Below are 57,671 nucleotides of genomic sequence, written 5' to 3'. Positions count from 1 at the left end.
AGGCTACGAAGGGGTGATTCGTGGTGACACAGCGATCAGCGAGATTCGTGCTTTCGCAGCGTCACTGGTGCGTTTGGCCCTGCATCTGCAAAAAGACGGCGCTTTTGCCCTCGATAAACCGATCATCACGGCGTCGGGGTCTGCCTGGTATGACTTGATTGCCGAAGCGTTCGCCGCCGAGTCGGCCAGCGGGCGATTCCTCAGCGTGCTGCGCCCCGGCAGCTACGTGGTTCACGATCACGGCATTTACAAAGAGGCGCAATGCTGCGTGCTGGATCGGCGCAGCGACCTGCACGAAGGTCTGCGTCCGGCGCTGGAAGTCTGGGCCCACGTGCAATCGCTGCCTGAGCCGGGCTTTGCCGTTGTTGCCTTGGGCAAACGGGATGTGGCCTACGATGCGGGCTTGCCGATGCCGCTAAAACGTTACCGCGAAGGCGTAGTGCCTGCGTTGGGCGATGACGTCAGCGAATGCCGGGTCACAGCCGTGATGGACCAGCATGCCTTTATGACTGTTGCCCCGGGCATTGAGTTGACCATCGGCGACATCATCAGCTTTGGTACCTCACATCCGTGTCTGACCTTCGACAAATGGCGCGTCGGTTGCCTGGTGGACGAGCAGTTCAACGTGGTTGAACTGCTGGATATCGAGTTCTAACCCGTATGAGCGAGCTTGCCTCGCGATCTTTTGATCTTAAAAATCCAAAAGATCGCGAAGCAAAAGCGTGAACCATCAGGCGTTGGTCATGCCCCGGGTCATGCGCAAGGCCAGCAGGCTGCCACCGACAATCACGGCAGCCAGCATGTACAAGGCCACGTCCGTAGAGCCGGTCGCATCTTTGACAAACCCGACCAGGTAAGGGCTCAAGAAGCCCGCCATCTGCCCCATCGAGTTAATCAAGGCCAGGCCTCCCGCTGCCGCTCCAGCGCTGAGCAGGGCGGTCGGCACTGGCCAGAACATCGGCAGGCCGGTCAGGGCGCCCATGGTTGCGATAGTCAGGCCCAAAATCGCAATGGCCGGCTGGGTCGCGAAGTTGACCGCAATGATCAGCCCGATTGCGCCCATCAGCATCGGCACCACCAAGTGCCAGCGCCGCTCTTTGCGCAGGTCGGCAGAACGCCCCACCAACAGCATGAACACTGCCGCCAGCAAGTAGGGGATCGCGCTGATCCAGCCAATCACCAGAGCGTCATTGAAGCCCAGGTTTTTGATGATCGACGGCAGCCAGAAGTTGATCGCGTACACGCCACTCTGAATGCAGAAGTAAATCAAGCCAAACGCCCAGATGGCCGGGTTCTTGAACACCGCAAGCAGCGAATCAGTTGCCGTGGAGGGCCGGTTGGCGGCGTCCAGTTGATGGTCGGCTTCCAGTACTGCGCGCTCGTGGGCGCTCAGCCATTTGGCATTGGCGAAGCTGTCGCTCAACAGGAAAATCGCCAGGCCACCGAGCAGCACGGTCGGAATCCCTTGCAGCAGGAACATCCACTGCCAGCCTGCCAGGCCGCCCTGGTCTGCCGCGAAATGGCTGAGAATCCATCCGGAAAAAGGCCCGCCGAGCAAGCCGGACACCGGAATGGCCGACATGAACAACGCCATGATGCGACCACGGCGGAAGGTCGGGAACCACTGCGAGAGGTACAGCACCACGCCGGGGAAGAAGCCCGCTTCGGCGGCGCCGGTGAGCAGGCGCAGGCCGTAGAACTGGGTCGGCGTGGTGACGAACATCAGGCAGGTCGAAAGCACGCCCCAGGTGATCATCATCACCGCAATCCAGCGCCGTGGACCGAAGCGGGTCAGCGCCAGGTTGCTCGGTACGCCGCACAGCACATAGCCGATAAAGAAAATACCGGCGCCCAGGCCGTATACGGTTTCGCTGAACTTGAGTGCGTCGAGCATCTGCAGCTTGGCAAATCCAACGTTGACCCGGTCGAGGTAGTTGAACAGGTAGCAGATGAAGATAAAGGGGATCAAACGCAGGGTGATGCGCTTGTAGATGGCGTTTTTGTCGTCATCGCTGATCAGCGTCGTGTTGGCGCTCTGTGACATCTTTTGTCTCTCTTTATTATGTTTTTTCACGATCCGAGGTTAACGTTGATCGCTGCATGAGTCTCGGTCACCTCGGCGTTGCTGTCTTTGTGCCAATGCACAGCCTTTTGGCCAGCCGCCTGTGCCCATGAACAAATGTTTCCAAGGATTGTCACCCCATGTTTGAACTGGATCATGATCTGGCGCAGGACATCGTTGATCGAGCGATGGCCATTTTGCCGTACAACGTAAACGTGATGGACAGCCAGGGCCTGATTCTAGGCAGCGGTGAGCCAGAGCGCATTAATACACGGCACGAAGGTGCACAACTGGTCCTGGCCAACGGACGGGTGGTCGAGATTGACACGCAAACGGCCAAGCACCTCAAAGGCGTGCAGCCGGGTATCAACCTGCCTTTATTGCTCGACCAGCGCCTGATTGGCGTGCTCGGGCTGACCGGCGAGCCCGAGTTATTGCGCACCTATGCCGAGTTGGTGCGCATGACCGCTGAAATGCTGGTGGGCCAGCGTCACCAGCAGGCAGAGCAACAATGGCGGCGGCAGCGTTGCGATGACCTGGTGGCTTTATTGCTCAGTGATGCGGGCGACTCGCCCCGGCTGATTGATGAAGCCCAACAACTGGGGCTTAAGCCGCAGTTATCACGCATTCCTTTTTTGTTTGAGTTGGGCGCGGGGCAAAGCGCCGAAGCCCTGAGCGCCTGGTTGCAGGCTCGCTACCCGGACAGTTGGTGCGTGACCCCGGCCACCGGCTCATTGTTGTGGTGTCGCCCCTCGGCCACTGCGCTGGACGACCTGCGTTTGCTAGAACGCCTTGATGGCCTGGGCTGGAACGTCTTGCGCGTTGCCGCAGGCGGTCAGGCCGATGGCTTGAAGGGCTTGCGCCGCTGTTATCGACGGGTCGGGGACTTGCTGGCTTATGGTCGGGATGTGTTGCCACAGACCCGTGTCTTGACGCTTAACCGTTATCGCTTGCCGGTGATGTTGTGGCGCCATCGCAACGATGATGCTCTCGAAGAGCTGTTAGGGCCGCTGCACAAAGTGGTGGCCAAAGACAGTAACGGCCAACTGATCTCAACCCTGCGCAGTTGGTGCGAACACGACGGCCAGAGCCAGCCATGTGCCGATGCGCTGGGCATACACCGCAACAGCCTGCGCTACCGCATGGAGCGTATTGCCGAGTTGAGCGGGGTCGATCCGTTAAGCCTCAACGGCATGCTGGCGCTGTACCTGGGGGTGCAATTGCTGCCACACAGCTAGCCAGCACAGCTGCGGTTGTAAAAATGAACAACAAACCCTGTGATTGCTTGTGCACCAGACCGGCGTGTTTGCAGCTGATTACTGGCAGCATGGAAGGCATAAGAACTGGAGATTCGCCCCATGAAAATCGTGATTGCCCCCGACTCGTTCAAAGACAGCCTGAGCGCTGAAAAAGTCGCCGATGCCATTGCTGCCGGATTCAGCGATGTGCTGCCGGATGCGCAGTTGATCACGCGCCCCATGGCCGATGGTGGCGAAGGGACGGTGGATGCGATTGTCGCCGCCGGTAACGGGCAACTGCGGCGTAATCGCGTGCAAGGGCCTTTGGGTGCTGCGGTCGAGGCCAACTGGGGCTGGCTGCCGGACAGACGCACCGCAATTATTGAAATGGCCGAGGCCAGCGGCTTGCAACTGGTCGCCCGCAATGAGCGCGACGCCTGTATCAGCAGTACGTTCGGGACCGGTGAGTTGATCAAGGCCGCGTTGGATGCCGGAGCCCAGCGCATCATCTTGGCCATCGGCGGCAGCGCCACCAACGACGCCGGTGCCGGTGCCCTGCAAGCGCTGGGTCTGGGTTTGTTCGATGCCCAGGACCAACCTCTGGCCCATGGCGGCCTGGCCTTGGCTAACGTGACGCGCATTGACCTGACCGGTCTGGACCCGCGTTTGAATGACGTGCGTTTTGAAATCGCGGCTGACGTCAATAACCCGCTGTGCGGCGAGCATGGCGCGTCCGCCATTTTTGGCCCGCAAAAAGGCGCCTCGCCTGAGCAAGTGCGCCTGCTGGATCAAGCCCTCGGGCACTTTGCCGATCATTGCGCCAGGATCTTGCCTAAGGATGTACGTGATGAGCCGGGTTCGGGTGCAGCGGGCGGGCTTGGTTTTGCCGCCAAAGCGTTCTTTGGTGCGCAATTTCGTGCCGGGGTCGAGGTGGTCGCCGAGTTGGTCGGTTTGTCCGAGGCGGTCAAGGGCGCAGACCTGGTGATCACCGGGGAAGGGCGTTTTGATGCGCAGACCCTGCGTGGCAAAACCCCGTTTGGTGTTGCCCGTATTGCCCAGGCCCACGGCGTGCCGGTGGTGGTTTTGGCCGGTACGTTGGGCGAGGGCTATCAGGCCCTGTACGCCCATGGCATACACGCCGCCTTCGCCTTGACCAACGGCCCGATGAGCCTCGAAGACGCCTGCGCCCAGGCTGCGCAATTGCTCACCGACCGCGCCCGCGACATCGCCCGTTTGTTGACGTTGCGCACCCTGTAATCGCTACCGGCCCCTCTGTAGGAGCGAGCTTGCCTCGCGATCTTTTGATCTTTAAAAAGATCGCGAGGCAAGCTCGCTCCTACAGTAAATGCAGTTGCCAAGAATCGTGTAAGCTGTGCGGTCTTTTGCATTCGACCCTTGCGAGCCCTATGCCGTCGCTCTTCAAACGTTCCTTGTTGCCCAAACTGCGCAGTTTTCCATTGTCTGCCGATGCGTTCAGCATTTTGCCCAGCGCTGCCGAGTTCCGTCGCAGCCTGCTGGCGCATATCGCGGGTGCTCGTCATCGGATCACGCTGGTGGCCTTGTACCTGCAACAGGACGAAGCCGGCCAGGAAATTCTCGACGCCTTGCACGCAGCCAAAGCGGCACGTCCGGAACTTGAAATTGCGGTGGTGGTTGACTGGTTGCGGGCACAACGCGGGCTGATTGGCGCGGGCAAGCAGCCCGGCAACGCGGCCTGGTATCAGGCGCAAACGGCGGCTCACGACAGCGAGGTGCCGATTTACGGCGTGCCGGTGCAAACCCGTGAACTGTTCGGGGTGCTACACCTCAAGGGCTTTATTGTCGACGACTGCGTGATCTACAGCGGCGCCAGCCTGAACAACGTGTATTTGCACAAGCTGGACAAGTACCGCTACGACCGTTACCACGTGCTGCACAACAAGGCGCTGGCGGATTCCATGCAGCACTTTGTTCAGCATGACCTGATTGAAGCCAAGGCCGTGCACCGCCTGGATCTGCCGTCATTGCCGACCACGCGCAGCCTGCGCAGCGCCATTGGCAACTTGCGCAGCCACCTGAAAAAAGCCAGTTACGACACCACACACGGCACGGTCGGGCACTTTGGCCTGTCCGTCAGCCCGCTGCTGGGCGTTGGCAAAAACAACCCGCTGAACCGGGTGGTGTGCGAGTTGATTGCCAGCAGTCAGCTGCAATTGACCATTTGCACGCCGTATTTCAACTTGCCGCTGCCCGTCACCCGCGAGATCAACCGTGCGCTGGAGCGTGGGGTGAAGATCGACATCGTGGTCGGTGACAAGACCGCCAACGACTTCTATATCCCGCCGAGTGAACCGTTCAGGGTGATCGCAGCATTGCCCTACCTGTACGAACTGAGCCTGCGTCGTTTTGCCAAAAGCCATCAGCGCCAGATCGACAGCGGCTTGCTCAACCTGCACCTGTGGCGTGACGGTGACAACACCTATCACCTAAAAGGCATGTGGGTTGATGACCGCTACACCTTGCTGACCGGCAACAACCTCAACCCGCGAGCGTTCCGCCTGGACCTGGAAAACGGCCTGCTGATCGACGACCCGCGTCGCGAATTGCTCGAACCCCGGCGCAAGGAACTGGAAGCGATCTTCGCCCACACCCAGCGCATCGATCACTTCAAAAATCTCGAAACCCTGACAGACTACCCACCCGCCGTGGCCAAGTTCCTGCGCCGCGTCAGCCGGGTACGAATCGAACGCCTGTTGTACAGGATTCTTTGAATCCAGCCGCAAGCGATAAGCCGCAAGCCACAAGCCACAAGCCAACCGCTTAAAACTTGCCGCTTGCAGCTTCTAACTACAAGCTCCCGCCAACGGCGGGAATATACGCCACGCTCTCAGTCTGGCGGCGGTGCAGCAGGCGGTCGCCGTTATCGACCTGGCTGCTGACCACCTGGTGATCCACGCTCAAATAGCCCAGCGGTAACGGGTCGCCGCTGCGGTGCTGGGCGAATATCAAGGTGCGTTCTGGATCAAAGTGATGGCCACTGGTTTTATCCAGCCAGGCCATCAGGGCGGCGCTGTCACCCTGGCGCGGGTAGTCCTGGTCTTCGCTGACAAAGTAAAACGGCTGATTGTCGTTCTGCACATACAGCGGCAGTTTGTTGTCGACTTCAATCATCACCATGCGCCAGTCGTCCCACGGCGCTTGGGCGCTGGCTTGGGCTTTAACGTCCTGACCAAATTGCATCACGCCGCCGCCACCGTTGGACCACGGGTAAAACACCCCCAGTACCAGCAACAGCAAGCCGCAACTTATCCCGAAGGCTATTCTCCAGCCTCGGCCCAATGTTTTTTTGCGTTGTTGCAGGCGTCGGGCAACCCACCAGGCGCCGAGCAGTTGCGCGAAGGGCACCAGCGGCAGTACGTAATAGCTGCGGCGACTGCCACTGGCGGTAAAGAACACAAACAACAGGGTCAGACCCCAGACCAGCCAGCGGGCGTTTGGCTCAATATGCCGCCAGTTGCGCAGCGCAACCCACAGAGCAATGATCCAGACCGGCGCCCAGGGCAGGGTGTAGACCGGCAAGTAGAGCAGGTAGGTGTAAATCGGCCCCAGGTTGTCGAAAGGCTGGAAGAAGCGCACCACGTTCTCACGCAGCACCAGGCCCAACCCGCTTTGCCCGTAGTTGGCAGCGCCATAGAGGTGCGAAAGGGCAAAGGGTATGAGGTACACCGCCAGCGCGATGGCCAGGGCCGCACACAAACGCACGTTCACATGTCGCTTCCAGCGCTGTTCGCTCAGTACATGGGGCAGCAAGATCAGCCCCGGCAACACAAAGCCGATCAGCCCTTTGAGCAATGAGCTCATGGCTAGCAACAAAAAGAACACGCAGTAGCGGCTAAATCGGGTGTCATCAGGGCCCCGCCAATACCACCACACGGCGGCGAGCAAGCCGCACACGGTCATTATGTCGGCCGTGGCGACGCGCCCCCAGAACACAAAGTAAAACGTGCTGATCAGCATCCAGCCGGCGATCAGGCCTGTGGTCTGACTGAACAGCTGTTTGCCGATCAGGTACACCAACCACACACTCAACCAGGCGGCGATGACCGATGGCAGGCGTAATGACCAGTGATTCAGGTCACCGAGCACCCCGGCCGTCGCGGTGATCAGCCAGTAGGACGGCAGCGGTTTGTCGTAGTAGGCCGAACCCTTGAGGTACGGGTCCAGGTAATCACCGCTTTGCAGCATTTGCAGGACAATGTTGGCCCAGCGGGTTTCCGGGCCCCAGAGTTCGCGCGAACCCAGGCCGAGTAAAAGCATCAAGGCAGATACGCCCAGCAACCGCAGCAGCGCCCGGTGCTCTGAGGTCCAGCGTTGGATAACGGTCATTCAGGGTTGGCCTGAGGAGATAGGGGATCACTAGACGGCTACTTTCAATCGCTGATGTTAGCGATCTCAACCTTACGCTGAGCTGAATCTGCATCGCGCCGTGTGTGTTTAAAGGCACGTTAGAGGGCTGTGGGTGGAGGGGAGGTGAACTCAATGTGAAAAAAGTGCAGGCTTGCCGGGCGTTGCAACCTGTGGGAACCGGGCTTGACCGCGATTTGACCGACAAGGTGTGTCAGGCACACCGTGTTGTCTGCATCGCGAGCAAGCCCGCTCCCACACGAGTCGGGCGGGTTTAAAAGTCGACCGTAGCCGAGACTTTCAGTGCGCGCGGTTCGCCCTGGCTCAGGTAGCCACCATTGGCCGACGCCCAGTAGCGGGTGTTGGCGACGTTTTCCAGGTTGGCCCGCAGCGTCACGGCACGTTGCTCAACCTCGAAGCTGTAACGTGCGCCCAGGTCAAAGCGGTTCCAGGCCGGGATGCTCTGGGTGTTGGCTGCATCGACGTATTGGCCGCCAGTGCGCAGCATGCGCCCATTCAACGCGACGCCCTCAAGCCCCGGTACATCCCAGTCGGCACCCAGGTTGTACTGGAAGTTCGGCACGCCGATCGCGCGATTGCCATTGTTGGCGCCGTTTTTGGTGCCACTGAGTTCGGTGTCCATCACGGTCGCACCGGCCAGCAAACGCAAGCCGTCCAGCGGCTCGCCATAGATGTTCAGCTCAACCCCGCGATTGCGCTGGGTGCCTTGGCGCACGTAGGTGTTTTGCGCGTCGACATAGCCGTCGCTGGGCTGCTCTATGCGATACACCCCAAAGCTCGCGCCAAAGGTGCCTTTGTCGTACTTGATCCCGGCTTCAACCTGCTTGGAGCGTGCAGGCGCAAAGGCCTGCCCGCGGTTTGTCACTTCAGCACCGCCAGCGGTTGCCGGAGCAGTCGGGCCCTTGGCCAGACCTTCGATGCGGTTGGCGTACAGCGACACGTGTTCCCATGGTTTAAGCACGATGCCGTAGACCGGCGTGGTGATGGACTCGTCATAGGTGGCCGTGCGCGCGCCGGCGTAGCTCCAGCCGTCGACTTTCAGATTTTGCCGACGCAGACCGTAGGTGAGCAGAATACGGTCGTCCATAAAGCCCAGGGTGTCGGAAATCGCCATGCTGCGGTTGATGGTCTTGCCGACGATGCCCGGGTCGTTGATATCGCCGCCCACGTATGGGTAAACCGTCGGCTTGGCCACGTCGATTGGATGGTACAAGTCGTTGGCGAAACTGCCACTCAACTCATATGCCGAGCGTTGCTCTGTCCAGATACCCGTCACCCCGAGGTTGATTTGGTGGCTCACCGGGCCGGTTTGCAACGTGCCGCGCAGTCCTGCCATGGCGCTGCGGTTGTCTTCATCATGAGCGACAAACATGCTTGAAGCGGTGGTCGCGCCTGCGGTACTGCGCAGGGTCGGGGTGGAGTAGTTGCCTACTTCGCGGGTGTGCTTAGCCCCAGCGGCGGCATACAGGGTCCAGTGATCGTTGAGGTCATATTCGCCACGGGCCATGCCGTAGGTGTCTTCCAGCTCGGTGAAGGTCCACTTCTGGCTGTAATTGGTGTCGGCATCCGGGGCGTGGGGGATGCCGGTCAATGTGGCGGGGATATACACCGTGTTGCGATTGCCATTGATGCGCTGCTTTTGATAGCCAAAATCGGTCGACAGCCGCAAGCGATCACCCCGGTAATCCAGCCCCAGGGCAAACAGCTTGGTGCGCTGGTTTTCATCGTCTATAGCCGTATCGCCTTCGCGCTGGGCGATGTTCATGCGCACGCCAAACTCATTGTTATCGCCAAAGCGCTGGCCCAGATCGAGGTGTTCACCCACGCGGCCGCTGCTGGAGATATCGGTGCTAAAGCGCCGGGTCGGGGTGTCCTGCGCACGCTTTGGCTGCAAGTTGATGCCACCGCCGACGCCTGAACCGGTCGGAGTTACGCCATTAATAAAGGCATTGGGTCCCTTGAACACTTCAACCCGCTCAAGACTGTCGGTACTGATCACTTGGCGCGGTAATACGCCATACAAGCCGTTATAAGAAATATCGTCACTGTTCAGAGGCAAGCCCCGAATCACAAAAATCTGCGCCGCGTTGCCGTAGCCAAAGGACTGGCGCACCGATGAATCGTTTAGCAGCACGTCGCCGATGTTTTCTGCTTGCTGGTCTTCGATCAGTTGCGAGGTGTAACTCGACATCGTGAACGGCACATCCATCATGTCCTGATTGCCCAGCACGCCCAGCTCACCACCCCGAGCGACCTGGCCGCCGCTGAATACGGTCGGCAGGGCGTTCTTGGGTAATTCATCAGCTGAAATGGCCGTGCTGTCCAGGGTCAGTACGGAGGCCGGGGCTTGATCGGCAGCAGCCATGCTGCACAGCGAAGTACCCAGCAGGCCAAGCAAGGTGGCAGCCAGTGAAGTCAAACGAAACGGGGCGAGGGTGGTCGGCATCAGAATTCCGCGCAGAGTGAGAGAAGTGTCGGCATCCGTGCAAACTTAAAGGCAAATGATATAGATTCTCTCTTGCATCAAAAAGCGAAACTTCACGCACCTTTACCGGAGTTAACCTGATCGCCACTGCGGGGCTTATGACAATCAGGGGGTGAGCTGCCTGCCTGAGTCGATTTGTCGCACCGCCGCCACGTTGCCCGGATTTGCTGGCGTTGGGCTTATATGCGCACCACAACGGGGCGTGCCTGCCGTGCGGCAGGGGCGTGACAGTGGTAGATTCAGCGCCCATGAAACGCGTTTACCCCACAGCAATCGTGCGCTGCTGCTAATGGCGGGTCCATTGGTCGAGTCATGCGCACACCTGTGCTGACTGCACAGGGCAAAGGTCAGGCTTACAGGCCAGACCGCTTAAAGGAACCTGACATGAATGCATTACTGACTCGCCGCCATGTCGTTGCCGGTCTTGGCTTGCTCAGTCTCGGCTTGCTGGCCGGTTGTGACCCCGGCAGCGGTTTGTCGTACAAATACGGCAAAGACCTCAGCAACGAGATTCTGGGGCGCAAGTTCAAGCTTCGCGACGCTGAAGGTAACGAGATGATGCTCGGCAGCTTTCGCGGAATGATGCCGATGATTTTCTTCGGTTTTACCCAATGCCCGGCCGTGTGCCCGACCGCATTGGCCCGCGCTGCGCAAATCAAGAAAATGATGGGCCCGGACGGCGATCGTTTGCAGGTGGTGTTCATCACCCTGGACCCGGAGCGCGATAAGCCGGCAATGCTCGATGCCTATGTCAAAGCGTTCGACCCAAGCTTTATTGCGCTGTCTGGCACCCTCGAAGAAACCGCTGCCACGGCCAAAGAGTTCAAGGTGTTCTACGAAAAGATCCCGACCGGATCGTCGTACACCCTGTCGCACACGGCCACCAGCTTTGTGTTTGATACGCGTGGCGTACTGCGTTTGGGCTTGTCGCCTTCACTGACGGCCAAGCAGTGCACCGAAGACCTGCTGACGGTGATGTCGGTCTGCTGATCTCCGCTTCCCTTGAAAGAGCCCGTCTTATGAAAACTGTAAATCGCTTGATGTTGCTGTCGTTGCTCGGCTTGAGCCTTAACGTTTCTGCGCAGACCGTTGTCGATGACGCCTGGGTGCGCGCGACTGTTCCTGGCCAGCCTTCGTCCGGTGCCTTTATGCACATCACCGCGAGCAGCGACAGCAAGCTGGTTGAGGTCAAATCCCCGGTGGCCAAGACCGTTGAGATTCATGAGTCGACCATGAAAAACGACGTCATGAGCATGCAGGCCGTTCCTTTCGTGGCATTGCCAGCCGGCAAGACCGTCAACATCGAACCCGAGGGTTATCACGTGATGCTGATGGACCTGACAGGCCAGATCAAAGACGGTGATCACGTACCGCTGACCCTGATTGTCGAAGATGCAAAAGGCACCAAAGAGTCGATCGAAGTCAAAGCCCAGGCACGTGCGCTGAACACGATGCACATGGAAATGGACATGCACGATCACGGTACCGCGCACTAATCCCCCCACCAGACCGTAGGAGCGAGCTTGCCTCGCGATCTTTTAAATCAACAGATCGCGAGGCAAGCTCGCTCCTACAGATTCTGCTTAAAACCTCCCCGTCAGCGGGTATTCCACCGCTACCCGCAACTGGTCAGCGTCCAGCTCTGCCTGCCCCGCATTGCCGCGATGCACGTTATAGCGCAGCGACAGGGTGGTGCCTTTGGCCGCGCCACTTTGCACCACATAGCGCGCTTCCAGATCACGTTCCCAGTGTTTGCCACCTTTGCCATACCCCAAATAGGCATAGCCGCCTTTGGGATCAACCTGCGTGCCGTTGATCTGGCTACCGCGCACATAGGCGGCACTGAACATCAAACCCGGCAGGTTCCAGGGCGACATGTCCAGATCGTAGCGGGCTTGCCACGATTGTTCGTTCGGCGCATTGAAGTCAGATAATTGCACGGCATTGCTGATAAATATCGCGCCACGGGTCACGTAGTCGAACGGCGTGTCGCCATGCACCTTCTGGTATCCGAGGCTGAAACTGTGCGGGCCTTGGGCATAGGTGCTCATCAAGCTCCAGGTGGTGTTGTTGATGGTGCCCGACAGCGCCTTGCCTTCATCGGTGGTGCGATAGAGGTTGAAGTTGAATGCCAGCGAGCGCTTTTCATCAAGCGGCTGGTTGAACAGGGCGCCCAGGTACTGCTGGTTCCAGGTGTTTTCATAGCGAGACGTATAAAGGCTGGTGCTTAGCTGTTTGCTGGGGGTATAGACCACGCCCGCAAGGTCGAACGCGTCGCCTTTGCGGCCGTTGGAGTAGTTCACCACAAACTCCTGGTTATGGCTGCTGGCGTTGCGATCGGTACTGCCGGTGAAGTGCCCGCCGACCATTTTCAGGGCATTTAACTCGTTGCTGGTGACAAACAGCCCGGTGGCGGTCTCGGGTAGCAGGCGGCTGTCGGATGAGCTGAATACCGGGGTCTTGACCCGCTGCTCGCCGTACGAGACCACTGTGTTGGACATGCGCAGTTTGATCGCGGCGCCGCCCCGGGCGTAGTCGTCCTTGGGGTAGCCCTCGTTATCCAGCCCCAGCAACCGGGCCTTGCCCGCACGACCACCGCCACTGTCCAGTTTGACCCCGAGGTAGGCGTGAGCATCGATGCCGACGCCGATCAGCCCCTGGGTGAAACCTGACTGCAGCGTGCCCATCAGGCCGTACGCCCATTCCTCGGCGTAATCGTTACGTTCAGACCTGGTTTTGTAGGCATTACGTGCGCTGCTGTTGCTGCTGCCATGCTGGTAATCGCGGCGGTCGTAGACACTGCGATTAAGCACCGCCCAAGTGCTGTCTTCAATAAAGCCATTGGCCTGGGACTGGGCCGAATCGGCCATGCTTGCTGGGCTGGCGAGGGCCAGCAAAATGGCTGAGCGGGTGCGCAGGACGGTCATGGCGCGGCCTGTCGGGCGAGGGCGGCATTCATGCGGTCGAGCGCGCGCTTGGGCAGTGACGCAGGTAAAACTGGCGCCTCGGCCGGTGGTTCGCCCACTTGAATCAGCATCACCATGCCCATGGCCAGATGCGGCGTGCACTGAATGCCATAGAGGCCTGGCTCCGTGAAGGTCTGTTCGATTTCCTGATCAATCTTGCCCACAAAAGTCGGAACGCCTTCTGGCCAAATGGCCGGCAAGGTCGCTGCGTTATGGCCGGTTTGCGCCGCCACGAACTTGACCGTATCACCGGGCGCAATCTGCAGGTAATCCGGGTCGTAGACCATGCCGGCGGTCGGGCTGCGAGTGAGCATTTTGACTTCATGGGTCTCGGCCAGGGCCGTTGAAGCAAGCAGGGAGGTGGTCAACAGCACGGTCAGGGATGAAATACGCATATCTGGTTATCCATAGAGTCTGGGTCCCAAACGCGGGATGCGCGGCATGTTAGAGCAACACGCCGCGCCGTCCGCATTAGAAGTATTTCAGCCATGAAACATCTCGGCGACGGGTCTTGAGCCCGGCAAACCAGCGCACCGGCAGATACAACGCTGCGGCCAGCAAAATAGCCGTCAGCCACACGGCGCCGATGCCGTCGAAACCGAAGTAATCGCCCTGATTTAAACCAAACAGGCCGACGCAGATCAGGTACAGCACTTTGAGCACGTACAGGTGCAGCAGGTAGAAGAACATCGGCGCGGCGCCAAACACCGCCAGGGTGCGGATCCAGCGTTGCTGGCCGGCGCGTTCAAAGCCGAGCAACAGCAGCAGGCCGACACCCAGAGTCAAGGTGAGAAACAGCAGCGAAGGCGGGTATTTAGTGATGTTGAAAAAGCTCATCAGGGTTTGCGTTACGTTGCTGTAGCCCACCCATTGCGCCTCGCCATAACCATTGAGCAAACGCAGAGCGACAAAGCCGAGCAGGGCGCCAGTGCCCGCGAGCAGCAGAAAACGCTGACGCAAGGCTGCTGAGGCAGAGCGTGCGAACCATGGCCCCAGGCAGTAGCCCAGCGCGATGACCCCGATCCACGGCAGTACCGGATACGATGTGCGCAAACGCAGGTTGTCCGAAAACTCGATCCAGCCGCGATCATGCAAAATCGCCCAGGGCACATGCATCGCAGAACCTGCGGCAAAGTGCACGTTGTCCAGCAGGTTATGCCCGGCAATGATCACCACGGCGAGCACAAAAAGCAGCGGGCGAGGCAACCAGACCAGCGCGGCCAGGGCAATCATGCTCACGCCGATGGCCCAAATGACCTGCATGTAAATCACGCTTGGCGGGAACTGAAAAGTCCAGGCGAAGTTCACCAGGGTGAATTCCAGCACTACCAGAAACAGCCCGCGCTTGAATAGAAAAGCCGAGACGTCGCGGGTGCCCTGGTATTTTTCACCGTACAGAAACGCCGACAACCCGGTTAGCAAGACAAACACCGGGGCGCACAAGTGGGCCAGGGTCCGGCTAAAAAACAAGGCAGGGTCCGTGACATCAATGTTCATCGGGTCGGCCACCTGGCGATGCAAAAAAAACGTCTCGCGCACGTGGTCCAGCAGCATGAAGATGATCACCAACCCCCGAAGGGCGTCGATGGAGAGCAGGCGTTGGCCTGAAGGCGGGGCTTGAATTGCGTTTGGCATTGAAGAGATCACAGGCAGGTGAATGTTGTAAGTTGCGTTACCTTATAACATTCGATCCCTGCCTGTCACTCGTGTGAGAACAATTCGCAATTAATGCTGCGCGTGCTGGCGATCAGCGACGCACTTTGACCCACGCCATCAAGATCGCTGAGGACAGCACCCCGGCGAACATGAAGATGTAAGCCGCACCGGGGTTGCCGGTCAGGCCAATCAGGTAGCCGACGATCCATGAGCCAACAAAGGCGCCCAAGGCCCCGCACGCATTGATCAGGCCAATGGCACCGCCGAAGACGTTGGCCGGAAGGATCTCCGGGATTAGCGCAAAAAACGGCCCGTAAGGTGCATAGAGCGCGGCACCGGCCAACGTCAACAGCACGTACGACAGCCAGAAATGCTCAGAGCCCAGCAGATAAGAACCGAGGAACGCCAGCGCACCGAGTGCCAGCAACGGCCAGACGAAGTGTTTGCGTTGCTGGGATTTGTCCGAGGCCCAGGACACCGCCAACATGGCGGCCACAGCGGCCACGTAGGGCACTGCGCTCAACCAGCCGACGGTGACGATGTCAGCTGCGGCTGCCTGTTTGATGATGCTTGGCAGCCACATGATGAAACCGTACACGCCGATGCTCCACAGCGCGTGAACACAGCACAACTGAATCACCACCGGGCTGGTGAAGGCCTGGCGGTAATTGCGTACTTGCTGCATGCCTTTTTGTTCGTCGGCCAGGGTGGCGGCCAGTTGGGCTTTTTCCTGTTGCGTCAGCCAGTTGACCTGCTCGGGCTTGTCACGCGCCATGCGCCACCAGACGAAGGCCCACAGCACGGCCGGAGCGCCTTCAATGACAAACATTTCGCGCCAGCCCCAGGCCTGAATCAGGTAGCCCGACACCACCGACATCCACAGCACCGTCACCGGGTTGCCCAGTACCAGAAAAGTATTGGCCCGTGAGCGTTCCTTGCGGGTGAACCAGTTGCTGATAAAAATCAGCATGGCGGGCATCACGGCTGCTTCGACGATGCCCAGCGACACCCGAATGAACATCAGCATCGGGATGTTGGTCACCAGCCCGGTGGCCATGGCGCAAAAGCCCCACAGAATCAGGCTCCAGAACACCAGTTTGCGCACGCTGTATTTCTGCGCGTAAATCGCCCCCGGCACCTGGAAGAAAAAGTACCCGAGAAAAAACAGCGCGCCGATCAGCGAGGACATGCCTTTGGTAATGCCCAGGTCATGCTCGATCCCGGCAGCACTGGCAAAGCCGTAGTTGGCCCGGTCCAGATAGGCGAGGCTGTAAGTGATGAAAATGATCGGGATCAGGTACAGCCAGCGTTTGGGCGCAAAACCTTTGGCCTTGACCGTTTGCTCACGGCTACCTGTCAGCGGCAGTGCGGGTTCTTTGAGAGTGCTCATGGGGTTCCCCCTGTTATTGTTTTTTTAGATGCAGGTTTAAACGACGCTGGTCAGGCCTCCATCGACAAACAGCGTTTGACCGTTAACGAAATCCGAAGCCGGGGAGGCCAGGAACACGGCAGCGCCGCACAGTTCTTCGACACGGCCCCAGCGCCCGGCCGGTGTGCGTTTGCACAGCCATTCTGAGAACTCCTGGTTGTCCACCAGTGCGCGGTTCATCTCGGTGGCAAAGTACCCCGGCGCCAGGCCATTGGCCTGAATGCCGTGGCGTGCCCATTCGGCGCACATGCCCTTGGTGAGCATTTTCACTGCGCCCTTGGAGGCTGCATAAGGCGCAATGGTCGGGCGTGCCAGCTCGCTTTGTACCGAGCAAATATTGATGATCTTGCCGCGCCCACGGCCAATCATGTGCCTCGCAACCGCTTGCGAGACATAGAACACACCGTCCAGATTGACCCGCATCAGATCGTGCCAATCGTTGGCGTCGTAGGTTTCCAGTGGTGCACGGCGCTGAATGCCCGCATTGTTGACCAAAATATCAATGGCCCCGGTCTCGGCTTCAAAGGCGTTGATGGCTTCGAGCAGTTGTTCGCGTTGGGTCACATCAAACACCGCGAACTCGGCCTTGAGCCCCTCATCGCGTAACTGGCTGGAAACAGCGCGGGCTTTTTCGATATTGCGATCATTGATGACCACCGTAGCGCCCGCAGCCCCCAGACCGCGTGCCAGCTCAAGGCCAATGCCTTTGCCAGAGCCGGTGATCAAGGCGCGACGGCCATCCAGTCGAAAGCTGCTGAAATTGAATGACATGCTGTATTCCACCTGTGTGTTATCTCTGTCGATGCAGGCTTTGTGGGTGACAGAGATGATCTTGTTTTAGCCAGTTCACCCCAGGCCTTGCAGTGCGTCCAATCGTCATTGATGATCTCGTGATCAAAAACGCTGATAACCACGTGTCAGCGCGCCTTCTGTTTGGAGTTTGAGAGTGGAAATCAAGCACCTGCGATCCTTTGTCACCCTGGCCGAAGAGCTGCATTTCGGGCGGGCCGCACACCGTTTGTCCATCGTTCAACCGGCCTTGAGCATGCAGATCAAGGTGCTTGAAGAAGAGCTGGGCGTGCGCCTGTTCGAACGCAATCGGCATTCGGTGATGCTCACCGAGGTGGGCGCGATCTTCTTGCCCGAAGCGCGAGCCACCCTGCAGCAAGCCGCCCACGCCAGCGATGTGGCTAAAGCCAGCGGGCGAGGGGAGATTGGCCGGGTGCGCTTTGGTTTTGTCTCATCGGTACTGCCGGAGCTCTTGCCGACTCTGATCCGCACCTTGCATGCGCGTTTTCCACGTATCGAACTGGAACTCAAGGACATGCCCGGCCCGGATCAGGCCAGCGCCTTACACAATGGCCAGCTTGATTTCGGGCTGATGCGTTTACCGGCGGTGATTGCTGGCATCCATACCCGTGTGGTGCTGCAAGAGGCCTTCGTGGTCGCGTTGCCGAGTGATCATCCGCTGGCAGCTTGTGCCAGCATTCCGGCGATAGCGTTGGCCAACGTCCCGGTGTTTATTCTCTCCAGGCGCTATGCACCGGGGTTCTACGACGAACTGATGCAAGCCCTGCGCAATCAGGGTGTGCAACTGCAGATCGGTTCCGAGCTGGGCGAATTCACCACCATGCTGGCGCTGGTTTCAGCCGGGCTGGGCATAGGTTTGCTCCCGGCCAACGCAGGCCGCGCATTGCCCGCCAACGTGGTCTCCCGGTCCCTGGAATTGGGCAGCTACAAAGCCAGCACCGGCCTGGCCTGGGTGGACCTGAACAGCGCCGTCAAACAGACCGTGTTCAATCTGATCAGCGACATGCTAGAAACCGATAACCCTCAACTGTAGGAGCGAGCTTGCTCGCGATCTTTTAAAGATCAAAAGATCGCGAGCAAGCTCGCTCCTACAGAGTGGGTTGCTGCACAGGAAGGCTCACCCCAGCGGAATCGGGTACAACCCGTGGGCGCTGTCATGCCAGGCGAATTCCAGGCTGAAGGCCTGCTCCAACCAGCCTGCTTCTCGCACCACCTGCGGGCTGCCGTGCCCCAGTAAACGCCCGTCAGCCAATACCGCAATACGGTCGGCAAAGCGCATGGCCAGTCCCAGATCGTGCAGCACCAGCAATTGCGCGCAATGCGCCAAGCGGCTGCGCAGGTAGCTCAGCAGGTTGAGCTGATGGGTTATGTCCAGCGCCGCGGTCGGCTCATCGGCGAGCAAAATCGGCGAATCCGCCGCCAGCGCCCAACCTATGCCCGCCCTGGCACGCTCGCCGCCCGACAACTGCGACAGTCGCCGTTGCAGCAAGTGGCCGATATCCAGCGACTCAATCAATTGCGCCGACACCGGCTGCCCGACGCGGGCGGCATTGCGCCGGGCACCCAACTCAAGCAGTTCCTGGACCTGTAAATCCCATTGGCTGCGAAAGTCTTGCGGCAGATACGCCAACGTTTGCGCACGCTGTGGCGCGGGCCAGTGCTGAAACGCCCGCTGCTGCAACTGCACGTGCCCGGCACTCAGCGCCTGCACGCCGGCCAGCGCCCGCAAGGCGCTGCTTTTGCCCGAACCATTGGGCCCCACCAGGACCAGCAGTTCGCCCGGCATCAGATCTAGATCAAAATCGTGCAGCACGGCTTTGCCAGCGTGGTGCACGCTCAAGCCGTGTGCCTGTAAAACCGGGTTCACCTTCATGCTGCGGGCCTCGCACGGGTTAACAGCAGCAGAAAAAACGGTGCACCCAACAAGGCAGTCAACAACCCCAAGGGGATTTCGGCAGGCGGCAAGACACTGCGCGCCAAGCCGTCGAGCAACGCCAGCAAGGCGCCGCTAGTGAGCGCGCTGGCGACTATCAGGCGTTTGTGGGTGGGGCCAATCAGCCAGCGCACCGCATGGGGAGCCACCAGCCCGACAAAACCCACCAGCCCGCCCCAGGACACCGCCAATGCGGTAATGGCTGCGGCCAATAACAGCGACACATTGATAAAACGCTGCGGGCGCAAGCCCATGCTGTAGGCCACATGATCGCCCAGGCCCAGCAGGTCCAGGCCATGGGCCAGGCGCTGTGCGCAGATCAAGGCCAGCCCGGTCAGCAAGGCCAGCAAACCCAGTGCGGGAAAGTCCGGGGTGTGAATCCCGCCCAGTGTCCAGCTCAATACCACCTGCAAATTCACCGTTTCATCGGACAAGGCGAGTAACAGCAGGCTGCGCAAAGCCCCGAGCAGCGCCGCCACGGCAATCCCGGCCAGCAGCAAGCCGCTGGTGTCGTTGATGCGGGTCAGGCGGGTTATCAGCAGCACCAATAACGTCGCGCCCCAGGCACCGGCGAAGGCCAGCAGCGGCAAACTCAACGACATCGCCAAGGGCAAGGGCACCAGTAACGCGATGGCTGCACCGACCGCCGCACCGGGCGCGCTGCCCAGCAAGTACGGCTCGGCCAGCGGATTACGGAACACCCCCTGAAAGATCACCCCGGCCAAGCCCAGGCAAGCTCCCACGCAAAAGGCCGCCAGTACCCTGGGCAGGCGCCAGGTCATCAGCAGTTGCGCGAACGGGGTTTCATCGCCTCGCCACAGCGCCCACCAGTCACTCCAGTGCGCCAGTTCGGCGCCAAGCCACAGGCCAATAAAGATCGCTGGCAAGGGGGTCAGGCACAGCAGGCGATAGCGTCTGTTGGCGGCGCTCATGGCGGGGTCTCGGCAAGGGGCGGGAACAGTTCAGGGTGCAGCAGCGCGGCTAACTGCTCGACGCCTTCGACCACACGCGGGCCGGGTATCAGCAACAAGGCCCTGGGGATGCTGTCGATACGGCCGGCTGCGACGGCAGGAATGCTTTGCCATCCCGGACGCACAGCCAGGCTGGCGGCCTGTTGCGGGCTGCCCGCGACGATAATGCGCGTTGGATTTGCCTGAAACACTGATTCGCCGCCCACCTGGCTCAGGCGGCTGTCAACAAACGGGTTAGTGCCGCCTGCCAGGCGCAAAATATCACTGGTGTAATTGTGCCCGCGCAAGGTCAGGTAGTGGCCGCGATCATTGCTTCCGGTCTCCAGGTACACCGGTACCGCAGGCTGCCCGGCCAAGCGCGCTTGTACGGCATCCAGTCGCACCTGCATGCGTTCAATCAGTTGCTCGGCGCCCAATTCATGGCCGGTGGCCTGGCCCAGCAGGCGGATATTGGCCAGCACGGCCTCCAGATCGCGGTGGTTGAGCACCAGCGCCGGTATGCCGATGCGTTGCAGCGGCTCCACCAGGGTTGCCGCCTGCCGGGCCGGGGTCATGACCACCAGATCAGCTTGCAGGCGGGCGATGGCCTCCACGGAAAACCCCAGACGCCCGCCAACCTTGGCCCGTTCGGCAATGTCGGCGGGGTAACGGGTAAACGCCTCGACGCCGACAATGGCATCCCCGGCGCCGATCGCCGCCAGCATCTCGACGTTACTGGCGAAGATGGCGACGATCCGTTTGGGCGGGTGCGTCAGTGTTACCTCGCGGCCCAGGGCATCGACCACAGTCCGCGGGAAGCCGTCATCGGCCCTGGACGCAAGGCTCACCAGCACACACAACAGCACAAGCCAGCGCATACGGCTTAGAACCGGTAATGCGCGCCGAGGTACAGCTCACGCCCCGGATTACTGTTGCCCAAACCGCCGTTGGAGGCCCGAGGATCGGCCAAGGGCGAATCGTTGCCGGTGGCGATAAACAGCGTGCTGCGCTCGATATCGAACAGGTTATTGACCCCGCCAAACAGGCTCAATTGCTCGCTCAGGTGGTAATTGCCACGCAGGTTAAAGACCCAGAACGGTGCCTTGCGGTACACGTAGTTGGTGTCCGGGTTGAGCAGTTTTTCTTCGGTGCGGTAGTACACCGGGCCGCGCAAAATGCCATTGACCCCGACATCCCAGTCACGTTCGCGGCCATAGGTCAGCGCCAGGCTGGCCTGGTATTGATACATGCGCTGGATCTTGTCGCGGTACGGGCCGGTCAAGGTGGAAGCTGCGCCTTTGTCGTCCATGTCGAAGTTCCACACCGCATTGGTGTTGAGCCGCAGGATGCGTTCGTCACCGAGGGCCAGGGCGCTGGCCAGATCATATTGCCATTGCGCTTCAAGGCCACGGATCACCGCGTCGCCGTCGCCATTGACGTACTGGCTGATGCTCTTGGTCAGCGGCTGCGTGGTGATGCGGTCCTGAATGCGGTTCTGGAACAACGCCAGGTCAAAGAACTGGTTGGCATTGGTCAGGGTCACGCCGGTTTCGAATTGCAGACTGGTTTCGGGCTTGAGGTTGGCGTTGCCCAGCGTCTGCGTGCCGCTGATGGTGGTGAAGTCTGCTGCCAGCTCGCCTGCCAGCGGCGCACGGAACCCGGTCGAAACGCCTGCCCGCAGCTTGACCCCCGGCATGGCCTCGTAGGCGGCGCCTAGGCTGTAGGTGACTTTGTCGAAGTCTCGGGTTTTCTCGTCCAGCAGCGGCATGTAGTCGGTCTTGACCGTGCTCGACTGGCCATAGCTGTAGCGCGCACCCGCGCGCAGGGTCAGGCGGTCGTCCATCATCCGCTGCACGATTTCGGCGTACAGCGCCGCGCTCAGGTCATCGGAGTTGATGTCGTAGGGCGCCACCTGACTGCTGGTAGAACCGTTGACGGCAATACGGAAGCGATCGTTGCGCAGCTTGCTCTTTTCCAGGTCCAGGCCCACCAACAGATCAGTGCTTGGCGTCAGTAAAAACTGCGGCGTCAGCTTGATACCGTAAGCCTCAAGACGACGCTCGATGTGGTCCTTGCTGAACCCCGGGCTGCCATTGCCCAGCACCGGCGAACCCCAGTGCAGATCGTCAATGTCACGGAAGGCATAAGCCTGCGAAGACCAGTTCAGCCACTCGGCGGGTTTGGCGACCCAGTCGAGCTCTACCGACTGGTTGTAGCGATTGTCGTAGTTGCCATAGTTCCACTGCGAACCGCGAAAGCCCGCGTCATAGATGCCGTCTGAACGCACGGTCAGGTCGAGACGCTGGTCTTCTGACAGCTCGTACCCCAGCGCCAACAGGCCGCCACGACGTTTCCATGAGGTGTTTTTCTGGGTGCCGTCGGCGCTGTGGTAGTCATTGCGCCGACCGTTATCCAGGCCCAGGTAGTAATCCAGCGGGCCCGAACTGCCGCTTTGGTACACGCTGCCCTGAGCCAGCCCCCAGGACCCACCCTGCAACGTTGCGCCACCGCCTTGGGTGTTGCGGCCATTGCGGGTGATGATATTGATCACCCCGCCAATCGCCTGGCTCCCATAAATGACCGAGGCCGGGCCGCGAATCACTTCAATGCGCGCCACTTGCGCCGGGGACAGCTTGGAAATATTCGCCGTACCTGCGCGGCGGCCGTTGACCAGTACCGTGACCTGGCTGCGGTAATCGCGGCCTTGGCCATCGGTGTTGCCGCCACGGATGTTGATCGAGGTCTGGCCCGGCGTCCATTCACTGAAAAAGCCCACGGCGTTCTCGGCCAGCAAATCGGTGAGGTTGCGAGCCGAGGAGCGCTCGATCTGATCACTGTCGATCACCTGCACGGTGCTGGTGACATCCTTGAGCGACTCACCGGCGCGCGGTGCGCTGACCAGGGTCGAGTCCATGTGCAGGACCGACGGGTTTTCTGCGGCAAAGGCCGCAAGGCTGACACCGAGCCAAAGCGGCACGGCTGCGCTGAACGAATGGCGCAGGGGGGCGTTGCACAGGTTGAGCATGGAGAGGTCCGAAGGCATTTTTATAGGAGTTATTTACGCGTGCCAGATCAAGCTGGCCGCCCGTTTCGGGGCACTGGCAAGCCAACCCCCTGGCACTTTTTGCAGGTTGTCTTGCAGGTGGCGTTCAAGCAGCCCTTGCGCCGCGCCATCCAGGGCGCCGAGTTTTTCCATAAAGTGCATCAAGGCCGCATCCGGTGAGGCAAACAGCGTGCTGAAGGCCCAGTCGGTGAAGTGGATCTGGTCGGGTTGCCAGCGATCCGGCAACTCAGCCAGCGTCAGTTGGTAGCCGGGAGTCATGTCACTGCGGTGCAGTTGCGGCGGCAAGAAGCCGGACAGGCAATACGTGCGCGGGCCTTCCTGCGCGGGCAGGTTCCAGACCAAGGTGCGTGTGGCCAGCGGCCGAACCTGCTGAACAAACGCAAGGGCCTGGCCGTCTGCCACCGGGATATTCGCGCACAACACGGTTGTGGTCGGGGTGAGCGGCAAATTTGGCAAGTCCTGCCAAAGGCCGTTGTGCAGGCTCAGTTCAACACTGGGGGCCTGGGCGGCCAGATGCTCAATGCTGCTACGCATGAAAGCGTTGGGCTCAACCACCGTCCACTGCCCACAAGGCATCAGCAAATGGCGACCGAGAATCCCCGAGCCGGCGCCAATATCGAGCAATTGCTGTTGCGGGCCGAGCAGCTCGAGCAAGCGTCCGCCCACGCGCTCCACATAATTGGAGGCGGCCAGATGCTCGGCATAAAACGCAGCCTCACGGTCGGGCCAGACAAAAGGGGTAGCAGCGGGCAGTCGGGTTGCAGGGTTCATGGAGGCGCCGTCGGGTTGAACCAAAACGGGCACTCAGGGGAACTCACGCAGAAAAATGACGGGCAGGGAGGGACTTTGCGCGCGCCAAGGCCTGCATCCGCCCACCGCGGAGTGCCATATGTTGGATCAGGCCGGTCTCCGGGCTCACGAGGGTCATGAAACATTCGCCTTCCCATGCCAAAGCACAGTGGCTACTTGAATGTTTCGCTCGCATACCGTTGCGGGGGCAGCGCCGGATTGACCTGAAAAGGCGTACCGGCTTCCCGTTTCACCCTGGGCGCGATGGCCAAGGACACCTGAAACAGGCGCGCATCTGACCATTGGTCACCCGATGCGTCAACCATGAACATGAATAATTATTCATGAATACACAGCCTGTAGGAGCGAGCTTGCCTCGCGATCTTTTAAAACATCAAAAGATCGCGAGGCAAGCTCGCTCCTACAGAGTTTTATATTTATCAGAGAGATAGGAGATAAATCTAAGATTAAATATTAACTACGATCGTGAGCCTTATCCGCCAGTTTCCCGGCATCGACCCGCACAAACACCGAATCCCCGACCACCGTCAGCACCTCCCCGGCATACACCTCGCAGATCACCCGGCTCTTGCGTCCGACATCCCCCTCAACCCAGGCCCGCAGGGTCAGCGGGACGCCCATTGGGGTGGGTTTGATGAACTTGATGCCCAGGTTGCCGGTCACGCAATTGATCCTTGGCAAGCTCTCTGGCTGGCGATCTTCCGCGCGGTAGTGATACGCCATCACCGTCCAGTTCGAGTGGCAATCCACCAGCATTGCAATCAACCCGCCGTACACCAGGTCAGGCCAGCCGCAATAACGCGCATCCGGCAAATGCTCCGCTACAACGTGAACACCGTCTTCATGCCAGTAGCTCTTGATGTGCAGGCCATGGGGATTATTGCTGCCACAGCCATAGCAGATGCCTTCAGGCGCAGCGGTGTCTTGCAAGGAAGGGGAGATGTGGTGCATACCGTGATCGTCCTTTACTGGATTTCAAATCTTGCCATTCCCCTTACGTTAACGTAAAGATTGGTAACAGTGCGCAGATCTAAAATAAAAATCGCAAAGCTCACTGCTGTGGAGCGCCTGATGACTCTTACAAAAACACTTCAGCCCAAGCCCCTTCGCGAAGTTCGCCTGGCCCGGGAAAAACTGCACCTCGAAGGTTTGGTGCCCAGTGGCGTGTTGCGTGCCGAAATCGACGCCTCATGGCGCCGCAGCCTCAACCACGGTGTGCCCGTGAGTGGCCAGCATGAACTGAGCCTGCAAACCACTGCGAGCCTTGACCTGTTATTAGCCAACAACCAGCTACTGATCGACGCGGCCATGCCGGCCATTGATTACTTGAACCAGCGTCAGGGCAAAGACGGCTTGATCATTCTGGCCAACGCCGACGCCACTATTCTGGCCGTGGAGGGCCGCGCCGACCGCCTCAAAGGCAGCGGGGTGCCGGACATTACCCTCGGCGCCTGCTGGAGCGAAGCCGCACGCGGCACCAACGCGCTGGGCACCACGCTGGTCGAAGGCCGACCCATGTTGATCGATTGTGGCGAGCACTATCTGGATCGGCTGAGCCGTTTTTCCTGCACCTCAGTGCCCATTCATTGCCCGCAAGGCGACATCCTCGGCGTGCTCGACCTGACCCGCGAAGGGCCGCTCGGTCGCGTGCACGACAGCACCGCGTTACTGGGCATGGCTGTCAGCCAGATTGAAAGCCGGGTGTTCAATACCAGTTATTCTGAGCACATCGTGCTGGCCTTCCACAGCCGTCGCCAGTACCTGGAATCCCCGTGGCAAGGCTTGTTGGCGGTCAGCCTGAGCGGGCAGATCCTCGCGGCCAGTGGCCAGGCCTGCCAATTGTTGCGCACTGAACGCTCGGTGCTGGTAGGGCAACGTTGCGAAGCGTTCCTCGGGCTCGATGGCCTGCAACTGCTGGCTCGTCTGCAACAAGGCGCCCTGGGCAGCCTGCAAACCGCCCAGGGCGAATTCTTCTACAAAACCCTGCGTGCGCCACAACGTTCGCCGAATGTGCTGACGGCGCCACGCACGGCGCCGAAAACCACACCGCCCGCGCCTGATCTGGAGGCGCTGGCCGGTAACAACGCTCGTTACGCCCGTGCCTTGCGTATGGCGCGCCAGGGCCTGGCCAATGAGCTGCCGGTATTGCTGCTGGGAGAAACCGGCACCGGCAAAGAGGTGGTCGCCCGTGCCTTGCACATGGCCGGCAGCCGCAGCGCCAAGCCGTTTGTTGCGGTTAATTGCGCGGCAATCCCTGAAGGCCTGATTGAGTCCGAACTGTTTGGCTATCGCGAAGGGGCCTTCACCGGCTCGCGCCGTGGCGGCATGATCGGCCGCCTGCAACAGGCCCACGGCGGCACCCTGTTTCTGGATGAAATCGGCGACATGCCGCTGGCCCTGCAAGCGCGCCTGTTACGGGTGCTGCAAGACCGCAAGGTCGCTCCTTTGGGCGCCGGCGAAGAACAAGACATCGACGTCGCGCTGATCTGCGCCACCCACCGTGACCTCAAACAACTGGTGCACGAACACCACTTTCGCGAAGACCTGTTCTACCGGGTCAATGGCATCAGCGTGATGCTCCCGGCCCTGCGCGAGCGCGAGGATTTCGGCGCCTTGATTGCCCGCTTGCTGGGCAAATTGCAGGCCCCGCACGTGAGCTTGCACCCCGACTTGCAAGCCTTGCTCGACGGTTACCACTGGCCGGGCAACATCCGCCAACTGGAAATGGTCCTGCGCACGCTGCTGGCCATGCGCGAGCCTGACGAGTCCGAGCTGACCCTTGAGCATCTGCCCGACAGCCTGCTCGATGACCTGAGCGCCAGCGAGCGCCCACCGGCGGGCAGTATTCGCGAAAACGAACTGGAGCTGATTCGCCAATCCCTGGATAACCACCAGGGCAATGTGTCTGCGGCTGCTGAAGCGCTGGGCATCAGCCGGGCCACCCTGTACCGCAAACTCAAACAGTTGCGCGTGTGATGCGGCGCCTGATCGTCGGGCTGATCGACAGCCCCAATCCGCAAGCGTTGCATCAGGCGCTGCACTGGCTGTACGGTTTTGTTCGCCCGCACCGCTTGGCGATTGCCGGGCTGCTGGGCTTGTCGGTGTGTGCCTCGTTACTGGTGCTGGTGCAGCCGTGGCTGACCAAACAACTGATTGATGACGGCTTGCTGGCGCGTAATTTCCCGGTGCTGGCGACGGTGGCCGGGCTGATGATCGTTGCCGGGCTGTTGGGCACGGCGCTCTCCGGGGTGAATCGCTACCTGCACACCCGGCTGTCCGGGCGGATTCTGTTTGCCCTGCGTGATGACCTGTACCAGCACTTGCAAACCCTGTCGCCGGGGTTCTACGGCCAGCGACGTATTGGTGACCTGATGTCGCGGATCGACGGCGATGTCGCCGAAATCCAGCGATTTGCCGTGGATTCACTGTTCTCGGCCGTGTCCAGCATCATTGGTTTGCTGGTGGCCTTGGGCATGTTGCTGGCCTTGTCGTGGAAGCTGTCGCTGCTGGCCTTGATCCTGATCCCGCTCGATGTGCTCTGGCTGCGCTGGATGCGGCGCAAAGTGGAGCGTGATGTCCGGCAATTGCGCGAGCGCTCGGCTGACGTCTCATCGTTTATGGTCGAGACGCTGCCGGTGATGAAGTTTATTCAGTCGGCCGGTCAGCAGCAGCGTGAAGCCAAGCGCCTGGAAACCCTGGGCCAAGGCTATATGAGCCAGTTGCTGCGCCTGCAAGTCACCGAGTTTTTCACCCAGGCGGTGCCGGGAACCTTGACCTCGTTGTCACGGGCCTGCGTGTTTTTGATTGGCGGCTATTGGGTCGTGCAGGGCACCTGGCAACTCGGTGCGCTGATCGCCTTTTCAACGTATCTGGGCATGGCCATCGGGCCGGTGCAAAGCTTGCTCGGGCTGTACGTGGCGATTCAACGGATGACCGTCAGCCTCGGCCGGGTCATGGAATTGCGCGGCGAGCAGCCTGCCGTGCTGAGCCCTTCGAACCCCAAACCGCTTCCAGACGAGGGCGACTTGCGCTTCGAGGCCGTGCACTTTAGCCATCCGGGCCGGCCCAGCACCCTGAACGGCATTAATGCGCATATTCCCTACGGGAGCAAAGTCGCCCTCAGTGGCGGCTCCGGGGTTGGCAAGTCGACCCTGGTTGACCTGCTGCAACGCCACCACGACCCACAGTCCGGTCGGGTGTTGTTGGGCGGTGTTGACCTGCGCGAACTGGACTTGCTGGCGCTGCGCCGCCGGATTGCAGTGGTCAGCCAGGACATCGTGCTGTTTCGCGGCAGTCTGGCCGATAACCTGGCTTACGCGGTGCCGGGGGCCAGCCGTGAAGCGGTGGTCGCAGTTGCCAGGCTGGCACAACTCGACAGCTTGATTGCCGACCTGCCCGAAGGCCTCGACAGCCCGTTGGGCGAGCGTGGTCAGCAGTTGTCGGGCGGGCAAAAGCAACGGATCGCGATTGCCCGGGCGTTGTTGCAAGACCCGTTGATTCTGGTGCTGGACGAAGCCACCTCGGCCGTCGATGAGGCCACTGAACGCGAAGTCATTGAGGCCATCGACCGCCTGTTTGCGCGGCGTACACGAATTCTGATCAGCCACCGGCCTTCAACCCTTGCCAACGCCGACCTGTGTTTGCATTTGCAGGCCGGCCAACTGACAGCAAACAAGGTGCTGCATGAAGCCTGAACTCATAATTGGCGTGGTCGACAGCGGCCATGCCCCCGCGCAACAGCCGCAGGTGGTGGCAGGGCGCAGGTTTGCCCTGCTCGATGGGCAACTGCTGCGCAGCGAGCTGCAGGACGATCCCTTGGGGCACGGCACTGCGGTCATTCAGGCCATCGCCCGGCGGGCACCGGCGGCCGTGTTTTGCGTAGCGCAAGTGTTTGATCAGCGCGGGGTCACCAGCACCTTGCAGATTGCGGCGGCGATTGACTGGCTGCTGACGCAAAACGTGCGGCTGATCAACCTGAGCCTTGGCTTGCGTCAGGATCGCAGCCTGTTGCGCGAGGCGTGTGAATTGGCGGTGGCGCGCGGGGTGTTGCTGTGTGCCTCAAGCCCGGCGCAGGGCGAGGGCGTGTACCCGGCCAATTACCCGCAGGTGCTGCGAGTGACCGGCGACGCCCGTTGCACGCAAGACCAATGGTCGTGGCTGAATACCGCACAGGCGGAATTTGCTGCCTGCGTACGTTCAAACATCGCCGGGCAATCGGGGGCGAGCCTCGGTTGCGCGGCCTTGAGCGGTCATCTTGCCAGCCAACTGCTTGCACAGCCGCAGGCAACTAACCCGCAATTGCTGGAGTGGCTGAAAACCAATGCCCACTATCTCGGGCCTGAGCGGCGGGTGGGCTCATGACTGCGATTGTGGTGTTGGGCGCAGGCCCTGCGGGTGCGGCGGTGGCCATGGGTTTGCGGCGATTGGGCTACCCGGTGACGCTGGTCAGCGAGTGGCGCCGGTTTGCCGCGCTGGAAGGCATTTCCCAGCGGGTGCTGGAGGCTTTGCGTGCAGCGGGTTTGCAGCGGGCAGTGGCCGACGCGGTATTGCCTTCACAGCGGCAAGTGGCGTGGAACGGCCAGCAGCACGCACAAAACATCGAGTGGTTGCTGGATCGACCGTGTTTTGATCGCGGGCTGCGTGAAGACCTGCGTCTGGCCGGGGTAGACGTGGTCGAGGCCCGCGTGTTGGCAGTGGCGTCATCAACCACCGGCCACAGCATCAGCCTCGAAGGGCGCGAGCCGCTGCAGGCAGATTTTCTGGTGGAAGCCCGAGGGCGTCAGGCGCCTGCCGTAGGCAAAGGCCTGCGCGGCCCGGAGACGGTGAGTTTGCTCAATCGCTGGCAAGCGACGCCGGGCCACACCGCCAGTGCCGTTGAAAGCCTGGCGCAGGGCTGGGCGTGGATGGCACGCCGGGCGGACGGCCAGTGTTATTGGCAATGGACCGTGGACGTGGCCAGTGCCGAACTGCCGGGCAAGGCGCAATTGCTGGAGTACTGCCAGCAGCAGCGAATGGCCTCGCCGCTGGCCCGAGCATTTTTTGCCGATTCGGGGCAACACGACGTGCAACTGCATGCCCGTAGCAGCACGGCAATCTTGAGCCCGCAGGTGTGCGGCGAAAACTGGATTCGGGTCGGGGATGCAGCGATGGCGGTTGACCCGCTGTCGGGCAACGGGATTTTCCAGTCCTTGTCATCGGCGTTGCAGGCACCGGCGGTGATCAACACGCTCCTGCGTAAACCTGAACGAGTGGCCCTGGCCCAGCGCTTTCACCAGCAGCGGGTCGAACAGCTGTTTATGCGCTTTGCGCGCATTGGCCGGGATTTCTACGCCGAAGAACAGCGCTGGGCGCAACAACCGTTCTGGGCAGCGCGAAGCGATTGGCCGGACAGCCAGATAGCCCATGCCGAGGCAGATTTTGCCGCGCTGCGAATAGAGCGGGCGCCAGTGTTGCGCGATGGTTTCGTGGATGAAGCCGAGGTGGTGATCAGCCCGGACCAGCCGCTGGGGATCTGGCATGTGCAAGGGGTAGAAGTCGCGCCTGTGCTGCGGCGTTTGCAGGCTGAGCCTGCACAAAACGTGTTGGCGTGCCTGACCCAGGAGCAAGCGCGCGCGCTCAAAAGCTGGTTAGTAAGCCAGGGCTACCAACCCATCCTGTAGTCGCTGCCGAAGCATGAGGCTGCGATGGGTTGCGCAGCGACCCCAAAGCGGCGGTCCTGCGGCCCGCATCGCAGCCTCGTACCTCGTCAGCGACTACATGATTTACAGCTTGATCAACACCGATTTCAGCTCGGTGTAATGCTCAATCGCCGCATAACCCATTTCACGGCCCACGCCGGACATTTTGTAGCCGCCAAACGGCAGCGCCGGGTCGAGGGCGCTGTGGCAGTTGACCCACACTGAACCGGACTTGATGCGCGGGATCATCCGGTGCACCGCGCCCAGGTCGTTTGACCAGATGCTCGCACCCAACCCGTAGGGGCTGTCATTGGCCATGCGCAGTGCGTCTGCCTCGTCGTCAAACGGGATCGCCACCAGCACCGGGCCGAAGATTTCTTCCTGCACCAGTGAATGTTGTTGATCAACGTCGACAATCACAGTCGGTTTAACAAAAAAGCCGGGCCCGTATTGCTCGCCGCCACAGGCAATGGTGGCGCCGCTTTCACGGCCCATCTCGATGTAATGCGCGACACGTTCCTGCTGGCGGGCGGAAATCAGCGGGCCCATGTCCACGCTGGAATCCAGACCATTGCCCAGCTTCATGGCGTTGGCAATGTCGGCAATATCAGCTACCACATTGTCGAAATGCTTGCGCTGCACATACAGCCGCGAACCGGCGCAGCAGACCTGGCCCTGGTTGAAGAAGATGGCACTGGCCGCTCCGGCAGCGGCGCTTTTCAGGTCGGCGTCGGCCATGACGATGGTCGGGGACTTGCCGCCCAGTTCCAGGGTCACGCGGGTCATGGAGTCCATGGCGATCTTGCCGATCTGCTTGCCCACGGCGGTGGAGCCAGTGAAGGTCAGTTTGTCCACCAGCGGGTTGTGGGTCAGTGCCGAGCCTGCGGTGATCCCGGTGCCGGTCACCACGTTAAACACGCCTTCGGGGTAACCGGCTTCTTGCACCAGTTCGGCCAGTTTGAGTGCGCTCAACGGGGTTTCATCGGCAGGCTTCAGCACCACGGTGCAGCCGGTTGCCAACGCCGGGCCGAGCTTCCAGCAGGCCAGCAGCAGCGGGAAGTTCCAGGCCACGATAGCGCCGACCACGCCCACCGCTTCACGGCGAATAAAGCTGTGGAACTGATCGTTGGGCATCAGCGGCAATGACACCTCGACGCTGGAACCCTCGATCTTGGTCGCCCAACCGGCCATATAACGCAGGAAGTCGATGGACAACTGCACGTCCATGACCTGGGCCACGGCAGCACTTTTACCGTTGTTCAGGCATTCCAGTTGCGCCAGTAACTGCGCATCGCGCTCCATCAGGTCGGCCAGTTTCCACAGCAGGTTTTGCCGTTCCCGTGGCCGTGTACGGGTCCATGCAGAGTCATCGAACGCGTGGCGGGCAGCCAGAACGGCGCGGTCAACGTCCTCAGGCGTGGCCTTGGGTACGACGCAAAGCACTTCGCCGGTGGCCGGGTTGTGCAAGGGCATGGTCTGGCCGTCTGCGGCCTCGACCCAGGCGCCGCCAACCAGCATGCGCGGGGCGCGTTGAATAAAAGCCGTAGTGGCAGGAAGCAGAGCAGCAAGCGACATGATGAGTCCTCGTCTTGTTAGTGTCCGAGGGCATTCGCAACGGTTGTGCCAGTTTGCTGTTACCCCGTATTTACAGGGTTTCCAGGCCAAAGGGTGTCTGCCCGACATGGCCAGTTGTCGCAATCTGCGACAGGCTTGAGACGGTTTTCGCAACAAGGGCGCCCTCGGGCCGCGTCTCAGAGTGCAACAGCTGTCTCGATATAAAACGCCGCAATGCCTGTAAACACGGGGGGCAAAACTCGTATCGCCGCCCATCTCGCTGATTTACCGGGCTTTTCGTAAGCTGGCACGCTCCGTGTATTACTCCGTCCAGACGTTTCAAAACGATAAGCCACAACAATAAGAAAGCACCGTGCGAGGTCCGACGTTGATGAAGATAAAACTCCGATCAGGCTTGAACGCCAGCCTGCTGGCCCTGGCCGTTTGCGCAGGCTTGCATGCACCGGACAGCCAGGCTGCCCGCGATGCCCAGAGCATCCTCCAGCAAAACTGTATGGGCTGTCATATCCCCGAAGCCAACAACGGCCTGAGCCGTATCAGCCACCAGCGCAAAACCCCGGAAGGCTGGCTGATGAGCATTGCCCGGATGCAGACCATGCACGGCTTGCAGATCAGCGATGAGGATCGCCGCACCTTGGTCAAATACCTGGCTGACACTCAAGGCCTGGCGCCGAGCGAAACGGACGGCGTGCGCTATGCCCTTGAGCGACGCTTGAACACGGTCGAGCATTTCGACGAGCAAACCACGCAAATGTGCGCCCGTTGCCACTCCGGCGCGCGGATTGCCTTGCAACGGCGTCCGGCTCAGGAATGGGAGCGGCTGGTGAACTTCCACCTCGGGCAATGGCCGTCGCTGGAATACCAGGCCTTGTCCCGCGACCGTGACTGGTTTGATCTGGCCCGAACCCAAATGGTGCCGATGCTGGCCGAGCGTTATCCGCTGGACAACCCGGCCTGGCAGCAATGGCTGAAAGCTGCGCCTAAAAGCCAAACCCTGGCAGGCAACTGGAGCTTTAGCGGGCACTTGCCGGGCAAAGGGGAAGTGGCCGGGGTGATGGCTGTTGCGCCAGATGGCGAGGATACCTTCAAGGTCAAGATCACCGGCCAATACGCCGATGGTGCGCCGTTCAACGGCGAAGGCAACGCCTTGCTCTACAGCGGCTACGAATGGCGCGGCAACGTCAAGATCGACGGGGTGAACATGCATCAAGTGTTCGCCGCCAAGGACAACACCCTGCAAGGGCGCATGTTTGAAGCCGATCACGACGAACGCGGGCTGGACTTGATCGCCGCCAAAGAGGGCAGCAACCGTGTGCTTGCGGTGCAACCGAGCTACGTAAAAGCCGGCAGTGAAAGCGAAATCACCCTGGTCGGCAGCGGCCTCAGCGGCACCCCGAGCCTGGGGCAGGGCGTCGAGGTGCTAGAAGTGCTGGAGCAGAGCCCGTCGCGTATCAAGCTGAAGGTCAAGGCTGCCGCCGATGCGCAGCCGGGCCTGCGTGAGGTCAGCGTGGGCGCGCTCAAGGGGCCAGCCCTGGCGGTGTACAACCAGATCGCCGAGGTCAAGGTGGTGCCCGAGTTCTCGGTAGCACGAATTGGCGGTGGCGGCGGTTCGACGCCCAAGGTTCAGGGCCGCTTTGACGCCGAAGCCTGGGGAAAAGGGGCCGATGGCAAGCCCTACCGCATCGGTGTAGTGCCTGCAAAGTGGCATGTAGAGCCGTTCAACGAACAGGCCAAGGAAGACGAAGACGTCAAGTTCGCGGGTGTCATGCAGGCTGAAACCGGCATCTTCACCCCGGGCGATGCCGGGCCGAACCCGGCACGCAAAATGTCCACCAACAATGCCGGCAACCTCAAAGTGATTGCAGCGGTCGACGACGCAGGCAACGCGCTGACCGGCGAGGGCCATATGATCGTCACCGTGCAACGCTGGAACAATCCGCCCATTCCCTAAGCAAGGCCTTTGCAAGCACTGGCGACAAACACTTTTCGGAATGACCGCAAGCCCCGCCGACGGGGCTCGCACTGGAGGTTTGGCATGGGCGCAATCTTGAATCTGGTGGAACGCAACCTGCACGAAGTGCACGTGGATGCTGACCGCATGCTGTTTCACATACCCAGCTCATCGCTGTTTGCCAGCGATGAGCTGACCGGCACCATCATCGATACGCTGCGCGGCCCAGGCTGCTCATCTGATGACCTGATCCAGCGCTTGGCTTCACGCTTTAACGGTGAAGAAATCACCGAAACCCTGCGTGAGCTGATGTCCCTGGAGCTGGTCAGCGACGGTTCGCCACTGACCCCGGACATAGTCGCCAAACGGGTTGAGCGCACGGCCATCAACACTGTGGTGCTCAACGTCAACACCGGCTGCAACCTGAGCTGCACCTACTGCTACAAGGAAGACCTGGACAAGCCCTCCGAGGGCAAGAAAATGGACATCGACACCGCCGTGGCGTCGGTTGAAATGCTCTTGCGCGAGTCCCCGGACGAAGAGCGCTTTACCGTCGTGTTCTTTGGCGGCGAACCCTTGAGCAACCGCAAGCTCATCGAACACATGGTCGATTACTGCGAGAAGCGCTTTGCCGAGGCGGGCAAGTCGGTGGAGTTCGTGATGACCACCAACGCCACGCTGTTGAATGAAGACACGGTGGACTACCTCAACGCCCACCGTTTCGGGTTGTCAGTGAGCATTGACGGGCCAAAAACCGTGCACGACCGCAACCGCATCACCGTGGGCGGGCAGGGTACCTATGACGTGGTGCGGCGCAAGGCCGAAATGCTCTTGTCGCGCTACAACAGCCGCCCGGTCGGCGCCAGGGTGACCCTGACCACCGGCGTCACCGATGTCGAAACCATCTGGGACCACCTGTTCAACGAGCTGAGATTTGCTGAGGTCGGTTTTGCCCCGGTGACCTCCGGGGACATCAGCAGCTTCAACCTCAGCAATGACGAACTGGTGGAAGTCTTTGCCAGCATGAAGCGCCTGGGCCGCCGTTATCTGGAGGCGGCACTGGAGCACCGCAACATTGGTTTTTCCAACTTGCACCAGTTAATTACCGACATCCATGAAGGCCACAAAAAAGCCCTGCCATGTGGCGCAGGCCTGAAAATGCTGGCCGTTGATTACAAGGGCGAACTCAACCTGTGCCACCGCTTTACCGGCTCGACCTTGCCGACGTTTGGCAACGTGCACAGCGCGGTGAAACAAGTGGAGCTCAACGACTTTTTGTCGCAACGCCTGGACCGCACCAACACGGGCTGCGATGACTGCCAGATCCGTAATCTGTGTTCCGGTGGCTGCTACCACGAGAGTTACGCCCGCTATGGCGATGCAACGCACCCGACTTATCACTACTGCGAACTGATGCGTGACTGGGTCGACTTCGGCATCGAGGTGTACACCCGGATCATGGCCCAAAACCCTGCGTTCATCAGCAGTTACATCACTCCGCGCAAGGCTCACTGATATGAAACATCTCAAGGCAATCAATAACAAAGCGTTGAAACTCGATGAGGCCGCGGCCGAAAACCGGATCGAGGAAGTGGTGGCGATGAACTCGGTGGCGGGGTGCACCTCGACCACCGACCCAGGTTGGGAAATTGATGCGTTTGGCGGCGTCTCGTCGTTGTGCCAGCCCATGGAGTCTGACTTGTACGGCTGTTCCGACCCGTGCTGGTGGCCAGCCCAGGTGCCCGACATGATGAGCACCTACCCGGACTGGAACAAGGACGCTCAGGCGTCCAACGAAAACTGGCGCAACCTTGGGACTGTCTTTCCAAAAGACAAATGACTTGCCTGGGTACACAAGAATAAGGATTCCAGCATGCCAAGCATCAAAACCTGCGGCCAGGCCGCGCTTGCCTTTCTCAGCGCCTTTTCGCTGACCGTGTTGGCCGATGACAATCGCGCCTTGCAAACCGGCCACGAGTACATGGTGCTCACCAACTACCCGAACAACCTGCACGTGGTGGATGCGGCTACCGACACGCTGTTTAAAACCTGCAAAATGCCTGACGCATTCGGCCCGGGCTCGGTGCAAATATCGCCGGACCATAAAACCGCGTACGTGCTCAATAATCACTACGCCGATGTGTACGGCGTCGAGCTGGACACCTGCAAGCAGGTGTTCCATGCCAGCATCACGCAAAAACCGGGGGAAAAGGCCCGCGCCATGTTCAGCTTCACCCTCAGCCCGGACGGCAAGGAGCTGTACACCATCGCCAACCCGACGTTGATGCTCAACGACCATTATGAGGTGCAGCAACCACGGCTGGATGTGTACGCCACCGATGCCGGTCTGAATGCCAAGCCGATCCGCAGTTTTCCGGCGCCCCGGCAGTTAAGCATCATGCAGGCGGGTGACGACGGCAGCTTGTACGTGGCCGGGCCAGACCTTTATAAAGTCAATCCGCAGACCGGCAAGTTCGATGTGCTGCTCCCCACCCGCCACTGGAACCGCCCAGGCTACAGCTCTCCGGACGTGCTGTATTTCTGGAACCATCAGAGCTACCTGCACGATTTCTCGCTGCTCTACACCGCGGCCAAATTCAAGGATGACAAACAGGATCTGGCCACCGCCGACTACGTGTATGGCCAGCTCAGCGTTGACCTTAAAACCGGTAAGGCGACAACCACCGATTTTGGCCCGCTGACCGAAATTTACTTCACCGGCATGCGTTCACCGAAAGACCCGAACCTGATGTTTGGCCTGCTAAACCGTCTGTCCAAGTACGACATCAAGCAACAAAAACTCTTGCAGTCGGCGCCGCTGGACCATTCGTACTACTGCATCGCGTTCAACAAGGACGGCAGCAAAATCTACCTCGCCGGGACCTACAACGACGTGGCGGTGTTTGATGCTGACAGCATGAAACAAGTGGGCAGCATCAAATTGCCAGGTGGCGACATGGCCATCACCACCTCGCAACTGTTTGTGCGTTAACCCCAGCCCCAAAACACTTATGTGGGAGCGGGCTTGTTGTGGGAGCGGGCTTGCTCGCGATTGGACCGACGCGGTGTAAAAGTTACATCGTGTTGCCCGTATCGCGAGCAAGCCCGCTCCCACAAAAAGGGTTATCTAGTCACTGACAGCTTCGCAAAACTTGCGAATCGCTTCGCAGGCGGCCAGCAACGACGCCTCATCCAGTGCATAGGCAATGCGGATGTAAGGCGCCAGGCCAAACGCGCTGCCCGGCACCACCGCCACATTGGCCTCGTCGAGCAGGGCATGAGCGACGTCTTCATCGGTGTGCAACACGCGCCCACCGGCAGACGTTCTGCCAAGCAGCCCCGCACAGTTGGCAAACACGTAAAACGCACCTGCCGGTGTGGCGCATTCCAGCCCGGGTGTCGTGTTCAACTGCTCGACCAGCAAATCCCGTCGGCCCTGAAACGCGGCCCGGCTCTGCCCGATGAAATCCTTAGGCCCCTCCAATGCTGCCAGCGCCGCCTGTTGCGACACAGAGCACGCTCCGGACGTCTGCTGGCCTTGGAGTTTTTCCATGGCCTCCAGCAACCAGCGTGGCCCTGTGGCAAAACCAATGCGCCAGCCGGTCATGGCGTAAGCCTTGGAAACACCATTCATGGTCAAGGTTCTGGCGGCCAGTCGAGGTTCAACCTGAGCCAAGGTGAAGAACGCCTGGTCATCGAATATCAAATGCTCGTAGATGTCGTCGGCCAGGATCAGCACATGCGGGTTGGCCAGCAGCACCTCGGCCAGCGCCTGGAGCTCCGCCGGGCTGTACACTGCGCCGGTCGGGTTGGACGGCGAGTTGAGGATGAACCAGCGGGTGTGCGGCGTGATTGCCGCAGCGAGCAAGTCCGGGGTCAATTTGAACTCGGCATCACAGGTGACAATACGGGTTTGGCCGCCGCACAACTGAACCATCTCCGGGTAACTGACCCAGTAGGGCGCCGGTACGATGACCTCGTCACCTTCATTCAAGGTGGCCGCCAGGGCGTTGTAGATCACTTGTTTGCCGCCGCTGCACACCAGGGTGTCGGCCCAGGTCACTTGCAGGCCGTTTTCACGGCGGAACTTGGCCGCAACGGCTTCGCGTAATGAACGCACGCCCGCCACCTGGGTGTAACGGGTATGGCCCGCCTCGATGGCCTGGATGGCAGCGGCGCGCACATGCGCCGGGGTGTCGAAGTCCGGCTCGCCTGCGCACAGCGAGATGATCGTCGCCCCTTGCGCCCGGCGTTCTGCCACGCGGTCCATGATCCGGTAAGTAGCCGAAGGTTGGGCGCTGGCCAGTCGCTGGTTCAGGCGCTGGATGTCAGTACTGAGGCTCATCCGTGCTTACTCTGCAAGTGGTGATAGCCCAGCGCCGCGCGGACGTCTTTCAAGGATTTGCCCTGAGCGATCTGCTGGCGGATTTCGGCTTCTACCGACTCGATCTGACGGGCGCACGCGGCAACTTCTGCGGCGCGGGCACGCGGCACGATGACCACGCCGTTGGCGTCGGCCACGACGATGTCACGGGCGCATACACGGGCGCTGCCGATGGACACGGGCTGATTCACCGACTGCACTTGCACGCGGTCTTTGCCGGTGCGCATAAAACGCCCTTTGCTGAACACCGGGTAGCCGTCATGCAAGGCTTTGCTGACATCCCGGCAAACCCCGTCGATGACCGTGGCGGCGATGGCCCGGCTGCCTGCGTACTGGGTCATGATGTCGCCCCAGACCGTGCAGTCGGTGCGCCCGCCGTTATCGATCACCACCACGTCGCCGGGGGCTACGTCATCAATAAAGTCGCCCACCGTCCCCGGCGGAACGCTGGCCGAAACGTATTGCACGGTGAATGCAGGCCCCACAACCACCTGGGTGTAGTTGGCCAGGGGGGCGATGCCCAGGCACTGGCCGGGCAAGCCGAGTTTGTCCAGGGCATCAGAGACGCCGGGGGTGTCCAGCCCTTCAAACAGGGCTACCAACTGCTGATCATTCATTGTGCGTGCTCCGCATTGATGGCATCGAACTGACTGTCGTGCATGACCTCGGCCACTGAACGGCCCGCGCGAATGGCATCGACCATGGCGTTTTGGCGGCGGGTGATGCGCTCGCCGATCGTCACAACCTGCTCAATGGCGGCTTGAGGTACAAACACCGTGCCGCAGTTGTCGGCGATCACGTAGTCGTCTTCACTGACCTCGACGCCTGCGACCGTGATCGTCACCGCCGAGTCGATCTGCACCACCCGGTTGCGTGCGCTGATCATGGTTACGCCACGGCCAAACACCGGGTAACCAATGGACGCGTTGCCGTCGATGTCACGGCTGAAGCCGTCAATCACCGTGCCGCGCACACGTTTGCTGACAGCGGCATTGGCCAGGGTGTCGCCCCAGCACGAGATGCCCTCAAGGCCTCCGGCGATCACCAGCACCCGGTCATCGCTGTCGATACGTTCAACCACCGGGGTGATCAGGTGCACGGTGGGCAGGTTGTCACCTTTGGGGCCGAGCAGCACGGTGCTGGCGCGGCCGACGATTTTGGGGCAGTTCCACAAGGGCCGCAGGCCAGCGGTGGCGCCTTTGAGGCCAAGGAAATCGAGGGCATCAGACACAGTGTTAGTGTCCAGCGCGGCCAAACGGTCAAGCAAGCAGGGGGGCTTCATGGGGGGAACCTCGGTGGTGACGAAGGCGCCCAGTGTCGAGGAGTGTGTTTGATAGGTATATTACGAATCAAATAAGCGTTAGATACGCCAAACCTATGGATAAACCATGATCAATTTCCGTCTGATCCGTCACCTCTGGTTGTTCCTCGCCGTGGCTGAAGAGCAAAACTTCGGCCGCGCCGCCAAGCGCCTGGGCATGTCGCAACCGCCCTTAAGCGAGCAGATTCAGGTGCTTGAGCAAGCGCTTAAGGTCAAGTTGTTTGATCGCTCCCGGCGCGGTGCAAAATTGACCCCCGTGGGCGCAGCGATCCTGCCGGCGGTACGTAAATTTGCCGAGCAACTGGAGCGTCTGGAATTGGCCGTTGAAGAAGCCGTGGCCGGGCAGTCGGGGGTTCTGACCATTGGGGCAATTTCTACGGCGATGTTCGATGTACTGCCGGGCTTGATTGAACAATTGAAAAACGACTACCCGCACCTGACCGTCTCGGTGCGTGAAATCGACAGTGTTGAAGCCGTTCCAGCCCTCGAAACGTCAGACATTGACCTGGCGTTTGCCCGTCTGGACGGTGACTTGGGCGCATCAATCAAGTCGTTGCCATTGCTCGAAGACCGACTGATGGTGGCGATGGCCGCGGATCACCCCTTGGCTTCGCGCAGTCGGATAAACCTGTCCAGCCTGGCCAATGAGTCGTTGGTGATGTTCTCGCGCAAAGTCAGCCCGGTGTATTTCGACAATCTGATCGCCACCTGCAAGGCCAGCGGTTTTTCGCCACGGGTGTTGCACGAAGTACGCTCGGTGGCGTCACAAATTGCCTTTGTCAGTTATGGGCAGGGCATTGCGCTGGTTCCGGCGTCCTTGAAAAAGCTGGCCCCGGCCAATGTGGTGTTTCGCCCGTTGAGCCAGAAGCTCAATGTGGTGACCACCGCGGTGGCCTGGAATGCCGAGCGTGCCAATCCGCTGATCGATGAAATCATTGCCAGGTTCCGCGACAAGGTATGAGTCCGGGTCTGTGGTTTTGATAGGTTTGGCCTATAAAAACCTAACGGAATAAGGAATGTACAGCCGCAGCAATTGCCCCGACATTGGCGCTTTGTTTTTTGTACCAGAGGTTTTACGTGCCAACCCTTGCCAGCTTTACCCACCACCAGTTGCCGCTCAGCGTTCAGGGCGTGCCGATGAATGTCGCCGCCATCCACCGCGAAGGCCATTTGGCCCCGATTGTGTTCCTGCATGGTTTTGGCTCGACCAAAGAAGACTATGCCGACATTGCCCTGCAGTCAGCGTTCGCCGGCCATCCATTCCTGGCCTTCGATGCCCCTGGGTGTGGTGAAACCCGCTGCGATGACCTGTCGCGGGTCAGCATTCCATTCCAGCTACAAACCGCCCTTCAGGTATTGGAACATTTCGGTATTGAGCGCTTTCACGTGGTCGGCCATTCCATGGGCGGGCTGAATGCGCTGTTACTGGCCCACCAGTACCCTGAGCGGGTGCTGAGCTTTGTCGATATCGAAGGCAATATTGCCCCCGAAGACTGTTTTCTCAGCCGCCAGATCGTGGATTACCCGGCCCAGGATCCGCAGGCGTTTTTCAATGCCTTTATCGAACGCACCCGCCAGGTACAGGCATTTGCCAGCGCGCTTTATTCAGCAAGCTTGCGCCACAAGGTACGAGCTGAGGCGGTGCGCGGGATATTCGAGTCGATAGTCGATTTGTCTGATAACGCCGACCTGATGGGCAAATTCCTCAGTCTGAGTTGCCCGCGTCTGTTTATGTATGGCGAACAGAACGCCTCGTTGTCGTACCTGTCATCCATTCAACGTGCGGGCGTGCAACTGGCGCAGATACCGGCCTGCGGACACTTCCCCATGTACTCCAATCCGACCGAAATGTGGCGCCGGATCGCCGAGTTCTACGCGCAGCATTCGTAAGCGCTTAACCTCTCAAGGCCTCTGCGGCTTTACCGACGTACCAAAGGTATTGCCCATGCGTACGCTGGTGGCTGCAGGGGTCGACAGCCCGATCTGATTCGGTTGGCGCTTTTCCACCGGCACCTGCTGGGCTTCGGTGTTTTTCTGTGCAGCTTTGTCGGCGTTCTGGCCCGTGCCCAACTGCTGGCTCAAACAGTCGTAGTCCGGCGAGCGGTAACCATCCACTTTCACTTCAGTGCAGCCTTTGGTCGCGTCTTCAGCGTGGGCTACCAGAGGCAACGCAGCACACAAAAAAACACCGGCGAGGGCGGGGAGCAATTTCATCGGGGCCTCCATGCGGGCCCGAGGAAAGAGGGCCGCTATCAGGGCGAAGTCTAGAGCAGGTTGTGTGACAGTCGTGCGATGTTTTTTTGCCATCACTGTAACGTCAGTTTCATAAACGCGCTTCAGGATGACGGTTTTCTAGGGCGCGCAAGCAGTGCAGCGAAGCGGAGCAAAGGGCGGGCGCAGGGCTTGGACTCACGCAGCAAGTTGCCTGGCATTGCTGTGGGCGTTGCTGTGGGCACCGCCTGCAATGACGGCAGAGACCACGCCGCTGCTGGAAATGGACCTGCCCGCGCAAAACCTTGAGCAAGCGTTGCAAGCGTTCAGCCAGGCCACCGGCATGGCCGTGCTGGTGGACCGGGAACTGACCCGCGGGCGGCGTTCAATCGGCGTGCATGGCCGTTACACCGCCCAGCAGGCATTGGGTGTGTTACTGACAGGAAGTGGTCTGATGGCTCGATACGCCAGCAGCGACGCGTTTACCTTGCAAGTGCCTGAAGTCAGTCGCCAGGTTGAGCCGCACGGCGCCAAGGGCAGGGCGGCTGCGGCGCGGATCAACAACAGCTACGCCGCAGCTTTGCAAACGGCCATTGAGCGCAGCTTGTGCGCTTCACCCCTGACCCGTCCCGGCACCTTTCGTGCGCTGGTGCAGGTATGGGTAAATCGTGAAGGTTTGATCGAACACAGCCGGCTGGTCAGCACCACCGGTGATGTACAACGCGATGAAGCATTGGTTCGCAGCCTGGGCGCCACCCGTGTCAATCGACCGGCTCCCAGTTCACTGCGCTCACCGGTGACTTTACTTTTGATGCCTGAAACCGCAGGAACACGCATGGAATGTACAGCAGGGAAAGGAGCCTCGGGGTCATGAAAAATTCCGGGCAGAGTACGATGGTCAGCTTGTTTCTGGCGTCTTACGAGGACTTCAAGGTGCGTTTGCGCAAGCGCCTGGGTTCTGAAGACCTGGCCAGCGATGTGCTGCACGAGACCTATTTGCGGGTAGACCGCATGGAGGTGCCGCCCAACCTGTTGCAACCCAACGCCTACCTGTACCGCATGGCCCTCAATATTGCGGCTGATCGCCGTCAGGCCGATGCGCGCCTGCTGACCGGAAGTGAAATCGAAGACCTGTTGCAACCCAGCGATGAAGCCCTTGACCCTTCACGGGTGGTGGGCGGTCAAAAAGAAATCCAGAGCCTGGTCAAAGCCCTCTATGCGCTGCCACCGCGCCAGCGCAAAATCCTCCTCGCGGCACGTGTCGAAGAAGCCCCGCACCTGGAAATTGCCAAGCGCTACGGTATCTCAACGCGCATGGTTGAAAAGGAAATCAAGGCGGCTTTAGGCTTTTGTGCGCAGCGCCTCGAAAGAAAAGTCATTCAGCGGTTCGGTCCCGGGGCCGGAAAACCGTCTTAAGTAATGAGTCCCTGATAATCCGTGAGAATTGACGCGCTTGAACATTTTTAGCTTCCCCGCTTCCCGGGATCGGTCAGACAGCCAGCTTCAGACAGAAGCCCGGGACTGGCTGATCCTGCTGACCTCCGGCCAGGCCACGGTTGCTGATGCCAAGGCCCTGAAAAACTGGTGCGCACAGAGCCCCGAGCACGCCCAGGCATTTGAACAGGCGAAGGTACTGTGGCAACAGATGGCGCCTGCCGCCGCCCAAGTCCAGCAGCCGCCACGGCATTTTGGCCGCCGTGCATTTCTGGGCGCGGCCATTGCTGCTTCGGCGGCGGTGGTCATGGTGCGGGTCGGTGTGCCGGGTGGTTTTGACGGGCTCACCGCTGACTACCGCACAGCGGTCGGAGAGCAGCGCGGGGTTGATCTGAGTGAAGGTGTTCGTCTTGAGCTCAACACCCAGACCCGCGTCAGTCAGCGCGACCAAGGCATCGAATTGCTGGAAGGCGAAGTGGAGGTGCTGGCCAACGCTGCTCAACCGCTCAAGGTACAGGCGGGCAAAGGCTGGCTGAGTGCTGCGCAAGCGCGTTTTAACGTACGCAACACTGACCACAGCGTCTGCGTGACGTGCCTGGACGGTTCCGTTGCGGTGCAGGTGAACGGGCGCAACCTGCGTCTGGACAGTGGCCGCCAACTGACCTACACCGCGACCCAAGTTGACGAGCCTGTGGCGGTTGATACCCAAGCGGTGACTGCCTGGCGCGAACAGGTATTGGTGTTCAACAACGCGACGCTGGCGCACATGGTCAACGAGATCAACCGCTACCGCCCCGGCATGCTGGTGTTGCTCAACACTGAACTGGGCAAACGGCGCGTGCAGGCACGCTTCAGCCTGCAACAACTGCCGGGTGTAGCCGTAATGATCCGCGATGCCTACGGCGCCAAATGCACCGAACTGCCGGGTGGCGTGGTGTTGTTGAGTTAATTCCTAGACCTTGAGGAGCTGCCGAGGCACGAAGACTGCGAACTTTTAAAATCTTCGGCAGTTCTTATCAAGCGCAAGCTAACTCATTGATTTTAAAAGATCTGTAGGAGCGAGCTTGCCTCGCGATCTTTTAATCTTGATTTAAGAGGCTCCGTTAAACCACGCTGGCCGATCGCAGCCTTCGTACCTCGTCAGCGACTACAGTCGCCTGTTTACTGCGCCATGCTTGGCGTAAACCAGAGCACCGTCTCGACGCCGAAGCAACATCGTTGTTTATGAACTTTCAATGACAATGGTTCAGTCCCGCCCTCTGCCAACTGCCTATCTCCTAAACGTGAAGCTCGCTTTCAAGCGAGAACCAATGAGGATGATTCCAGATGGTCCGTTGCAAACCACCGGTTAACCCGAAAGCTCAAGGCCCTGGCGGCCAACTCACCGTGCGCCTCAAGCCATTGGCCCATGCCATTGCCTTGCTGATGGTGGCGGGTACTGCCCACGGTGCCCCGGCGTTCAGCTCCGGCTGGTTTGCCGATAAGGGTGCGTCTCAGGCTGCAACCGCTGCGCGCAACAATGCTCAAATGCCGAAGATCCCGACGCTGAATCAGCAGGCCAAGGCCAATCAGCAGTTGCAACGGTCTTTGACCACGCTCAACACCAGTGTGGCGGCGATTGCTGCGCAGCAAGCCGCGCAGGCTGCCGGACGGCAAGCGGCGTTGGGGCAGGTGTCGAACATTCCGGACGGTCTGGGCAAAGGGGGGTTGCAGGTTGATAACAGCTTGACCCAAGGCTGGACCAACGCCAAAGGCCCGACGCAAACCCAGGCCGGTGGTAAAACCACCGTGACCATCGAACAGACCGCTGACAAGGCGATCCTCAACTGGGAAACCTTCAACGTCGGGCGCAATACCACGGTCGATTTCCAGCAGCAGTCAAACTGGGCCGCGCTGAACCGGGTCAACGATCCGAACGCCAAGCCCAGCGAGATTCAGGGCCAGATCAAGGGCGCCGGTACGGTCATGATCATGAACCGTAACGGCGTGGTGTTCAGCGGTACCAGCCAGGTCAACGTGCGCAGTCTGGTGGCCGGTGCCGCGAGCATCACGGATGACCAGTTCACCCAGCGCGGGATTTATGTCGATGTTGACGGCTCAAAACCGACGTTTACCGACGCCGCAGGCAAGGTTGAAGTACAGCGCGGCGCGGTGATTCAGACCCACGCCGCCACGCTGTCCACTGAGTCCGGTGGCTATGCCTTGCTGCTCGGCTCAGAGGTTGAAAACGCCGGCACCATCATCACCGCCAAGGGCCAGACCACCCTGGCCGCAGGCGACAGTTTTTATATCCGCCGTGGCGTCGGGACCTCGGGTAACCAGAACTCCACCACCCGTGGCAACGAAGTCGCGACCAGCCTCAAGGCGGGCAGCACGGCAGGCACGGTCGTTAACAATGGCCTGATCATGGCGTCGATGGGTGACGTGACGCTGACCGGGCACAAGGTCGAGCAAAACGGCGTGGCGCTGGCCAGTACCTCGGTGGACACGCGCGGCACGATCCACCTGCTGAACTCGGTCACCGATAAAACCGGCAGCGTGAGCCTGGGGCAGGGCAGTACCACCGCGATCCTGCTGGACGCCACGGGCAATACCGCGCTTAACAGTCAGCGTGACAGTGGCCTGATCAACCTTGATGGCCGCCCGAACGCGGTCAATATGCCCACCGGGCAGTTCAACCACCTCAGCACCCTCAGCGACCGTATTGATCAGTCCCGGGTCGAGATCGTCAGCGGCGGCACGGTGGAGTTCAAGGACGGCTCCATCACCTTGGCCACCGGCGGTCAGGTCGCCGTCACCGCGGCTCAGCGCAGCCTGGTGCGTGATGGCGCGATGATCGACGTGTCAGGCGCCGTGGGAGTCAAGGTGTCGATGGAATCCAACAACATCAAGATCAACGTGCAGGGTAACGAGCAGCGAGACGCGCCGGTCAACCGTGAAGGCGGCAAGCTGATCAACAACGATGTCTGGGTTGACCTGCGCGAACTGGTGTTTGTCCCGGCAGGCACCAACGGCTACGCGACGGATCGCTGGTACACCGCCGGTGGCTTGCTGGAAGTGGGCGGCTATCTCGGCACCCAAGGGCACACCGTGGGTGAGTGGATGGCTCAAGGCGGCACGCTGACCTTTACCGGCAACGAAGTGGTGACTGAAAAGAACGCCCAGTTCAACCTGTCGGGCGGCACGGTTGATGTGCAGGGCGGTTACATTCAACAGAGCTGGCTCAAAGGCCCGGACGGCCGCCTGTACGAATTGTCTAAGGCGCCGGGCGACATTTTGTATTCCGGCTTTTATAAAGGTTTTGAAGACACCAGCCAGCGCTGGGGCCGCACGGACTATTACTACAACCCGTTGATTGCTTCGCAGCGCCGCTACGAGGCCGGTTATACCGTGGGCAGTGACGCCGGCAAGCTGGTTATCGGCACCACCAGCGCCGTGCTTGAAGGCCAGTTGATCAGTGATGTGTTCCAGGGCGATCGCCAGATCAAAACCCCGATCATCAACATCGACGCTTATCAGCAGTCGCAGAAAGCTGCGGCGCAGCGGGCGCAGTTGATCATCGGCAGCTACACGCCGGTGTTCAACAAAAACACGGGCACTTTGCGCTTCGGCCTGAACCCGGTCACCGGCGAGATCGTGTTCGACACGGGCGTCGAAAAAATCGCCAACGGCCTGGACCTTTTGGCTGCCTTGCCGACTGAGCGTCAAGGCAAAATCATTCTCGACAGTGATCAGCTCAATGGCTTTGAGCTGAGCGCAATCAAAGGTTCTGCCAAGCAGCAAATCACGGTCAACAGCGCGCTAAAAGTGGCCGATGGCGGCGATATCACGCTGCTGACCCCACGGGCTGCCATCAATGCCAACCTGACCGCTCACGCAGGCAGCATCAATGCCGGCAACATTTTCCTGCAGGCCGACAGGGAGCGTGACATGGCGGTGGGGGATGTTTACCTGCGGCCAAGCAACGGCACACCGGCGTGGGTCAAGGTGGCTGACGGGGTCAAACTCGATGCGACCGGGCGCTGGAACAACCTCGCGCAGGACGCTGCGAACAACCCTGCCGCGGCCTGGATCAATGGTGGCAAGGTGTCACTGCGCACCACCGGCGACCTGGAACTGGCGCAAGGCAGTGTGATCGATGTGTCTTCCGGAGCCACCATTGGCCTGGACGGCAAGCTCATCGGCGGTAAGGGCGGCAGTGCAACCCTGGCGGCCATGCAGGCACTTGAGTTGGGCAGTGAGCTGCGCGCTTACGGAGTCACGGGCGGCGGCACCCTGGCGGTTCAGGCGCGCAAGGTGCAGATCGGCGACACCACCACGGCACCCGATGCCGACACCTTGCATGTGTCCGGTGACTTCTTCAAAAAAGGCTTCTCGGCCTACGACATCACCGGTAACGAAGGCCTGCTGGTCACCGACGGCACACACGTTGATGTTTCGATGCCGGTCTACCATCAGGGTGAACAGGCTGCGACCACGCCAACGGGCAGCGACCCGACCACCGCGCTGGAGCGCTGGACCCCGGCGCTGTACCAGGAAAACGCCCTCAAGGGTGTGTTGACCCAGCGCCGTGGCGCCAGCCTTAACTTGAATGCAGGCACCACCATCGCATCGGGCGCATTGGCTGCGAGCACTGCCCTGACGGTGGGCAAGGGCGCAGTGGTAAACGTTGATCCCGGCCAGGCGATTAACCTGCGCAGCATCGGCCAACTGACGGTCGATGGTACGCTCAACGCCTGGGGCGGCACTGTCAGCCTCGCGGGGCTGGCCAACAGCGAGTCCAATAAAGTTGACGCCATCGGCCATGGCCGTTCGATCTGGATCGGTGAGCACGCGGTCATTGACGTAGCCGCGCGTGCCGTGACGGGTGTTGACAGCCTTGGCCGTGTCTATGGTCAGGTCCGCAATGGCGGGCAGATCATTGTCGGCGGCGATGTCAATCCAGACACCGGCATCGCCAAGGCCAGCGATCTGTTTGTGGTGGTGCGCGAAGGCGCACGCCTGGATGCATCCGGTACTCAAGCCCTGTTGGACATACCGGGGCAGGGCCGCGTCAACGTGGCCAGCAATGGCGGTAACATTGCCTTCGCTTCCAATAATGGCCTGTACCTGGACGGCAGCTTCAACGCCAATGCAGGCGGTTCAGGTGCGGCAGGCGGGCGTCTATCGCTGGCCCTGGAAGCACCGTATTACCTGAAGGAGCACGTCACCAACCGAGTGTTGCCGGTGCGTGAACTGGTCTTGAGCCAGCAGCATAAAACCATTGCCTTGGCTGACAGCGCCGAGGCTGCAGCGGATACGTTGGTCTACGGCCACGGCGCACTGGGTGTAGATCAGGTCAAGGCAGGTGGTTTCGACAACCTGACGTTGCTGGTCCGGGGTGTGTTCAGCGTTGACGGTGATATTTCGCTGAGCCTGGGGCAAAGCCTGCACCTGTACACCGGTGGCGTCAGCCTGACACGCAACGCCAACCCGACGTCTCACGTTAACCTCAGTGCCCCGCATGTGGTCCTCAGCGGCCTGCTGGAACCGGATAAATCCGGCATGGAAGCCTGGACGCGGCCTTACATCGCTGACACGTCGCCGGGGTTTCGCAGCCAAGGCACGCTAATCGTTGATAGCGACCTGCTGGACATTCGCGATCGCGTTGGTTTCGGCGACACGCTGAGCTTTGATAACGTCCAGCTCAACAGCCGCGGCGACCTGCGCTTTCTCGCCGGGCGCGATGGCGGCGATACCTCCAGTGGCTTCAGTACCCAATTGCGTACGGCGGGGGACTTGACCCTGCGTGCCGCAAGAATCTACCCCGGCTCTGAAATCAACGCCCAAGTGTTGGTGGGCGACGTCAACATCATTAACAACCGGTTGGTTTTCGATCCGACCCGCTCCCTGACCATCGAAAAAGTCGGTGATGATCACGGTGTGGCTCCGGACTCGGTGTTCGGGCGTCTGCAACTGGGGGCTTATACCATCAAGCAAGGCGGCGTATTGCGTGCGCCGTTGGGGATGATTGAACTCGGTAACGTGGGCGACTCACGGGTTGAACTGTTGCCGGGCAGCCTGACGTCGGTCAGCGCCAAAGGCCTGGTACTGCCGTATGGCGGCACCGTGGATGATCAGGTTTATCGCTATAAGGGTAAAAACGTGGTCTTCGTCGGCCAGGGTGGCCTTGGGCTGACCGGCAGCGGCGAGCTAACGGTCGGGGTCATTTTGGGAGGTGCCAAGGCGACGGTATTGCCTGGTGCCACCCTGGATTTGTCCGGCGGCGGCGAGTTGTTGGGCGCAGGCTTTATTTCCGGACGCGGCGGTTCGACCGATGCACGTTTCAACCCGTTGGTGCAGTTTGGTGCCAACGGCGGCTTTACCTTGCCGGGCCTCGCGACCAACCCGGTCTACGCCATTGTCTCGGGCGTTCAAGCCGGCTATGCACCGGCCACGGGCGAAGCCGGCGCGAGCACGCCGCTGGTGGGCCAGCAAATCACTATCGGCGCAGGCGTGCCGGGCTTGCCCGCAGGCATCTACACCTTGATGCCGTCAACGTATGCCTTGAAACCGGGGGCTTTCCGGGTAGAGATCAACGGCCTCGCCGGGCAGGGCAGTGATGGCGCCACCACACTGATGCGCAACGGTTCTTGGTCAACGGCAGGGCAACTGTCGATTATCAATACAGGCATTCACAACAGCATTAACAGCCAGGTGATCCTGACCTCGGCCGACACCTTGCGCCGTTATTCGCAGTACAACGAAACCAGCTACGCCCAATTCGCCATGGCCGATGCGGCCAGGCTCGGTGTGCCACGGCCCATGCTGGAAGTGGATGCTAAAACCCTCAAGCTGGCGTTTACCGGCGGTGGCGGCAAAGACACCTTCACCTTCGACGGCATTGGCAAGTTTGAAGCGGCCAAAGGCGGTTACGGCGGCACCGTGGGCGTTATCAACCTGGGCGGCGCGACCCTCGAGAACCGCTATACCCAAATCGTCGATGCCAACAGCCCCCTGGAGGCTTTCGAAGGGCTGACGCTGACGGCACAAAGCCTTAACAATCTGAATGCCAAGCGCATTCTTATTGGCGGCTTGCCCCAAGTGGAATATGGCCGTAACGGTAATATCGTCAAGTTCCCTTATGGCGTGAACACTCCGGGCAACTCGGTGTTTCTGCGCAGCGGTGCGACCCTCTCGGCACCTGAAGTGATGATCGTGGCAGGCCCCGGCAGCATCGTGATCGAGCAGGGGGCTTCGATTACCACCCTGGGTCGCGGTGCCGCTGCCTATGACGCTCGCGACGGGTTTGTTTACGAGGGTGTGTCGAGCATGCTGGCCGTGTCCAATGGCCTGATCAATGTGCTGCCTTATGTCAACCGCACCGGCGACCCGACGGGCGATATCCAGATCGGTGTGTGCCCGAGCGGCAACTGTTCGGGCCAGACCACAATCTATTCCGAGGGCAGTATCGTCGCCGCCACCGATAAATCCCTGCAACTGGACGATGCCGTGCGTTATGGCACTCGCCACCTGACGCTGGCCTTGAGCAACATCAACGTCGGCAGCACAGCCGGGCTGGCGGATGCGGCCGCGCGCAAGGTGTTGCCAGCGGGCTTGACCCTTAACCAGCAAGTGCTCGAACGCTTGATGCGCGGTGACTACAGCACCGGTGCCCCGGCGCTGGAAACCCTGCAACTGTCGGCGGGCCAAGCGTTCAACTTCTATGGCAGCACGCTGCTGGACACCTACGACGCCCAGACCGGCAAGTCGTTGCTGAACAATCTGGTGCTGTCGACCCCGGCGATCTACGGTTTGGGCAATGCCGAAGATGTCGCGACCATCCATACCGCCAATCTGATCTGGCAAGGTGCCACGGGCGCACCGGGCGCGGTCATCACTGACGGCGCCGGGACCGGCAGCGGACGCCTGGATATCAACGCCGAGCGCATCGAGTTTGGTTATGGTCCGTTCGCCCAGCCCAGCAGCAACACCGTGTTTGACCGTCTGGTGCTGGGTTTTGCCAACGTCAACCTGAATGCCAGCGATCGCATCACCGCCAATTACAAAGGCAGCCTGTCGGTGTACCAACGCCAGGGCGCGTATGACCCGGTCACAGGCTTTGCTTATAGCGGCGGCAATCTCAACATCGTGACGCCATTAATGACCGGTGAAGGTGGTTCACTGAACCGCATTACCGCGGGCGGTGCGATTGATATCTCTTCATATGGCGGCCCTCGTGGCGCGGTCAACGGCTACGGTGGCGAGCTCTCCTTCAAGGGCGACACCCTTCGCCTGGCCTCGGCGGTGGTGCTGCCGAGCGGCAAAGTCACGCTGGACGCCACAGGCGATGTGGTGTTGACCGATGAATCGTTGATCGACGTGGCCGGTCGTGCCGTGGTGTTCAACGACATCACTAAATACGGCGCAGGCGGCAATGTATTGCTCGACAGCCGTCACGGTAATATCCGCCAGGCGGCGGGCTCGACCATCGACCTGTCAGCCAAACACAACCAGGGTGGCAAACTGCGCGCCGTGGCGCTTGACGCGGCGGGCGGTATGGTGGATCTGCAAGGCAAGATCCTGGGCGGCAACAGCGGTTACTACAATGCCGGTGGCACCCTTGTGCCGTATCAGGGCAGCAGCGTCGAAGTCCAGGCTCAGCGCCTGGGTGCCACAGGCTCGCTGGATCAGCAGTTTGCAGCGCTCAACCAGCGCCTCAATGACGGCGAAGTCTTCGGCGCCCGCAGCTTCCAGCTCAAGCAGGGTGACCTGACCATCGGTAACGGCCTCAAAGCCAATACTATCAACGTCTCGGTCGACAACGGCACGCTGCGTGTCACAGGCCTGGTGGACGCCAGCGGTGAACGCGTGGGCAGCATCAACCTTGCCGGTAAAAAAGGCCTGACACTGGATGGCAGCGCGGTACTCGATGCCCACGGCAGCCAGGTGCGTGTCGACAGCTACGGCAAAATCATCGATTCACCGAACCGGGCGATGGTGGTGCTGGGTTCCGGCACCGGACAACTGACCCTGGCGGACGGCGTGCGCATCGACCTGCGTCACGGCACTGCGGGCACGCGGGGCAATGACGGGCGCAACCGCGGCACCCTGGAAATGAACGCGCCGCGCCTGAACAACAACGACATCGCCATTGATGCCAGCGGGCGTCTGGACATTAAAGGTGCGCGGGCAATCACCCTAAACGGCATGGCGACCTACGACGACGCCCCCGTGATGACCGATCCGACCGCCAGCGGCAGGCCGTATCAGGTGATTGATCAGGCGTATCTGGATGGCAAGCACGCCTTGAGCACGGCGTTTATCAATGCCGCGTTGCAAAACAGCAACCTACTGAACAACAAGCTGGCCGGGTTGAACAACGCCACCTACGCCGACGCTTTCCACCTGCGTCCGGGCGTGGAAATCATCAGCAACACCGCGAATGGCGATCTGGTGGTGCAGGGCGATGTCGACCTGTCCGGCTATCGCTACGCCAGTCTCAACCGCAACAGCCAGAAAACCTCGGTGTACGGCTCGGGTGAGTCCGGCAGCCTGACCTTGCGTGCCGGGGGCGACCTGAGCATCTACGGCAGCATCAACGATGGCTTCGCGCCACCGCCGGAAACAATGGATGACAACGGCTGGGTGTTGTTGAAAGGTCGAGACTTTACCAGCGGCGACACCATCGTGCCGGGCAATGGCGTGGTTCTGGCGGATGGCACCACCTACATGGCCGGCTCGGTACTGAACTACGATTTGCCGATCAAAGCCATGACCGTGGAGGCCGGTACGCGTTTGCCTGCGCGGGCAACATTGGCACAAGCGCTGACCTTGCCTGCCGGCACCGTGTTGGCGGCTGCGGTACTCGACGCTTCGGGTAACACGCTGCTGGCAGCAGGCACCTTGCTGAACCAGCCGTACACCTTGCAAGCCGGTACTCAACTGGAAGCCGGGACCTTGTTGGGTCAGTCCGCTTCGCTGCGCGCCATGGTCTGGCCAAAAGGCGTGCCATTGCCTGGCATGGCACGGCCCCTGAATACGATTGAAAATACTGTCACCCTGGATGGCGATATTACCTTGGCGCGCGGTGCGCTGATTCCGGTGGGCACCAACGTCAAGCTGGTGGGCGACGTGGATTCGATTCAGTTGCGCCCTGAAGTGGCCGGGCGTCAGGGTAAAGTCTGGGCCATTGCACCGATGCTGGCCGAGGGCTCGCAGTCGTGGTCGTTGCGTCTGGTTGCCGGGGCGGACACCGAAGCGGCCGACAGCCGACTGCTTCAGCCGCACCCGAGCACCGGTACATTGCGTTTGGCCGACAGCCACTACGGCATGTTCGCCAAAGAGTTGCCACCTAAAGGCGTGCTGGTCTGGACCGCCTACGCGGTCAATGATCTTGGTGATGCCGGGGTTGTGGTCAAGGAAGGTGATCCGATTGATCAATCGGTTCTGGATGAGTTTGGTCTGGGCACGATTGCCGAGTTTTGCAGCAACTTTGCGGAATATTGCCAGGCCAAAACCACCTATGTGTGGACCGAGTACGCCGCGGCTGACCTTGAGAGCATCGGTATCATCGTTGAGGTGGGCGGCGTGATCGATGACCAGTTCCTGGCGGACCTGGGGGTTGAAGGCGGCGCGTCTAAATTCTGTGTGGATTCACCGGACTATTGCTTGTCCAAGAGCCCCAAGGAATATGCACCGTTGCCCACCAGTTCGAGCTTCAGCGTCGTGCGTACTGGCACCGGCGACCTGCAATTGCTCAGCGGTGGCAACCTGAGTGTGGACTCGTCTTACGGCGTGTACACGGCGGGCACTTCATCTACCAGCACTTACGCGGGCGACCCTTTCAATCAGCCACGGGCGTTGCTGGGCGGCAGCACTGTGCTCAAGGAAAACCCCAGCTACTTCGAACAGTTCGTCAACGGTGGCAGCGAAAGCCTGTACCGCGCCTGGTACCCCGAGGCGGGCGGTAACCTGACGCTGAACGTCAATGGCAACCTCACCGGCAACCTCGACAACGGCGGGCGCTATAGCCAGTTCAGACCCAACCCCGATGACTACGGCAACAACCGGGCGGATGTAGGTAACTGGCTCTGGCGTCAGGGCAGCGGCGACGTGGCCACGGGCGGGCAGGCGCAGCCGACGGCCTGGTGGATCAACTTTGGTACGTACACCAACATCATTTCTGACAACCTGATTGGCTTCACCGGCTTCGGTACATTGGGTGGCGGTGACCTGGACGTGACCGTAGGGGGCGACGCGGGCTCCTTGAAGGCACCGACACCTACGCCCGATGGCAATAACAAACGCACCCAAGGCCTGGTGCTGGCCGTTGGCAGCACGGGCCGGGTGAGCAGCGATGGCAGCTTGCAACTCACCGGTGGCGGCGACCTGCGTCTGCAAGTCAGCGGTGCGCTTAACCCTCAGGCTCTCATCGAAACGCTCGGCAATCGTGACGGTGTGCTGGTCAACACGCGAGGCAATGTGCAAGTGCAGGCCGGCAGTATCGGGCGCATCGACACTGTCTACGGCACTTCGGCCCAGGTGCCGGGTGATGTACGTGCAGCAGAACCGTTGCGCGCCAGCCGCAGCAAACCGCAAGGCGGGATAACCCTGGTGGCAGGCGATGCCACGTTCAGCCTGCACACCTTGGGCGACCTGGTGGTACAAACGGTTGAGGATGCAGGGCGTGTGACGCAGTACAACCGATCGGCCTTCAGCCGTGATGGTCTCAATGGCGGCTCCAGCAGCTGGTTTACCTTGTGGACGCCTGAAACGGCCGTCGACCTGTATGCCGAAGGGGGCAACCTGACGCCGTTCATGGTGGGCTCGAACACCGACATGGCGGTGGTGTATCCATCGATCCTCAGGGCGACCGCCGCCAGTGGCAGTTTTTACTACGGCAAGGCCGGCACCACCCGTGATTACGCGAGCTACACCTACCCGCTGCTCCTGGCTCCGGGCAAAAACGGGCAGTTGCAGTTCCTTGCGCAGGACTCGATTTACGCCGGTGGCTTTAGCGTTACCCAATCCAGTACAGCGCTCAGCAGCATCGCTACCCCGTGGAATCCGGCCTTTTTTGCCACACTTGGGCGGCAGAACTACAGCAACCTGTCACAAACCGGCAACTACGGCACTTACGGCAATGGCGGGCTGTCACTGTTTACGTTTGGTCCGGGTACAGCCTCTGAAGCGTTGAGCAATAGCGCTGATCCTGCGCGCTTCTATGCAGTGAAGGGTGACCTTGTGGGCGTCAACAGCGGCCGGATCATTGCGTACCAAAACGCCAATGTGGCCCATGTCGGTGAGACCTGGTACGAAGGCAGTCGCCCGGTGTGGATGATGGCAGGGCGCGATATTGTCAGCAGCGGTGCCAACCCGGGTGACAATGGCGAGATTTATCCGGGCGTGATCACCACGGGTAACCTGTTCGTTCATAACAACGCGACCGACATCTCCATCGTCTCGGCCGGGCGCGACATCATTTACAGCAGCTTCAACATTGCCGGCCCGGGCGGGCTGGAGATCACCGCCGGGCGCAGCATCGTCATGGACGACAAGGTCAGCGTGACCAGCATCGGGCCGATCATTGCCGGTGATTTGCGTCAAGGTGCGAGCATTGCAATGCAGGCCGGTACGGGCGCCAACGGTGTGGACTACCAGCGTTTTGTCGAGGCTTACCTCAATCCGGCTAACCAATTGGCTGCGGGTGAACCGTTGTCAGTGTCGGGCGGTAAAGTGGCCAAGACCTACGAGAAAGAGCTGGTGGCATGGTTGGCTGAACGCTTTGGTTTTGCCGGTGACAGCGAGCAGGCAGTGGCTTACTTCAACCAATTGCCAGGCGAGCAGCAGCGCGTATTTGCCCGCGAGGTGTATTTTGCCGAGCTGCAGGCAGGCGGTCGCGAGTACAACCAGGCCGGTGGCGTTCGTGAAGGCAGCTATGCCCGTGGCCGGGCTGCGATTGCGGCGCTGTTCCCGGAGAAGGACGTGGCGGGTAACCCAATCGCTTATCAGGGTGACATCCGCATGTTTGGCGGCTCCGGGGTTCACACTGACTTCGGTGGCACCATCCAGATGCTCACCCCGGGCGGCAGCCAGACGTTTGGAATCGAGGGTGTCGCACCGCCAGCTTCGGCGGGCGTCATCACCCAGGGCGCGGGCAATATCCAGCTGTACTCTCAGGGCAGCATCCTGCTGGGCCAAAGCCGGATAATGACCACCTTTGGGGGGGCGATCATGGGCTGGTCCGCCGAAGGTGACATCAACGCCGGCCGGGGCTCGAAAACCACCGTGGTTTACACACCGCCGAAACGCACCTATGACAACTGGGGCAACGTCGCCCTGTCGCCTTCGGTGCCAAGTACCGGTGCGGGTATTGCCACGCTCAACCCGATCCCGGAAGTCCCGGCAGGCGACATCGACCTGATTGCACCCTTGGGCACCATTGACGCGGGCGAGGCGGGGATTCGCGTGTCGGGCAACATCAACATCGCCGCCTTGCGTGTCGTCAACGCGGCGAACATCCAGACCCAGGGCAAATCGTCCGGGGTGCCGGTGTCGGCAACCGTCAACACCGGAGCCTTGTCTTCTGCCAGTTCGGCGGGCGCGGCAGCGTCCCAGGCAGCCGACAACGCCGCGCGCAACCAGCAAGCGGCGGCGCGCCAGCAACGTGCATCAATCGTCACCGTTGAAGTCTTGAGCTTTGGCAGTGAGCCGGTGCAACACGGGCCGGAACAAACCCGGGCGCAGCCCGGTTACAACCCCAACAGCCCAGTGCAGGTGCTGGGCGCCGGGCCACTGAGTGAACAGGCACGTGCGAGCTTGACCGACGAGGAGCGGGGTCAGATCAGCCTGTAACCGCAGCACATTTTTGTAGTTCGACCTTGGGGTGATCATTGATCACCCCTTTTTTTGGGCACCTCATTTCGCTGTAGGAGCGAGCTTGTCTCGCGATCTTTTAACGATCAAAAGATCGCGAGACAAGCTCGCTCTTATCAAATATAAAATAAGTGATTGATTTTAAAGGCTTTGTAGGAGCGAGCTTGCTCGCGATCTTTTGATCTAGATCTTGCTTTTGATCTTGATCTAAAAGGCCCCATTAAACCACGCTGGCCGAACGCAGGTTTTGCGCAGTGGGTAACCCGGCAGGACGCCGGGTTAGCCGCGACACGGCCATGGATGGCCGATCGCGGCGGGCCTACGGAGCAAGGCCTGTGGTGAGGGCATGCCGAGCCAAAGCGAGGCACCGAGGGGTAGGGGCAAAAGCGTTTTGGTTACTTTGCCGCTTTTGCAAAGTGACGCGGCGTAAGGCCGGAACCCTAAGTGGCCGTTG

General features: G+C 60.5%; 40 protein-coding genes and 1 riboswitch (1 of these 41 running past the window's edge). Of the genes, 21 read left to right on the top strand and 19 right to left on the bottom strand.

What is annotated here, in order from left to right:
- Positions 1-655, top strand: the 3' portion of a protein-coding gene (locus GHO25_RS01345) for an amino acid deaminase (protein WP_153389657.1). Its footprint begins 557 nt before the window's first position; 655 of the gene's 1,212 nt are visible here — the last part of the coding sequence; its start codon lies off the left edge, out of view; the stop codon is at positions 653-655.
- A 75-nt stretch (positions 656-730) separates the two neighbouring features.
- Here GHO25_RS01345 and GHO25_RS01340 read toward each other — a convergent pair whose 3' ends face one another.
- Positions 731-2,044 carry an MFS transporter gene (locus GHO25_RS01340; protein ID WP_153389656.1) on the bottom strand — a complete coding sequence of 438 codons (1,314 nt, stop codon included), beginning with the start codon at positions 2,042-2,044 and terminating at the stop codon, positions 731-733.
- A 158-nt stretch (positions 2,045-2,202) separates the two neighbouring features.
- Between GHO25_RS01340 and GHO25_RS01335 the strand changes: the two genes are divergently transcribed.
- From GHO25_RS01335 to pssA, 3 genes are all read left to right on the top strand, one after another.
- Positions 2,203-3,300, top strand: coding sequence for a sugar diacid recognition domain-containing protein (locus GHO25_RS01335; protein WP_123749252.1), 1,098 nt, complete (start codon positions 2,203-2,205; stop codon positions 3,298-3,300).
- A 120-nt stretch (positions 3,301-3,420) separates the two neighbouring features.
- Positions 3,421-4,557, top strand: a complete 1,137-nt coding sequence (locus GHO25_RS01330; RefSeq protein WP_153389655.1) for a glycerate kinase — start codon at positions 3,421-3,423, stop codon at positions 4,555-4,557.
- 149 nt (positions 4,558-4,706) lie between these two features.
- The gene (pssA, locus tag GHO25_RS01325; RefSeq protein ID WP_153389654.1) at positions 4,707-6,050 is read left to right on the top strand and encodes a CDP-diacylglycerol--serine O-phosphatidyltransferase; all 1,344 of its coding nucleotides are present in this window, start codon (positions 4,707-4,709) and stop codon (positions 6,048-6,050) included.
- A 76-nt stretch (positions 6,051-6,126) separates the two neighbouring features.
- Here the strand turns inward: pssA and GHO25_RS01320 are convergent, their stop codons facing one another.
- Both GHO25_RS01320 and GHO25_RS01315 read right to left on the bottom strand, forming a co-directional pair.
- Positions 6,127-7,665: a glycosyltransferase family 39 protein gene (locus GHO25_RS01320; RefSeq protein ID WP_153389653.1), complete on the bottom strand. Its 1,539-nt coding sequence runs from the start codon at positions 7,663-7,665 to the stop codon at positions 6,127-6,129.
- Positions 7,666-7,957: 292 nt separating this feature from the next.
- Positions 7,958-10,069 carry a TonB-dependent receptor gene (locus GHO25_RS01315; RefSeq protein ID WP_372240915.1) on the bottom strand — a complete coding sequence of 704 codons (2,112 nt, stop codon included), beginning with the start codon at positions 10,067-10,069 and terminating at the stop codon, positions 7,958-7,960.
- A gap of 504 nt (positions 10,070-10,573) precedes the next feature.
- Here GHO25_RS01315 and GHO25_RS01310 point away from each other — a divergent pair.
- Positions 10,574-11,179, top strand: a complete 606-nt coding sequence (locus GHO25_RS01310) for an SCO family protein (protein WP_048372059.1) — start codon at positions 10,574-10,576, stop codon at positions 11,177-11,179.
- A 29-nt stretch (positions 11,180-11,208) separates the two neighbouring features.
- Positions 11,209-11,685 (top strand): copper chaperone PCu(A)C, encoded by a 477-nt coding sequence (locus GHO25_RS01305; RefSeq protein ID WP_153389651.1) that lies wholly within the window; start codon positions 11,209-11,211, stop codon positions 11,683-11,685.
- An 87-nt stretch (positions 11,686-11,772) separates the two neighbouring features.
- Here the strand turns inward: GHO25_RS01305 and GHO25_RS01300 are convergent, their stop codons facing one another.
- The 5 genes from GHO25_RS01300 to GHO25_RS01280 all read right to left on the bottom strand — a co-directional run bounded on the left by GHO25_RS01300 (position 11,773) and on the right by GHO25_RS01280 (position 17,011).
- Positions 11,773-13,116: an OprD family porin gene (locus tag GHO25_RS01300; RefSeq protein ID WP_153389650.1), complete on the bottom strand. Its 1,344-nt coding sequence runs from the start codon at positions 13,114-13,116 to the stop codon at positions 11,773-11,775.
- Positions 13,113-13,550 carry a pseudoazurin gene (locus GHO25_RS01295; protein ID WP_123749246.1) on the bottom strand — a complete coding sequence of 146 codons (438 nt, stop codon included), beginning with the start codon at positions 13,548-13,550 and terminating at the stop codon, positions 13,113-13,115. Before GHO25_RS01295 ends, GHO25_RS01300 begins: the two co-directional genes overlap by 4 nt.
- 76 nt (positions 13,551-13,626) lie before the next feature.
- Positions 13,627-14,790 (bottom strand): DUF1624 domain-containing protein, encoded by a 1,164-nt coding sequence (locus GHO25_RS01290; RefSeq protein WP_153389649.1) that lies wholly within the window; start codon positions 14,788-14,790, stop codon positions 13,627-13,629.
- A 112-nt stretch (positions 14,791-14,902) separates the two neighbouring features.
- On the bottom strand, positions 14,903-16,201 hold the full coding sequence (locus GHO25_RS01285; protein ID WP_153389648.1) for an MFS transporter: 1,299 nt from the start codon (positions 16,199-16,201) through the stop codon (positions 14,903-14,905).
- A gap of 36 nt (positions 16,202-16,237) precedes the next feature.
- A complete protein-coding gene (locus GHO25_RS01280; RefSeq protein ID WP_153389647.1) occupies positions 16,238-17,011 on the bottom strand; it encodes an SDR family NAD(P)-dependent oxidoreductase in 774 nt (257 codons plus the stop codon).
- Between the two features lie 175 nt (positions 17,012-17,186).
- Between GHO25_RS01280 and GHO25_RS01275 the strand changes: the two genes are divergently transcribed.
- The gene (locus tag GHO25_RS01275) at positions 17,187-18,083 is read left to right on the top strand and encodes a LysR family transcriptional regulator (protein ID WP_178109936.1); all 897 of its coding nucleotides are present in this window, start codon (positions 17,187-17,189) and stop codon (positions 18,081-18,083) included.
- Between the two features lie 84 nt (positions 18,084-18,167).
- Here the strand turns inward: GHO25_RS01275 and GHO25_RS01270 are convergent, their stop codons facing one another.
- The 6 genes from GHO25_RS01270 to GHO25_RS01245 all read right to left on the bottom strand — a co-directional run bounded on the left by GHO25_RS01270 (position 18,168) and on the right by GHO25_RS01245 (position 24,758).
- A complete protein-coding gene (locus GHO25_RS01270) occupies positions 18,168-18,923 on the bottom strand; it encodes an ABC transporter ATP-binding protein (protein ID WP_153389645.1) in 756 nt (251 codons plus the stop codon).
- Entirely contained in the window at positions 18,920-19,915 is a 996-nt protein-coding gene (locus GHO25_RS01265; RefSeq protein WP_048387628.1) for an iron ABC transporter permease, read from the bottom strand. Before GHO25_RS01265 ends, GHO25_RS01270 begins: the two co-directional genes overlap by 4 nt.
- A complete protein-coding gene (locus GHO25_RS01260; RefSeq protein WP_178109935.1) occupies positions 19,912-20,811 on the bottom strand; it encodes an ABC transporter substrate-binding protein in 900 nt (299 codons plus the stop codon). Before GHO25_RS01260 ends, GHO25_RS01265 begins: the two co-directional genes overlap by 4 nt.
- A gap of 5 nt (positions 20,812-20,816) precedes the next feature.
- Positions 20,817-22,958: a TonB-dependent receptor gene (locus GHO25_RS01255; protein WP_153389644.1), complete on the bottom strand. Its 2,142-nt coding sequence runs from the start codon at positions 22,956-22,958 to the stop codon at positions 20,817-20,819.
- 33 nt (positions 22,959-22,991) lie between these two features.
- Positions 22,992-23,768: a class I SAM-dependent methyltransferase gene (locus GHO25_RS01250; RefSeq protein WP_153389643.1), complete on the bottom strand. Its 777-nt coding sequence runs from the start codon at positions 23,766-23,768 to the stop codon at positions 22,992-22,994.
- A gap of 111 nt (positions 23,769-23,879) precedes the next feature.
- Positions 23,880-24,083, bottom strand: a riboswitch (cobalamin riboswitch).
- A 177-nt stretch (positions 24,084-24,260) separates the two neighbouring features.
- Positions 24,261-24,758 carry a PaaI family thioesterase gene (locus GHO25_RS01245; protein ID WP_153389642.1) on the bottom strand — a complete coding sequence of 166 codons (498 nt, stop codon included), beginning with the start codon at positions 24,756-24,758 and terminating at the stop codon, positions 24,261-24,263.
- A 120-nt stretch (positions 24,759-24,878) separates the two neighbouring features.
- Here GHO25_RS01245 and GHO25_RS01240 point away from each other — a divergent pair, with 120 nt between their 5' ends.
- The 4 genes from GHO25_RS01240 to GHO25_RS01225 are packed head-to-tail and all read left to right on the top strand — an operon-like array spanning position 24,879 to position 30,466.
- Complete coding sequence (locus tag GHO25_RS01240) at positions 24,879-26,783, top strand: sigma-54-dependent Fis family transcriptional regulator (RefSeq protein WP_153389641.1); 1,905 nt, start codon at positions 24,879-24,881, stop codon at positions 26,781-26,783.
- Positions 26,783-28,501 (top strand): ABC transporter ATP-binding protein, encoded by a 1,719-nt coding sequence (locus GHO25_RS01235; protein ID WP_153389640.1) that lies wholly within the window; start codon positions 26,783-26,785, stop codon positions 28,499-28,501. The genes GHO25_RS01240 and GHO25_RS01235 overlap by 1 nt, the downstream gene beginning before the upstream one ends.
- Entirely contained in the window at positions 28,491-29,168 is a 678-nt protein-coding gene (locus tag GHO25_RS01230; RefSeq protein ID WP_153389639.1) for a S8 family serine peptidase, read from the top strand. The genes GHO25_RS01235 and GHO25_RS01230 overlap by 11 nt, the downstream gene beginning before the upstream one ends.
- Complete coding sequence (locus tag GHO25_RS01225; protein ID WP_153389638.1) at positions 29,165-30,466, top strand: NAD(P)/FAD-dependent oxidoreductase; 1,302 nt, start codon at positions 29,165-29,167, stop codon at positions 30,464-30,466. Before GHO25_RS01230 ends, GHO25_RS01225 begins: the two co-directional genes overlap by 4 nt.
- A gap of 102 nt (positions 30,467-30,568) precedes the next feature.
- Here the strand turns inward: GHO25_RS01225 and GHO25_RS01220 are convergent, their stop codons facing one another.
- Positions 30,569-32,059: an aldehyde dehydrogenase gene (locus tag GHO25_RS01220; RefSeq protein ID WP_088500402.1), complete on the bottom strand. Its 1,491-nt coding sequence runs from the start codon at positions 32,057-32,059 to the stop codon at positions 30,569-30,571.
- Between the two features lie 370 nt (positions 32,060-32,429).
- Between GHO25_RS01220 and peaA the strand changes: the two genes are divergently transcribed.
- From peaA to peaD, 4 genes are all read left to right on the top strand, one after another.
- Positions 32,430-34,010 (top strand): quinohemoprotein amine dehydrogenase subunit alpha, encoded by a 1,581-nt coding sequence (gene peaA, locus GHO25_RS01215; protein ID WP_153389637.1) that lies wholly within the window; start codon positions 32,430-32,432, stop codon positions 34,008-34,010.
- An 84-nt stretch (positions 34,011-34,094) separates the two neighbouring features.
- Positions 34,095-35,525, top strand: a complete 1,431-nt coding sequence (gene peaB, locus GHO25_RS01210; protein WP_153389636.1) for a quinohemoprotein amine dehydrogenase maturation protein — start codon at positions 34,095-34,097, stop codon at positions 35,523-35,525.
- A gap of 1 nt (position 35,526) precedes the next feature.
- Complete coding sequence (gene qhpC, locus GHO25_RS01205; RefSeq protein ID WP_048372098.1) at positions 35,527-35,850, top strand: quinohemoprotein amine dehydrogenase subunit gamma; 324 nt, start codon at positions 35,527-35,529, stop codon at positions 35,848-35,850.
- Positions 35,851-35,883: 33 nt separating this feature from the next.
- Positions 35,884-37,002 (top strand): quinohemoprotein amine dehydrogenase subunit beta, encoded by a 1,119-nt coding sequence (peaD, locus tag GHO25_RS01200; RefSeq protein ID WP_153389635.1) that lies wholly within the window; start codon positions 35,884-35,886, stop codon positions 37,000-37,002.
- A 135-nt stretch (positions 37,003-37,137) separates the two neighbouring features.
- Here the strand turns inward: peaD and GHO25_RS01195 are convergent, their stop codons facing one another.
- The 3 genes from GHO25_RS01195 to GHO25_RS01185 are packed head-to-tail and all read right to left on the bottom strand — an operon-like array spanning position 37,138 to position 39,676.
- The gene (locus GHO25_RS01195) at positions 37,138-38,355 is read right to left on the bottom strand and encodes a pyridoxal phosphate-dependent aminotransferase (RefSeq protein ID WP_153389634.1); all 1,218 of its coding nucleotides are present in this window, start codon (positions 38,353-38,355) and stop codon (positions 37,138-37,140) included.
- Positions 38,352-39,011 (bottom strand): RraA family protein, encoded by a 660-nt coding sequence (locus tag GHO25_RS01190; RefSeq protein WP_153389633.1) that lies wholly within the window; start codon positions 39,009-39,011, stop codon positions 38,352-38,354. The genes GHO25_RS01195 and GHO25_RS01190 overlap by 4 nt, the downstream gene beginning before the upstream one ends.
- Positions 39,008-39,676: an RraA family protein gene (locus tag GHO25_RS01185; protein WP_153389632.1), complete on the bottom strand. Its 669-nt coding sequence runs from the start codon at positions 39,674-39,676 to the stop codon at positions 39,008-39,010. The genes GHO25_RS01190 and GHO25_RS01185 overlap by 4 nt, the downstream gene beginning before the upstream one ends.
- 106 nt (positions 39,677-39,782) lie before the next feature.
- Here GHO25_RS01185 and GHO25_RS01180 point away from each other — a divergent pair, with 106 nt between their 5' ends.
- Positions 39,783-40,676 (top strand): LysR family transcriptional regulator, encoded by an 894-nt coding sequence (locus GHO25_RS01180; RefSeq protein WP_153389631.1) that lies wholly within the window; start codon positions 39,783-39,785, stop codon positions 40,674-40,676.
- A gap of 176 nt (positions 40,677-40,852) precedes the next feature.
- Positions 40,853-41,605, top strand: a complete 753-nt coding sequence (locus tag GHO25_RS01175; RefSeq protein ID WP_153389744.1) for an alpha/beta fold hydrolase — start codon at positions 40,853-40,855, stop codon at positions 41,603-41,605.
- A gap of 12 nt (positions 41,606-41,617) precedes the next feature.
- Here GHO25_RS01175 and GHO25_RS01170 read toward each other — a convergent pair whose 3' ends face one another.
- Complete coding sequence (locus tag GHO25_RS01170; protein ID WP_153326356.1) at positions 41,618-41,929, bottom strand: hypothetical protein; 312 nt, start codon at positions 41,927-41,929, stop codon at positions 41,618-41,620.
- A 250-nt stretch (positions 41,930-42,179) separates the two neighbouring features.
- Here GHO25_RS01170 and GHO25_RS01165 point away from each other — a divergent pair, with 250 nt between their 5' ends.
- The 4 genes from GHO25_RS01165 to GHO25_RS01150 all read left to right on the top strand — a co-directional run bounded on the left by GHO25_RS01165 (position 42,180) and on the right by GHO25_RS01150 (position 57,196).
- Positions 42,180-42,800, top strand: coding sequence for an STN domain-containing protein (locus tag GHO25_RS01165; protein ID WP_153389630.1), 621 nt, complete (start codon positions 42,180-42,182; stop codon positions 42,798-42,800).
- Positions 42,797-43,342, top strand: a complete 546-nt coding sequence (locus GHO25_RS01160; RefSeq protein ID WP_153332553.1) for an RNA polymerase sigma factor — start codon at positions 42,797-42,799, stop codon at positions 43,340-43,342. The genes GHO25_RS01165 and GHO25_RS01160 overlap by 4 nt, the downstream gene beginning before the upstream one ends.
- Before the next feature lie 37 nt (positions 43,343-43,379).
- Positions 43,380-44,309: a FecR domain-containing protein gene (locus GHO25_RS01155; protein ID WP_153389629.1), complete on the top strand. Its 930-nt coding sequence runs from the start codon at positions 43,380-43,382 to the stop codon at positions 44,307-44,309.
- A gap of 377 nt (positions 44,310-44,686) precedes the next feature.
- The gene (locus GHO25_RS01150; protein ID WP_153389628.1) at positions 44,687-57,196 is read left to right on the top strand and encodes a filamentous haemagglutinin family protein; all 12,510 of its coding nucleotides are present in this window, start codon (positions 44,687-44,689) and stop codon (positions 57,194-57,196) included.
- Positions 57,197-57,671: the final 475 nt, after the last annotated feature.

Origin of the sequence: Pseudomonas sp. FSL R10-1350, from assembly GCF_009600525.1 — a bacterium.
GTDB lineage: Bacteria > Pseudomonadota > Gammaproteobacteria > Pseudomonadales > Pseudomonadaceae > Aquipseudomonas > Aquipseudomonas helleri.
Note: the sequence above shows the minus strand (reverse complement) of the source record. Positions and strands in the feature narration are given on the sequence as shown.

Excerpts from the sequence above, each read along its gene's own strand:
- peaD (WP_153389635.1), top strand. The coding sequence starts at position 35,884 with ATGCCAAGCATCAAAACCTGCGGCCAGGCCGCGCTTGCCTTTCTCAGC.
- GHO25_RS01315 (WP_372240915.1), bottom strand. The coding sequence starts at position 10,069 with ATGGCTGCTGCCGATCAAGCCCCGGCCTCCGTACTGACCCTGGACAGC.
- GHO25_RS01305 (WP_153389651.1), top strand. The coding sequence starts at position 11,209 with ATGAAAACTGTAAATCGCTTGATGTTGCTGTCGTTGCTCGGCTTGAGC.
- GHO25_RS01260 (WP_178109935.1), bottom strand. The coding sequence starts at position 20,811 with ATGCGCTGGCTTGTGCTGTTGTGTGTGCTGGTGAGCCTTGCGTCCAGG.
- GHO25_RS01245 (WP_153389642.1), bottom strand. The coding sequence starts at position 24,758 with ATGCACCACATCTCCCCTTCCTTGCAAGACACCGCTGCGCCTGAAGGC.
- GHO25_RS01160 (WP_153332553.1), top strand. The coding sequence starts at position 42,797 with ATGAAAAATTCCGGGCAGAGTACGATGGTCAGCTTGTTTCTGGCGTCT.
- GHO25_RS01340 (WP_153389656.1), bottom strand. The coding sequence starts at position 2,044 with ATGTCACAGAGCGCCAACACGACGCTGATCAGCGATGACGACAAAAAC.
- GHO25_RS01290 (WP_153389649.1), bottom strand. The coding sequence starts at position 14,790 with ATGCCAAACGCAATTCAAGCCCCGCCTTCAGGCCAACGCCTGCTCTCC.
- GHO25_RS01310 (WP_048372059.1), top strand. The coding sequence starts at position 10,574 with ATGAATGCATTACTGACTCGCCGCCATGTCGTTGCCGGTCTTGGCTTG.
- pssA (WP_153389654.1), top strand. The coding sequence starts at position 4,707 with ATGCCGTCGCTCTTCAAACGTTCCTTGTTGCCCAAACTGCGCAGTTTT.
- peaB (WP_153389636.1), top strand. The coding sequence starts at position 34,095 with ATGGGCGCAATCTTGAATCTGGTGGAACGCAACCTGCACGAAGTGCAC.
- GHO25_RS01250 (WP_153389643.1), bottom strand. The coding sequence starts at position 23,768 with ATGAACCCTGCAACCCGACTGCCCGCTGCTACCCCTTTTGTCTGGCCC.
- GHO25_RS01170 (WP_153326356.1), bottom strand. The coding sequence starts at position 41,929 with ATGAAATTGCTCCCCGCCCTCGCCGGTGTTTTTTTGTGTGCTGCGTTG.
- peaA (WP_153389637.1), top strand. The coding sequence starts at position 32,430 with ATGAAGATAAAACTCCGATCAGGCTTGAACGCCAGCCTGCTGGCCCTG.
- GHO25_RS01265 (WP_048387628.1), bottom strand. The coding sequence starts at position 19,915 with ATGAGCGCCGCCAACAGACGCTATCGCCTGCTGTGCCTGACCCCCTTG.
- GHO25_RS01330 (WP_153389655.1), top strand. The coding sequence starts at position 3,421 with ATGAAAATCGTGATTGCCCCCGACTCGTTCAAAGACAGCCTGAGCGCT.
- GHO25_RS01255 (WP_153389644.1), bottom strand. The coding sequence starts at position 22,958 with ATGCTCAACCTGTGCAACGCCCCCCTGCGCCATTCGTTCAGCGCAGCC.
- GHO25_RS01190 (WP_153389633.1), bottom strand. The coding sequence starts at position 39,011 with ATGAATGATCAGCAGTTGGTAGCCCTGTTTGAAGGGCTGGACACCCCC.
- GHO25_RS01195 (WP_153389634.1), bottom strand. The coding sequence starts at position 38,355 with ATGAGCCTCAGTACTGACATCCAGCGCCTGAACCAGCGACTGGCCAGC.
- GHO25_RS01240 (WP_153389641.1), top strand. The coding sequence starts at position 24,879 with ATGACTCTTACAAAAACACTTCAGCCCAAGCCCCTTCGCGAAGTTCGC.
- GHO25_RS01270 (WP_153389645.1), bottom strand. The coding sequence starts at position 18,923 with ATGAAGGTGAACCCGGTTTTACAGGCACACGGCTTGAGCGTGCACCAC.
- GHO25_RS01300 (WP_153389650.1), bottom strand. The coding sequence starts at position 13,116 with ATGACCGTCCTGCGCACCCGCTCAGCCATTTTGCTGGCCCTCGCCAGC.
- GHO25_RS01225 (WP_153389638.1), top strand. The coding sequence starts at position 29,165 with ATGACTGCGATTGTGGTGTTGGGCGCAGGCCCTGCGGGTGCGGCGGTG.
- GHO25_RS01165 (WP_153389630.1), top strand. The coding sequence starts at position 42,180 with ATGACGGCAGAGACCACGCCGCTGCTGGAAATGGACCTGCCCGCGCAA.
- qhpC (WP_048372098.1), top strand. The coding sequence starts at position 35,527 with ATGAAACATCTCAAGGCAATCAATAACAAAGCGTTGAAACTCGATGAG.
- GHO25_RS01150 (WP_153389628.1), top strand. The coding sequence starts at position 44,687 with ATGGTCCGTTGCAAACCACCGGTTAACCCGAAAGCTCAAGGCCCTGGC.
- GHO25_RS01230 (WP_153389639.1), top strand. The coding sequence starts at position 28,491 with ATGAAGCCTGAACTCATAATTGGCGTGGTCGACAGCGGCCATGCCCCC.
- GHO25_RS01280 (WP_153389647.1), bottom strand. The coding sequence starts at position 17,011 with ATGTCATTCAATTTCAGCAGCTTTCGACTGGATGGCCGTCGCGCCTTG.
- GHO25_RS01235 (WP_153389640.1), top strand. The coding sequence starts at position 26,783 with ATGCGGCGCCTGATCGTCGGGCTGATCGACAGCCCCAATCCGCAAGCG.
- GHO25_RS01220 (WP_088500402.1), bottom strand. The coding sequence starts at position 32,059 with ATGTCGCTTGCTGCTCTGCTTCCTGCCACTACGGCTTTTATTCAACGC.
- GHO25_RS01295 (WP_123749246.1), bottom strand. The coding sequence starts at position 13,550 with ATGCGTATTTCATCCCTGACCGTGCTGTTGACCACCTCCCTGCTTGCT.
- GHO25_RS01180 (WP_153389631.1), top strand. The coding sequence starts at position 39,783 with ATGATCAATTTCCGTCTGATCCGTCACCTCTGGTTGTTCCTCGCCGTG.
- GHO25_RS01285 (WP_153389648.1), bottom strand. The coding sequence starts at position 16,201 with ATGAGCACTCTCAAAGAACCCGCACTGCCGCTGACAGGTAGCCGTGAG.
- GHO25_RS01185 (WP_153389632.1), bottom strand. The coding sequence starts at position 39,676 with ATGAAGCCCCCCTGCTTGCTTGACCGTTTGGCCGCGCTGGACACTAAC.
- GHO25_RS01175 (WP_153389744.1), top strand. The coding sequence starts at position 40,853 with ATGAATGTCGCCGCCATCCACCGCGAAGGCCATTTGGCCCCGATTGTG.
- GHO25_RS01320 (WP_153389653.1), bottom strand. The coding sequence starts at position 7,665 with ATGACCGTTATCCAACGCTGGACCTCAGAGCACCGGGCGCTGCTGCGG.
- GHO25_RS01335 (WP_123749252.1), top strand. The coding sequence starts at position 2,203 with ATGTTTGAACTGGATCATGATCTGGCGCAGGACATCGTTGATCGAGCG.